The sequence below is a fragment of the Sphingomonas sp. Leaf339 genome, from assembly GCF_001426195.1.
Lineage (GTDB): Bacteria > Pseudomonadota > Alphaproteobacteria > Sphingomonadales > Sphingomonadaceae > Sphingomonas.
The window spans coordinates 634,449-692,119 of record NZ_LMRS01000001.1 but is presented as its reverse complement, the minus strand read 5'-3'; the positions used below and the strand labels follow the sequence as shown (position 1 = coordinate 692,119).

The following is a 57,671-nucleotide window of genomic DNA, read 5'->3' as shown; positions in this document are numbered from 1 at the left end:
ATTTTTGGGGATTTGTGGGGATAATCCCCCTCATTTGCCGGCTCGGGCGGGATAGCCGGGCTTATACAATTCGTTGCGGGAGCGCGAATGGGTAGCAGCGGACGGTTCGTTCGCGGGACAGGGCGTTGCCGTGCTGACAGATCAGATCGGACAGACAACAAAGGTGGAGAACGATCAGAACCTCACGCCCTCAGTGAGTCGCGGGCAGAAATGCCCAGTTAGGGCGCTGTGGTCGACTCGGCCGTGGGCGATGGGACAGGCGCAGACACCGGGTTTGCGCTGCTGGGCGCTGCGCCCATTTCCGCAAGCGGTTCGCCGGAACCCATCATCGACATATCGTTACCTGCCGCCATTTCGGCCACGACATTGGCTTGAGCAGAACCGCCCACCGGCTGCTCATGGGTCGCCAGACGCAGCACGGAGCTCGCCAAGGCGATCAGCATTACCACCACGGCGAGGCCGATCATGCCGACCTTGATGCGCTGGAGCGATTGCGAGGGGTCGGGCTTGCCTTTCATCTCGTCGTCAGAATGTAACAACATAGCGTACGTCGCTCAAGCCGATCCTCAGGCCAATCCCTTTTGCGCGCGCCATGCCGGATCGTGAAGCGTCGATAGATAACGAAAACCTGTGTCGCACAGGATCGTTGCGACTCGCTTGCCCGGCCCCAATGCCCGCGCCAGCCGAACCGCGCCGGCGACGTTGATGCCTGATGACAGACCGAGGCAGAGTCCTTCCTCGTCGAGCAGGCGGCGGACCCAATCATATCCCTCCTGATCGCCGACCCGAAATTGCGTGTCGATCGGCGCACCTTCCAGATTGGCGGTGATCCGGCCCTGACCGATGCCCTCGGCCACCGAGGACCCCTCGGACTTCAATTCACCATGAGCATAATATTCATACAGCGCCGCGCCATGCGGGTCGGTCAGGGCGATCGCGACGCCCTCGTCCTTTGCCTTCAACCCCATGCCGACGCCTGCGATCGTGCCGCCAGTGCCGGCCGCGCAGGTAAAGCCGTCTATCCGACCATCCATCTGCGCCCAGATCTCTTCAGCGGTGCCGACGATATGCGCACGGCGATTGGCGATGTTGTCGAACTGGTTCGCCCAGATCGCGCCGGCGGTTTCTTCCGCGATCCGGCGCGAGGTGTGCACGAAATGGCATGGGCTGGCGTAAGGCGCGGCCGGCACCAGAACCAGTTCGGCACCCAATGCGCGCAGCGTGTCCATCTTCTCGCGACTTTGCGTTTCGGGCATCACGATGATCGTCTTGTAACCCTTGGCATTGGCGACCAGTGCCAATCCGATGCCGGTGTTGCCCGCCGTCCCTTCGACGATCGTGCCGCCCGCCTGGAGCGTCCCCCGCGCCTCCGCATCCTCAACGATGAACAATGCCGCGCGGTCTTTGATCGAGGCGCCCGGGTTGGCGAATTCGCATTTGCCGAAAATATCGCAGCCAGTCTCTTCGCTTGGTCCTTTGAGACGAACAAGGGGTGTATGGCCGATGAGTGAGAGCGTGTCGGGAGCAGTATGCATCATCGCTAGATGGCCCCCGCCCCTGCGCCCGGCAAGCGAAAGTGGCTTCGTTGCGGGCAACTGCGACTGCCGGTATAAAGGGCGGGTGAAAAGGTAGAAAATGGGCGCGCAGTTTAACATCAAGGACGCGGAAACCGTTCGGAAGACGCGGGAACTGGCGATCGGTAGCGGCCGGTCGATGACCGAGGTGATCCGCGCCGCGATCGATCGCGAATGGCACGAGCGCGAGGCTTTGGTCGCCGACAAGGTCAGGCAGGCGAATGAGATCGTGAAGCGGTTCCAACAGAACATGCCGGCGGATTGGCGCGGCAAAACGTCGAAGCAAATCATGGATTCCATCTATGACCATGATGGCTCTTCCGCATCATGATCGTCGATTCATCCGCTGTCATGGCGATCCTGATCGGCGAGCCGGAGAGTGACGTTTTGGTTCGTGCTCTGATGACAGCCGATAATTGCAGAATGTCAGCAGGCAGTTGGGTCGAATTAGCCGCCGTCCTTACCCGGAGCCGACGCGACATCCTGTTCGAGCCGCTCCAAGAGTTGATGACGGCGTTTTCGATCCGGATCGAGCCGACGACGGAAGAACAGGCAAGGATCGGACATGCCGCCTATCGGCGGTACGGTATCGGCGCGGGCCACCCTGCTCGGCTGAATTTCGGGGACTGTCTGGCTTATGCGCTGGCGAAGGAAAGCGGAGAGCAACTGCTCTTCAATAGCGACGACTTCAGGCATACCGATGTGATGGCCGCTATCTGCTGAGCCGGCAGGAATACGCTGGCGCGCGCAGAACGTTCCTGTATTGTTCTGCAATCGTGGATCTATCGACTCACCCTTCCACCGCCGTCAGCGCTATCGGTGACAGTCCGTCGGCTCGCGACACCGCGCGTGATACCATGAATATGCCGCCGCGCCCGTTGCGGTGGCTGTTTCTCGACCTCAATTCCTATTTTGCCAGCGTCGAACAGCAATTGCAGCCATCCTTGCGCGGGCGGCCGGTACTGGTGGCGCCGGTCGGCTCCGATACGACCGTCGCTATCGCCGCGTCGATCGAGGCCAAGCGATACGGCATCGGCACCGGTACGCCTGTCTGGCGGGCGAAGGAATTATGTCCGCAGGTCATCGTTACGCCGGCGCGACACGAGCGCTATGTCGAGTTCCACGACGCGATCATTGCCGAGATCGAGCGGCATATCCCGATAACTCGGGTCTGTTCGATCGACGAGGTTGCCTGCCGCCTGCTCGACAATGAGAACGGCCGTGACACCGCGGTGGCGCTGGCGGGCCGGATCAAGGCGGGCATCGCCGAGCGGGTCGGTGAGCGGCTGACATCTTCGATCGGCATCGCCCCCAATCGCTTGCTGGCCAAGCTGGCGTCGGATTTGCGCAAGCCCGATGGACTGGTCGTCTTCGAACAAGGCGATCTGCCGCATGCGTTATTTGATCTCCGCCTGCGGGACATCGCGGGCATCGGCGAAAAGATGGAGCGGAGGCTGGCCCGCGACGGCGTCAACGATATCCGGCAACTGTGTGACCGGCGGCCGCGCGATGCCGGTACGGCCTGGGGCGGTACCGATGGCGACCGCCTCTGGTATCTGCTGCACGGGGTCGACCTGCCCGACCGACCGACCCGGTCGCGCAACGTCGGGCATAGTCATGTCCTGTCGCCGCGCCATCGCGGTATCGAACCGGCGCGGCTCACTGCCCGGCGGCTCGCGCTGAAGGCCGCCAGCCGGTTGCGCCGCAAGGGCTATCGCGCGCGGCTGTTGATGCTCCACGCCCGATTCGAAGACGACAAATCGAGTTGGCGGACCTCGATAAAGCTACCTGCGACGCAAGACAGCTTCGTCGTACTTAATCATTTGGACGCGCTGTTTCCCCGTCTGCACGCCGCCGCGTCATTGCGACCCGGCGGGTTTCGGTTGCGGCTAGTCGGCGTGACGCTGGCCGAGATCGAGCCGGTCGCCGCCGAACAGGGGTCGTTGTTTGCCTTTCTCGACCCGAACGACCCGCTGGCGCGCGAGACGCGGGGACTGGCGCTCAGCCGGGCGATGGACCGGATCAACCAGCGCTGGGGTCGCAACGCCGTGTCGGTCGGGCCGTTGAACGGCGGGCGGCTCGACCGGATCGGCACCCGCATCGCGTTTGGCCGCATTCCAGAGGTCGCGGAGTTTCATGAGTAGGCAGGCTGTCGCTTGACGCACCGAAGCAGATCGGCAAAGCGTTGTTCCGCTATGAAGATGAACACCCTCCTCATCGCCGCGCCACTCGCGCTCCTGACTGCGTGCAATTCGCAGCCGTCAACGCCTGAAGTGCTTGATTCCAACCCAGATCCAATGGCCAATCAGATCGCCAACGCCGCGCCGGTAGAGCTGCCGCCGGCCATTCGTGCGGACAAGACGTTCCGCTGCGCTGACGGATCGGTCATCGGCATCGCTTTTTTCCAAGGCGATACGCAAGTCAATGTCCGCATCCCGGCAACCGGCAAGCCTACCCGTCTGACCGCCCCGGCAAAGGGCGACCCCTACACCGCGGACGGCGGCTGGAAGCTGACCGGCGACGACAGTGCCGTGACGTTGACCGAGCCCGGCAAGAAGGCGCTCAGCTGCCACACCTGATCCTTGCCGATCACGACCATCATCGGGCCGGCGGAGTGATCCGCCGGCCTTTTTCTTGTCACTTGCCACCAGCCCACCATGGCGCCACCGTGATCGGCGACCATGGATATTCTTGATCCGCAACTGGTGCTCGGCGCCTATTCGGTCGGGGTTTTCCCGATGGCCGACCATCGCGATGCCGACAGCGTCTATTGGGTTGAACCACGCCAGCGGGCGATCCTGCCACTGGAAGGGTTTCGTCTATCGAGAACCTTGCGGCGCACGTTGATTGCGGACCGGTTCCGGGTGACAGCCGACCGTGACTTTGCCGGGGTCCTGCGCCTTTGTGCCGAAAGTGTCGAAGGCCGTCCGGACACGTGGATCAATGGCAGCATCGAACAGGTGTTCGTCCGCCTGCACGCGATGGGCCATGCCCACTCGATCGAATGTTGGGACGGGGACCGGTTGGTCGGGGGCTTGTATGGCTTGGCGTTGGGCCGCGCGTTCTTCGGCGAGAGCATGGTCAGCCGCGCGACCGATGCGTCGAAGGTGGCGCTGGCATGGCTGGTGGCGCGGCTGACCGCCGGCGGCTTCACGTTGCTCGATTGTCAGTTCCAGACGCCGCATCTGGCATCGCTGGGCGCAATGGAAATGCCGCGTGCGGATTATATGGGGCTGTTGTCCGACGCGTTGGCCGGCGTCGTAGATGGCTCGCCATCGGCGGCAGGTGTGCTGGCCTCGGGCGATTTCGGCCGGCTCGATCGCGGTGTTGCCGACAACGTCTCGGTATCAGGTCCGGTCGTCGGGAAGGACATCGTGCAGCTTTTGGTCCAGACATCATAAACCGAGTGCTGAACGACGTTTAACGCCGGCCGTTCCTTGAATAGCCAGCCGGAGAAGGCGCGACGCCACGTGCGGTCGGGACCACGGACGTTGAGCTGGACGAAGGCGCCCGTCAATTGATCGACCTCCCATGGCGCGGTCCGATCGCAGGCGCGCAGCCGGACGACGACATCGCCGACGCGGACCGCGTGACCCGGCTTCACCGTCAGTTCGCGGCTTTCGCCGTTCCGCTTGTTCAACAGACCCAGCACCGCGATCCGGTCTGCCATCGGCGTGGCACCAGCGACCGCCGCCTGCGTCGCGCCGGTATCTAGCGTTTCGATATCGGAGGGCGCTCCCTCTGGCACGTCCTGTTGCACAGCGACGCTCGCCGTCGGCGTAATCGGTGCCCGCAGTGCGCGGTAGCCGAACCAGCCGCCAATCCCCAGCGCCACGACCAGCACGGCCGCGGCGAGCCAGCGGATCATCCCTCCGGCGTCCAGGCTTCGTAGTCGCCAGTCGCAGCGGCGCGGTTACCACCCTTCTCCATTGCGCCGGCAGGGCGATAGGCAAGCGCGGTGCCGGTCATATTGGCAACCGCCGGCTTCTCCCAGGCGCGCTGGAGCGGCAGTGAGCGATCGGGGATCTCGTCGACCTGACGGTGCAGCCAGGCGAACCAGTCCGGTGGCACGCGGCTGGCATCGTTGGCGCCGAGATAGATGACCCATCGGCGGGGCAGGCCCGCCGTATCGGCGCCGCCCTGATAATAGACATTGCCCAGCGCGTCGTCGCCGACCCTGGTCATGCCCCGCAGGCCATAGAAGCGCGTGCCGATGGTGGCGCCATTCCACCAGGTGAAGATCGAGGTCAGGATACCCATGCGACAGCGCTTAACGCGCCCATCGCCGCCCATCAACAACGACCTTCACTTGGCCCGTCCCGTTGCTGCTGTGGCGGACACGGGCCAAATGTCGCACACGGACTCACCTTCTGAAGGAAATGCACGAAGATCATCGCCGGGACGATCCGGACTTCAGCCTGTTTCATCGTTGAATTGCGGCGACTGGTGAGCATCGAGCCGCTGGCAGAAAAGGGCTGATCGCGCTTACCCGCTCGCCTCGACCATCACCGCCAGGGGCCCCTTGCGACCCGATACGATCCGCGCGCGCAGCCGCTGTTCGGGTTCGACCTCGGCGATTCCACCGCGCCTCAGCGTTTCCATATGAACGAAAACGTCGCTGCCATCGCTGTCGCGGACTAGAAAGCCATAGCCCTTCAACCGATTGAACCATTTGACGCTGGCGGCTTCGAACGGCCCCGCCGTGTCGATCAGCGTAACCGGATCGATACGATCCTTCAGATCGCGTGCGCGTGGCGGTGGTGCTTCCTCGACGGCGCCGGACAGGTCGATCGTCAGGATTTCACGCGCCTGAAAACCCCGGCCACGTTCGACCGACATCGTTTCGATCCGCGCCCCTTCGGGCAGGCTTCGCCGCCCATGCGGTTGCAGCACGCTGAAATGGACGAGGATATCGCCCATCGTGGCATCGTCCGCGACCGCGAAGCCGAAGCCGCGGGTCACGTCGAACCATTTGATTACGCCACCGACCGGCACGGCATCCGGCGCCGCACCGTTGTCGGTGTGCGCCACATGCGTTTCCGACGGCATAAGTCACCCCTGATCAGTCCCTGCTAGCATGGTTCATCGATCTCGCAATATTCTGTCGGCATGACGCCGTCGAAATCGACCACGCCGTCCGGCTCCGTCGTGACGATACGTCGCGACAGGCCGAATGAATGCCCCGCACGTACCATCGCCGCTATCTGCCTCTCTTGCAGGGAACGATCCGCCGCCGTCAGGGCAAAGGGGCCGAAGCGTCGCTTCCGTGCCATCGTCATCGCGCTGTCCACCGTGGACCGTATCATTACGGGACGAACGGCGGCTGCATCGGCCTCACCGACACGCGCCTGACGCAACGCTGCGGTCACCCGCCCCACCCCCAGGCCCCGCCGCGTAAGCGAGACGGCCCGCGCCTCCGCAAACGCCCGGTCATCTACGTAACCCAGCGTCACCATCCGCTCAGCCAGCTCTTGTGGATCGGCGGCGGGACCGTCCCATCCCCGCTCCCTAATCTTGCGTCGGAGATAGTCAGCCAGCTTGCCTCGCGTGGTCGCGAACCGCTCCACATAGCGCAGCGCCAGCCGTTCCAACGCGGCTGAATCGAGCGGTGGTATCTGGCGTGTGGTTCGGGTTCGTCCTGTCATCGCCTTTATTGTGCCACACTGCCTAAGGAAGAGACAATTGCCGCACCTGCGCAGCTCCGAAGGACCACCTGTGACGATGACGACCGAAACTCAATCCCAGGCCGCGCCGATCGCGACGCCGACCCAGGACGAGCTTCCCCGCCGTTTCGCCGATTTCGAGACGCTCGGTGACGCACTGGATTATGCTGCGCAAGGATCACGCGGGCTGAATTTTCACGATGCCCGCGGTACGCTGACGCAGCCCTATGCCTATGCGACGCTGCGCGACGACGCGCTGGCCGCGGCACGGCGGCTGGTCGCTGCCGGGATCAAGCCGCAGGATCGGATTGCGCTAGTCGCCGAAACATCGGCGGAGTTCGCGGCACTGTTCTTCGGCGTGGTCTATGCCGGTGCATGGCCGGTGCCGCTGCCGTTGCCGACCTCGTTCGGCGGACGCGATTCGTACATCGATCAGTTGCGCGTGCAGTTGGCCAGTTGCGATCCCAGCATGCTGGTCTATCCGCCAGAGCTGGCGTCGCTGGCCGGCGACGCCGCGGTTCAAGCAGGCGTGATGGGTATCGACTGGGCGAGCTTTGCCGAGCGTGAGGCACCCACCGTTGACCTGCCACAGGCCGAAGGCGATCAGATCGCATATCTTCAATATTCCAGCGGCTCGACCCGCTTTCCGCACGGCGTCGCCATCACCCACCGGGCGCTCCTCAACAATCTCGCCGCACATAGCCATGGGATGAAGGTGCAAGGCAGCGACCGCTGCGTATCGTGGCTGCCCTGGTATCACGACATGGGTCTGGTCGGTTGCTTTCTGTCACCGGTCGCCAACCAGGTATCGACCGATTATCTGAAGACCGAGGATTTCGCGCGACGGCCGCTGGCATGGCTGGACCTCATCAGCCGTAACAAGGGCACCACGCTCTCTTATTCGCCGACCTTTGGGTACGATATCTGCGCTCGCCGTATCTCGTCGCAGACCAAAGCGTCCGACCGGTTCGACCTGTCGCGCTGGCGGATAGCGGGCAATGGCGCCGACATGATCCGCCCGGATGTGATGCAAAGCTTCGTCGATGCGTTTGCGGATGCCGGGTTTCCGGCGAGTGCCTTCCTGCCCTCCTATGGCTTAGCAGAAGCGACGCTGGCGGTGTCGATCATGCCGCCGGGCGAGGGCATCCGCGTCGAACTGGTTGAGGAAACCGAATTGTCGGGCGCGCACGCCAACGATGACCGGCCGCAGCGCTTCCGCGCGATCGTGAACTGCGGCAAGCCGGTGCGTGACATGGAGATCGCGGTTCGCGAGGAAAACGGCACACCGCTGCCCGAACGGGCGATCGGCAAGGTCTGGTGCCGCGGCCCATCGGTGATGGTCGGCTATTTCCGCGATCAGGCGGCGACGGATGCTTGCCTAGTCGATGGCTGGTTGGATACCGGCGACATGGGATATATGTCGGACGGCTATATCTACATCGTCGGCCGCGCCAAGGACATGATCATCGTCAACGGCCGCAATCACTGGCCGCAGGACATCGAGTGGGCGGTCGAACAGCTCCCAGGCTTCAAAGCTGGCGACATCGCCGCTTTCGCGATCACGACCCCCGGCGGTGAAGAGACGCCCGCCGTTCTCGTTCAGTGTCGCAGTTCGGACGATGGCGAGCGCACGCGACTGCGCGATGCGATTCGCGAGCGGGTGCGTTCCGTGACGGGCATGAACTGCGTGATCGAGTTGATCCCGCCGCGCACCCTGCCCCGCACGTCGTCGGGCAAACTGTCCCGGGCTAAGGCGCGCAACCTGTATTTGGCAGGCGAGATAAAGCCTTACGATATCGCCGCCTGATCGTTCAATCAGCACCGCCGATATTGCGATCTTATGGAAACCTGCTGCTAACTATCTAGCGTTAGTATCAGTCGGGTGAACGACGACCACCCCTCTGTCACACCTCCGCCGGCGGGTATCAGCGATTTGCTGGCCCTGCGTGAGCGTGCGGGAACGGCCGAATGGGGCAGGATACGCGCGACACAGCTATTTGCAGGTCGTCGGCTTGCGCTTTTTATGCTGGCGGCGAATATCGCCGGTGCCATCGGCACGCTATGGCTGCTGCGCCCCTGGATCGCGACATGGCAATTGAGTTTGTGGGCAGCGATCACGCTGACGATCGCGGGCGTCGTCGCGCATCGACGCCATTCCACCAGCCATCGCCAGAACGGCTATGCCAGCCTCGCCGATGTCCGCAATACGGGACTGGAGGGGTTGGCGCTCGGTTTCATCTGGTCGGTCGTGCCGATCGTATTTTGCCCACAGACCACGCCGGGGGTGGATGCCGGTCTGGGCATCATCATGGCCATCATGATGACCGCCGCCGCCTTCACGATGGCGCCGTTGGTGTTGGCGACGCTGGGCTTTCTGCTGGTGCTGGGGTTTGCGCTGATCGGCCGGCTGGCGTTCGAGCATAACTTCGCAGCGTCGGCTGGATTTTCGGTCTTCTGCATATTGCTGGTCGCCATCTGTATCAGCCGGGCGCGCGGATTGGTGGCGTTGCGAACGGCCGAGATCGCGCTGGGCGAACGGGACGAGACGGTCAGCCTGTTGCTTCGGGAGTTCGAGGAAGCCGGCGCCGACTGGCTGTGGGAAACCGACAAGGGCCGGCGGGTGGTGAAGGCCAGTCCCCGATTCGCGGTCGCCTGCGGGCTCGATCCGGTGACGATCAATGGCATGCCCCTGTTGCAGGTATTGGCGGGCCCGAACTGGGATAACGGGCAATTCGCCAACGGCCTGCACGAATTGGCCGCCCGGTTGAACGGGCGCGAAGGATTTCGCGATCTGCGACTGCCGGTATATGTCAGGGGCGAAGAACGCTGGTGGGAACTGGCCGCCGCACCACGCCATGATGAGCGCGGTGTCTTTGCGGGGTTTCGCGGCGTCGGCTCCGACATCACCGAACAGCGAGCCTCGGCGGACAAGATCAACCGCATGGCGCGGTATGATGCGTTGACCGGCCTGCCGAACCGGTTGCTCATCAACGAAACGCTGGGCCGGGCGATGGCCGAGGCGGAAAAATGGGGCGGCCGTTGCGCCTTCATGATGATCGATCTCGATCGGTTCAAGGCGGTCAACGACACACTGGGCCATCAGATCGGCGATCGCGTGCTGAGCCGGGTATCCGAACGCCTCGCGCAGATGATGGAGAGCGGCACGCTGTGTGGCCGGTTGGGCGGCGATGAATTCGCGGTGGTGGTGCCGGACGTGAAGGACGAAGACGCCCTGCTGCATACCGCGCAACGGATCATCGATACCCTTTCGCGACCCTATGAGGTCGATCAGCAGACATTCTACATCGGCGCCTCGATCGGTGTCGCGATCGGGCCGCGCGATGGCGAAGATGCCGAGACGCTGATCCGGTCGGCCGATCTGGCGCTCTATCGATCCAAGGATGCGGGCGGCGGCGTCGTCCATGCCTATGAGCCGCAGTTGCATGCCCAGGCCGAAGAGCGGCGGCTGCTCGAAATGGCGCTGCGCCAGGCCTTGGAAAAGGGCGAGATGCATATTGCCTATCAACCGGTGGTCGATGCCGAGACGGGCAATCTGAGCGGTTTCGAAGCATTGCTACGCTGGCAGAGCAAAGAATTCGGCGCGGTATCGCCCGTGAAGTTCATCCCGCTGGCCGAGGAGGCGCGACTGATCGCGCCGATCGGCGCGTGGGTGTTGCGCACCGCCTGTCTGGAAGCGGCGCGGTGGCCGGGCCATGTCCGCATCGCGGTCAATGTATCACCCGATCAGCTGCAGAATCCGCATTTCGTGACCACGGTGGCGTCGGCGCTGGCCAATTCCGGACTGTCGCCGGAGCGGCTGGAGCTGGAGGTAACCGAGAGCGTGTTCATGCACGAGGGGCTGGGTGCCACGAAGGTACTCGAGCGCGTGCTTGACCTAGGCGTGCGATTGTCGCTCGACGATTTTGGCACGGGCTATTCGTCGCTTGGCTATCTGTCGCGGACCCGGTTTTCGACGATCAAGATCGATCGCAGCTTCGTGCAGAATGCGTCACGCGGCGAGCGCGAGGCGGTGGCGATCATTCGAGCCGTGGTGGCCTTGGCCGACAGCCTCGGCATGGCGACCACCGCCGAGGGCGTGGAGACCGAAGCCGAGCATCGCATGGTCCAGGGTTTCGGATGCACCAAGGTTCAGGGATATTATTTCAGCAGGCCGCTCCCGGTCGCGGAAGCGCGCATTTTAGTGCAAAAACGTTACAACTCGCACGCAGCGTGACAATCGTTCATGCTCAGAAGACAATGCCGAGGGCGTGATTGTAAGCGGCGGCAGCCTGATTAAAGTCGATAAAAAAGCCGACACACATGGCCAACAGAATCATGGTTTGTGATCGAACCGACGGAGCCGTTAGGTGATCGATTGAGGACGATGCTGGGCCGCTGCGTTCTCACGGCATTGCGACAGTCGTCGCGGTGCTATCCCGCCACATAATAATCGTTGCTGGAAAACTTGCGGTAGCTACGCCACGTCGGTGAGCATGACCCGTATCTCGTTCAGCGCCCAAGTTTTCCTGGGTATGGCCATCGGCCTCATTCTCGGCTTCTGGGCGCGATCGGTTGGGGAAACGAGCGCGCTGGCGGAGACGTTGAGGATTGTCGGCGAGACGTTCGTCCAATTACTCAGGGCACTGGTCGTCCCGCTGGTCTTCACCGCCATCGTCGCGTCGATCGCGGCGCTGCGTGACGTCGGCAACGCGGCGCGACTGGTCGGGAGTACGCTTATCTGGTTTGCGATCAGCGCGTTGATCGCGGTCAGCATCGGCCTGGCACTCGGCATGCTGATCCAGCCCGGCGTACAGACCGGCGTCGATGTCGCGGCGGCGGTGCGGCCGGCGACGACGGGATCGTGGCTCGATTTCCTGCGCGGGTTGGTGCCATCGAACATGCTGGGTCTGGCCGCATCGACCAAAATCACGGATGGAGCGGCCAGCACCACGCTGTCGTTTAATATCCTTCAGATCATCGTCGTGGCGATCGCGCTAGGCGTGGCGGCAGTGCGCATCGGCAGCGCGGGTGAGGCATTTCTGATCTTCAATGCTTCGGCACTGGCGATTTTTCGGCAGATATTGCGATGGGTCGTCAGACTAACGCCGATCGGTACTGCTGGTCTGCTGGGTCACGCGGTCGTCCAATATGGCTGGCAGTCGCTGTCGGCGCTGGGTGCGTTTGCGGGTGCCGTCTATATCGGACTGGGACTGGTCCTGCTGGTCGTGTATCCAACGTTGTTGAAGCTGAACGGACTTTCGGTACGCGGCTTTTTCTCGGCGGCATGGCCCGCGATTCAACTGGGGTTCGTCTCGCGATCGTCGATCGCCACGCTGCCCGTCACCGAAGCGGCCGTCGAGCGGATCGGCGTGCCGAAAAGCTATGCCGCTTTTGCCGTCCCTTTCGCCGCGACGACGAAGATGGATGGATGCGCTGCGATATATCCCGCCGTCGCCGCGCTGTTCGTGGCGCAATATTACGGCATTACGCTGCACGCGTCGGACTTCCTGCTTATCGTTATCGTATCGGTGGTCGGCTCGGCCGCCACAGCAGGCCTGACTGGCGCGCTGGTCATGCTGACGCTCACGCTGTCAACTCTTGGATTGCCGCTTGAAGGCGCGGGCTTATTGCTAGCGATCGATCCGATCCTCGACATGGGCCGCACCGCCGTGAACGTGGCGGGTCAGGCGCTGATTCCGACGATCGTCGCCAAGCGTCAGGGCATGCTTGAAAACATTAGCCTGGTCGATCCTGCGCTCGTCCCGTCCGCCTGAAGGTCGTGCTAAATTACGGAACATAAACCAGCCAACGCCTGATGGCGTGGCTAACACCTCGGCACATACGACCTGACCGATCCGGGTGATTATTGCCGCCTCTTGCTGGGTCCTTGCTTCAACTGATCAACGGTCAAACATCGGAGCTTCCTGGGCACCACAATTGGGCGCTGAGGTCGGGTTAAGCTCCCTCAATTAGTTCTTTGATACGTCCGGCAAGCGCCTCCATTGCGAATGGCTTCGTCATGATATGCATCCCGGTATCGAGCAATCCGTTGCCGATCACCGCATTCTCCGCATAACCCGTGATGAAGAGGATCTTTAGCTTCGGTCGACCGACACGCGCCGCATCCGCCATCTGCCGACCGTTCATGCCGCCGGGCAAACCGACGTCGGTTACGAGCAGATCGATGCGCCGGTCGGATTGCAGTATCTTCAGGCCAGCGGCACCATCGGCGGCCTCGATCGCCGCATAGCCAAGCTCTTCCAGCACCTCGATGACAAGCATGCGCACGGTGGGTTCATCGTCAACCACCAGCACCGTCTCGCCGGCGCGCGCACGTGGCGCATCAGCCAGATCGGGTTGCACCTCTCCTTCGTCCGCCACCCCAAAATGACGAGGCAGATAGATGCATATCAGCGACCCATCGCCCGGTTCCGAATATATCCGGACTTGGCCACCGGATTGCCGCGCAAATCCATAAATCATCGACAGACCCAAGCCCGTGCCGACGCCGAGCGGTTTAGTCGTGAAGAAGGGGTCGAACGCCTTGGCAATCACATCGGGCGTCATGCCGGTGCCGGTATCAGACACACAAAGCGATACATATTGGCCGGCAGCCAGATCGCGATCGCGCGCACCCCGATCATCGAGCCAACGGTTGCCGGTCTCGATCGTCAGACGGCCGCCGTCCGGCATCGCGTCACGTGCATTGATGCACAAGTTCAACAGGGCGTTTTCAAGCTGGTGCGGATCGACCAGCGTCGACCACAGGCCCCCTGCCCCGACGACCTCAACCTCGATAGCCGGTCCGACCGTCCGGCGAACGAGATCTTCCATTCCGGCAACCAACCGGTTGATGTCAGTCGGTTTCGGGTCGAGCGTCTGCCGCCGCGAAAAAGCAAGTAGACGGTGCGTCAGTGCCGCTGCTCGCTTTGCCGCTCCCTGCGCAGCCAGCGAATATCGCTCGACATCGGCGTATCGCCCTTGGGCGATCCGGACGCCCAGCAGTTCCAAACTGCCGGAGATGCCCGTCAGGAGATTATTGAAATCATGGGCGATACCGCCCGTCAATTGGCCGACGGCCTCCATCTTCTGGCTTTGACGCAGCGCCTCTTCGGTCCGCATCAACTCGGCGGTACGCGCCGATACCTGCTCCTCCAGCGTTGCGTTCAATGCTTCCAGATCGGCCGCCGCGCAGCGGTAATCGTCGACATCGGTGTTGGAACCGATCCAGCGAATCAATTCACCATTGTCGCTGCGTACCGGTTCGCCGCGTGCGACGAACCATCGATACGTCCCATCCGCACGACGCATGCGGAATTCGTTCTCATACACCGTACCAGCCAGTCGCGCGGCCGCCCATGAGGCTTCGGCACTGCTCAGGTCTTCGGGATGAATGACGGCGCGCCAAGCATCTAAACCGACCAGCGATCCAGTTGGGGCGCTGGTGTAGACATAAGCCTGATCGTTGAACCAATAAAAGGCACCATCGGTGCGCGCCGCCCATATCTGGTTCGGCACCGCTTGCGTAAAGACGCGAAACTCTTCCTCACTCTCGCGCCGCGCCTGCTCGGCCCGGACCCGCTCGGTCGCGGCCCGCACCCGAACGGCGAATTCCCTCATCAGCGCAATGTCATAGTCGCCATACGGGCGCGGGCGCCCGTTGTTGACGAACACAAGCGCCACGAACTGTCCTTGTTCGAGCAATGGCATGTTGACGAACGACGCGGCATCGATCGCTCTCAGTACATCCGCGGTATCAACCGTCCTGGCGTCGCCCTCGACATCAGCAATCGCGACTGTTCGGCCTGCTTTCAAATCGTCGATATACGATCCGTGGTCCCGGAATTTCAGCGTGCCAGAAATGCTCTGTACACCCGGTGCGTTCCAGTCACGCTCTATCGTGATGGTTTCAGCGATCTGGTCAATCACGCCGTAACCGGCCCGGCTGACGTCGAGCGTGCGCCCCAATATCTCCGACGCGACATAGGCAATATCACCCACATCGCTCAAATCGGCGATCCGGTCGCTCAGTTCGAGCAACGCCGCCTGACGAATCGCGGCCATCTTCTGGTCGGTGATGTCGAAACTCACACCGGGAAACCGGAGTGGCCTCCCCTCGTCATCCATCCGACAGCGCCCCTGCGCCGCAACCCAGCGCACTGAGCCGTCAGGTTGCACCAATCGATATTCCGCGGTGAAGGTATCGCCGCTCGCCAGAGCGATCGCGATCTTGTCCTGCGTCGCCGGTCGGTCGCTGGGATGAATACCGGCAAAGAACGAGGCCAACGGGGCGCCCCGCGCAGCAACAGCCGAATCTACTCCGTACAACGTTGCGAAACGGCTATCCGCGCGAACCAGATCGGCGGGTACGTCCCAATCCCAGGTGCCGATGCCCTTGCCTGCCGAAAGCGCATATTGCAGGCGCTCGTCGCTTTCGCGTGCGTCCTCCGCACTGCGCCGACGCTCGGTTATGTCCGAGAACAGAATTGCGACCTGTCGCGCGCCCACATCGCCGACGCGCAGGGCATGAACGTCGAACCATCGCCCCATTGCGGCCGATCCGTTCTCGAATTGTTCGGGCTGGCCGGTCAGGGCGACCCGGCCATATACGTCAAACCAGTGCTGCTCCAGCGCCGGTACTAACTCGCTTGCCGTGCGACCCACCGGATTGAACAGCCCCGTCTGCTGCTCAAAGGCGCGGTTGACCGCAAGAAACCGATAATCGCTTGGCCGGTCACCGGCGAATATCATCTCGATAATGCAGAACCCGGCATCGACCGCGTCGAACAACTGGCGATAGATGTCCGGTGACAAGGCGTCACCGGACGAAAGGGAATGCTGCATTGGGCCGCTGATCCTGTGCGCTGCCACGGCTGGCGTTTGCCGCATCAGGGCAGACGCAAACGGCGGTCCTCAGTTCCCGTGCTGGCACGCCACGATGGCTGCAATAACACTGAGTGTCTCTTCCGGGTCACGCACGCGCACCGTATCCAGCCCCAGTTCCTTGGCCGGATAATCGTTGCCGCCAGGGAAAATGGCATCGCCGATAAACATCATCGCATCCAGCGGAATGCCGCTGGCATCGCGTAGTTTCTTCAGACCATATGCCTTGTCGACCCCTTCGCGGGTGATGTCGATCGAGGTTGCGCCGCCCATGTTTATTGACAGCCCCGGCAACCGCTGGCGTAAGTCGGCCTGGATTACCTTGCGCTTGGCAAAATCGGGGTCCCAACTTTCCTTGGCATGAAGCGGTGCTTCCTGCCCCAGTGCCGAAAAAGTGATCTGGCTGCCGCGGTCCTCGATCCGTTCGCCCCAAGTCTGTTCAGGCACAAAACCCGTTGCTTCGAGCGCTGCGTCAAAGGCAGTCAGGATGTTGGCTTTCGTCTCGTCGTCGAACAGCTCGGCATAGACTGGCGACCAGTCGCCATCGTGATGCGTGTAGAGCTTCGTGCCGGTCGTGGGCATCAGCCACAGCTTCGATCGATCGGCCCGGTCCGGCAGGCGGCTGGCGACCTGCTTCTGGAACTGCGGCCAGTCGCCGCCCGAAATGACTGCGACGTGCGCAACGCCCAGCAGATCGGCCAGCGCCTCGCCCATGGGCTCACCCAATGGCTGCTTGCTTTCGGCCAGCGTGCCATCCAGATCGAATGCGACGAGCTGCTTCATTCCGTATCCCTTTTCAGAATCATGTGATCGATGGCGTGCGCAACGCCATCGGCATCGTTCGCCAGCGTGACCAGATCGGCCTTGGCTTTCACCGCGTCGGGTGCGTTCCCCATGGCGATCGAAAGGCCGGCGCGTACCAGCATCGCGACATCGTTCGCCTGATCGCCGATCGCGACGGTATCGTCCAGCGAGACGCCGAACGACGCCGCCAGTTCCTCGATGCCGACACCCTTGTTCGCCTCTACCGCCGTCACGTCCAGATAATAGGTCTGGCTCTGCACGATGGTGGCCCGGTCACCCCATTGCTTTGCCCGATCGTGAAGACCGCCGAGCAGGGCCGGATCGTCACTGACGAATGTGATCTTGTCGGCCCGGTCCAGCAGCGCGTCAAAATCGGTGGTCACGATAGGCTGTTGGTTCGAGGCCACCCGCTCGTGTTCGACATGCACGCCTTGATCTGTTGAAGCATACCAGCGATCGTCCGCGAAGACCCATCGATCCACCGCTGCATCACCGACCATTGCCCAAACATCCCGCGCCAGTGTTGGGTCGATCCGGTGATGCTCCAGCACCTCTCCCGACCGCCGAAAGACGATGCCGCCATTGAACGCGCCGATCGGCTCGTCGAGGCCCAGCGCGTCGGCAATCGGCATGACACCGGATTTCGGCCGGGCGGAGATGATCGTGAAACCGACATCCGCCGCCCGCAACCGGGCGACGGCGGCAATCGTGCCGGTTGTCAGCTGCTTGTCCTTGTCGACCAGCGTACCGTCGACATCGGACACCACGAGGCGTGGGGTCACTGTGGGATTTCCACGTGCCCGCCAAACCCATAACGCATCGCCGACAGCACCTTGTCACCATAAGTGTGATCGATGCGGCTGCGATAACGGGCAAACAACGATGCGGTCAGCACGTTGGCCGGTACCTTTTGTTCCATCGCCGCGTCGATCGTCCACTGACCTTCACCCGAATCCGCGACGCTGCCGGAAAACTCCTCCAACATCTCGTCCTTGGCCAGTGCGATCGCCGTCAGATCGAGCAGCCAGGACGAGATCACGCTTCCCCGCCGCCAGACCTCGGCGATGTCAGTAAGGTTCAGGTCGAACCGCTGATCCTCAGCGATCTTGTCGGTGTTTTTCGATTTCAGGATATCGAAGCCCTCGGCATAGGCCTGCATCAGGCCGTACTCGATGCCGTTGTGGATCATCTTCACGAAATGGCCCGACCCCGCCGGGCCGGCATGGATGTATCCGCGCTCGGCCCGCGAATCGACCTTGTCCGGGTCGCGGCCAGGGGTCTTGACGATGTCGCCCGTGCCCGGCGCAAGCGTATCGAAGATCGGGTCGAGCAGATCGACCGTTTCCTTGTCACCGCCGATCATCATGCAATATCCGCGCTCGCGTCCCCACACGCCGCCGGACGTGCCGACATCGACATAGTGAAGGCCCTTTTCCGCCAGCGCCTTTGCGCGGCGGATATCATCCTTATAGAAGCTGTTGCCGCCATCGATCACGATATCGCCGGCTTGCGCCCCGGCGCCGATCGTCTCGATCGTGGCTTCGGTAATTTCGCCGGCAGGCAGCATCACCCACCAGATCGCCGGACTGTCCAGATTGCTGCGCAGATCATCCAACGATGTGGCGGGTTCGGCGCCGTCATCGGCCAGCGCTTTCACCGCATCGGCATTGCGGTCGAAGGCTACGATCTGGTGACCACCGGCCATCAGACGCCGGGCCATGTTGCCACCCATTCGGCCGAGGCCGATCATTCCGATCTTCATGCTGTTTTCCTGGTATCGGGGGAGTGGATCAGACGGTTGGCGGCTGCTTCTTCGCGATCGAGCTGAGCAGGTCGTCGAACGCCTTCGCGAACGATGCCACGCCCTCCGTGACCAGTGTGTCGGTCACGTCGTTTAGGTTCAGACCCAGACGTTCCGCTTCGGCCAGCACGTGTTGGGCCTCGTCCACCTTCTCCGTCAGGGTAGTTGCCACGGTACCATGATCGCGAAACGCATCCATCGTCTTCGGCGGCATCGTGTTGACGGTGTCGGGACCGATCAGCGTGTCGATGTACAGCGTGTCGGGATAGGCGGGGTCCTTCACCCCTGTCGATGCCCAGAGCAGCCGCTGTGGTTGCGCACCCTTCGCGACCAGTGCCTGCCAACGGTCGGATGCGACGAATTCCTCGTACCACGCGTAGGCTAGCTTGGCGTTGGCGATCGCCACCTTGCCGCGTACCGCCTTCAACGCCTCTGCTTCCGCGTCAGCATCTGCGACGCGCTCATCGATCTGCTTGTCGATCATCGTATCGATCCGGCTGACGAAGAAACTAGCCACCGACGCGATCCGGTCGATCGGCTGACCCTGCCGAACGCGTTCCTCCAGACCCATCGTATAGGCTTCGGCGACCTTCTTGTAGGCATCGAGCGCGAACAACAGCGTCACATTGACGTTGATTCCGGCCGTAATCGTGGCTGCGATAGCCGGGCCACCGGCGGGGGTGCCGGGGATCTTGATCATCAGATTGGGCCGATCGACTGCGTCCCAAAGTTTGCGGGCCTCCGCGATCGTCGCATCGGTGTCGTCGGCAATGTACGGCGACACCTCCAGGCTGACATAGCCGTCCTTAGCGTCCAGCCGATCATAAACGGGCTTCAGCGTCTCTGCCGCCGCCTTGATGTCCTCGATCGCTAGATGCTCGTAACGATCGATCGTCGCAGCCTCGGGGTGCTCCTTGTCGTAGGCGGCGAGCGTGCCGTCATAGGCATTACCGTGGCCCATCGCCTTTTCGAAGATCGACGGATTGGAGGTCACGCCGGTGAGGCCATCCTCCTCCACCAGCGCCTTCAGGCCCCCGGCTTCGAGAAACTTGCGATCGACGAAGTCGAGCCACACCGCCGTACCGGTGGCGGAAAGATCGGAGAGCTTGCTCATAACAATTATTCCTTACCGGTGGAGGCGGCATCGGCAATCAACGCGCGCGCCTTTTCGACGATATGGTCGACGGTGAACCCGAATTTGTCCGCGAGCTTGGCGAGTGGCGCGGACGCACCGAACGTCGACATGGTGACCGTGTCACCATAGCTGCCGACATAACGATCCCAGCCAAGCGAACCGGCCATCTCGACCGCCAGCCGCGCCTTGGTCGCGGGCGGCAGCACCGAGTCCCGGTAACCCTTGTCTTGCAATTCGAACCGGAACCAACTCGGCAGTGACACGACGCGTGCCCGAACACCCTCGGCGGTCAGCTTTTCATAGGCATCGACCACCAGCGACAATTCGCTGCCCGTGCCGATCAGCACAACCTCGGGTTCGCCATCGCAATCAGCCAAGACGTAACCACCCTTTATCACGCCTTCGGCCGATGCGTATTTTTCACGATCGAGGGTTGGCAACGCCTGACGCGACAGGATCAGCGCGGTCGGCCGATCGGCCTTTTCCAGTGCCGCCCGCCATGCCCAAGCGACCTCGTTCGCATCGCCCGGCCGGATCGTATCGAGACCTGGGATCGCACGCAGCGTCGCCATGTGCTCGATCGGCTGATGGGTCGGACCGTCCTCGCCGACACCGATCGAGTCGTGGGTGAAGACCCAGACATCGCCAAGCTCCATGATCGCTGACAGCCGGATCGGCGCACGCATGTAATCCGCGAATACCAGGAAGGTCGAACCGTAAGAACGCAGATGCGATAGCGCCATGCCGTTCACGACAGCGCCCATGCCATGCTCGCGCACGCCAAAGTGGAAGTTTCGACCGCCGTAATTATTCGCCTCGAACGAAGGCTGACCCTTGATGTCGGTCTTGGTTGAGGGCGCGAGGTCAGCGGAGCCGCCGATTACCCACGGCACCTTGCCCGCGATCGCGTTCAGCACCTTGCCGCCGGAATCCCGGCTTGCCAGCCCCTTCGCATCGGCTGGGAAGACGGGGATATCAGCATCCCATCCCTCTGGTAGCTTGTCCTTGAGCAGCAGATCGAGTTCGGCGCCAAGGTCGGGGTGCGCCTGACGATAACGATCCGTCATCGCCACCCACTCGTCGCGCAGTGACTTCGACCGGCTTTCCAGCGCTTGTCGAAACGCCTCGGCGACGCCATCAGGCACATAAAAGCTCTTGTCCTCGGGCCAACCATAAGCCCTCTTGGTGAGGCGAATATTCTCTTCGCCCAACGGTTCGCCATGTGCCTTCTCGCTGCCCGCCTTCGGGCTACCCCAGCCGATGACCGAATGGACAACGATGAATGTCGGGCGATCGGTTGTCGCCTTGAACTGCTCGATCGCCTTGGCCAACGCATTCGTGTCGTTGGCGTCATCGACATGGATGACGTTCCAGCCATATGCCTTGAAACGCAGACCAACGTCCTCGTCGAACGCCAGATCGGTGCCGCCCTCGATCGAAATATGGTTGCTGTCGTAAATCCAGCAGAGGTTCGACAGCTTTAAATGGCCGGCGATGCTCGCCGCCTCGGAAGTGACGCCCTCCATCATGTCGCCATCGCCGCACAGCGAATAGACATCGTGATCGAAGATCGGGAAGCCGTCCTTGTTGTACCGCGCCGCCAACCAGCGCTCGGCGATCGCCATGCCGACCGAGTTGCCGCAACCCTGTCCGAGCGGACCGGTCGTTGTCTCCACGCCCGTCGTGTGGCGGTATTCCGGATGACCGGGCGTCTTGGATGACAACTGCCGGAATTGCTCGATATCGTGAAGGCTCACCGCCTCGTTGCCCGTCTTGTTCCCGTCGGCGTCGATCTCCTCGATGCCGGCGAGATGGATCAGGCTGTATAGCAGCATACTGGCATGACCCACGGACAGCACGAAGCGGTCGCGGTTCGGCCAGTCGGCATGGGCCGGATCGTATCGCAAAAACTTAGACCACAGCGTGTAGCCCACCGGAGCCAGCGCCATCGGCGTGCCCGGATGACCAGAATTTGCCTTCTGCACCGCGTCCATCGACAACGTGCGGATTGTGTCGATCGCCAGTCGTTCTAGACTGCCGTCTTCATGAAGATGGGCATCCACGGGGGTGGCAGTCAGAGTATCGGACATGAAGAGGGCCTCGTTATGGTCGTTGACCGAACGCGCGTACCTTCGGTCGGTTGCGAGATGGGGAAGCCCCTAGCCACTTGTTAGTCGCCGTTCCAGCCGCGTAACGATTCCTCCGGATGCAATATAGGCGGCATCGACCTCCGACAGGAACAGACCATGACCGACGACGCCGGGCACCGTGGAAAGCCAGCCAGCCAGCCTGTCCCAGTCGTCCGAATGCGAATTCATGCAGTCCAGCACGACATTGCCGCTATCGGTCAGGACTCTACCCCCATCGCGCAGGTCAACGGCGTCGAACATCGGGCGCAGCGCGGCCGAGACATAAGCGGTAGCGAACGGTACAATCTCGACGGGCAGTTTCGCGACGCCGATCGTCTCGACCCGCTTGGAGCGATCAGCGATCACGACCATCCGATCGCTCGCTGCTGCGACAATTTTTTCGCGCAGCATTGCGCCGCCCGCTCCCTTGATGGCGCGAAGCCCCTCGTCAATTTCATCGGCGCCGTCGATGGTCAGATCGACCCGTTCGACCCGGGAGAAATGTATTATCTTGATCCCAACCTCCCGGGCCAAGTTCGCGCTTGCCTCCGACGTCGCGACCGCCTCGATTGCTATACCGGCGCGGCCGATCGCCCGGATCGCATAAGCAGCCGTGGAGCCGGTACCCAGCCCGATCAGCATTCCCTCTTGGACTTCGGCCACCGCAGCGTCCGCTGCCAATTGTTTGTCTTCGTCGATCGATCGCGATTTATCGTTCATGATCGCAGTAACCCGCCACCCCTTGATCCGTGTCCCGTGACCAGGCAAAATCGCACGAAGCAGGCAACTAATTGCCGGCTCAAGCATTTGACGCCCGTTCCGGGCGGAAATCCGGCAGCCAGACAGGTACGATCATCTTGCAATCATCGGAAGTGCGGCACGGTACCGCGTGCATCGCAATCGGCCTGGCCTTGGCACTCGCTGCCTGTGGCGGAGGTGATTCTGCGAAAAAGGGCCAGGGCAAGGGGGGCAGCCAGCCAGGACAGGGAACGCCGCAAGTCGGGTTCGTAGTGGTGCAGCCAACCGAGGCGGCACTGGTCACCGAGCTGGCGGGCCGCACCACCGCTTTCGAAAGTTCGGATGTCCGGCCGCAGGTAACGGGCCTGATCCGCCGACGTTTCTTTACTGAAGGTACCCTAGTTCGGCAGGGACAGCCGCTCTACGAAATCGATCCGCGCCTGTATCGAGCTGCCGCTGATGAGGCGAAAGCCAACCTGGCCAGTGCGCAGGCAAATCGCGAAGCGACACGCATCCTCGCCGAACGATATCGCCCACTGGCGGAGATCGAGGCAATCTCCAAACAAGACTATACTAACGCCGTCGCGCAGGCGCGGCAGGCAAGCGCATCGGTTGCACAAACGCGGGCGGCATTGGAAACGGCGCGGATAAATCTCCGCTTCACGACCGTGCCGGCGCCGATTTCGGGCCGCATCGGTCGGTCGCTATTCACCGTCGGCGCGTTGGTTTCGGCGACGCAGACCGATCCGCTGGCGCAAATTCAGCGGCTTGATCCGATGTTTGTCGATATCCAGCAGTCAGCCGATGCTCTGTTGTCGCTACGCCGCAGCCTGGCTTCGCAAGGGATAGTGTCAACCGCCGCGCGTGTCCGACTGACGCTGCCCGACGGCAGCGATTATGGACAGACCGGGACGATCGAGTTCGCCGAAGCGCTGGTCGATCCGACCACCGGCACGACAACCTTGCGTGCTCGATTTCCAAATGCGCAAGGCATCCTCCTCCCCGGCATGTTTGTCCGCGCCCGGTTCGCGCAGGCGATCAACCAGCGCGCGTTCCTTGTTCCGCAACAGGGCGTCAGTCGCGATCCGCAGGGTAATGCCACCGTCATCATGGTCGGCCCAGACAATAAGGCGACGCAGAAGAAAGTGACGGCGGAACGTACTCAGGGCGAATACTGGGTCGTCACGCAGGGCCTGAACCCGGGCGATCGAATCATCGTGCAGGGCCTTAGCAAGCTGCGCCCAGGCCAGTCCGTGAAACCGGTGCCGGCAAACACACCGCAGCGCGTAGAAGCGCCGCAGGAGGGCAAGGACGGCCAAGGCCAGACCGGCCAATCCAAGCAGAAGGCCGGCTGACGCCCTCATGATAAGCCGCATCTTCATCGATCGCCCGATTTTCGCTTGGGTGATCGCGATCATCATCATGCTCGCCGGCGTCGGCGGCATCATGGGCCTGCCGATTGCCCAATATCCCGACGTCGCGCCGCCGCAGGTGACGATCCGGGCGACGTACCCAGGTGCGAATGCCCAGACATTGCAAAATGCCGTCACGCAGGTGGTCGAACAGACGCTGACGGGCATCGACGGGCTGCTGTATTTCCAGTCCTCGTCATCCTCTCGCGGTCAGGTGACGATCACCTGCACCTTCGCCAAGGGTACCGATCCGGATATCGCGCAGGTCCAGGTTCAGAACCAGGTTCAGCAATCGCTCAGCCGCCTGCCAAGTCAGGTGCAGCAACAAGGGCTGATCGTCCGCAAGTCCAACCCGGACTTCCTGCTGATTGCCGCAGTGTATGATACAACGGATCGTACGACCAACCGCGACGTATCGGACTATCTGACCTCGACGTTGCAGGATCCATTGGGCCGCACGCCCGGCGTCGGTGATACCAACGTCTTCGGATCGCAATATGCCATGCGAATCTGGCTGGACCCGAACAAGCTCAACAGCTTCCAGCTGATGCCGTCTGACGTCATCACCGCGGTTCAAAATCAGAATACCGAGGTTGCCGCCGGCGAGATCGGCGGCCAGCCTTCGTCCGACAAGCAGTATCTGAATGCCGTCGTGACGGCACAATCGCGGCTCCAAACGCCCGAACAATTCCGCAATATCATTTTGAAGACGCTGAACAACGGCGCGGCCGTCCGGGTTTCCGATGTCGGCTGGGTTGAACTGGGCGCCGAGAATTATTCGGCTCGCAGCCGGATCAACCAGCATCCTGGTGCCGGTATTGCCGTCCTGTTGGCTCCCGGTGCCGACGCGCTGAAGACGGCCGAACTGGTAAAGGCACAGGTCGAGCAGGCGTCGAAGAGCTTCCCACCGGGATACGAATATACCTTCGTCAACGATTCGACCGAATTCATTAAATTGTCGATCGAAGAGGTGGTGAAGACCCTGATCGAGGCGGTGATCCTCGTCGTCATCGTCATGTTCGTTTTCCTTCAAAGCTGGCGTGCGACGCTGATCCCGACGATCGCGGTGCCGGTTGTCCTTCTGGGGACGTTCGCGGTCTTCTATCTCGCCGGCTTTTCGATCAACACGCTGACGCTATTCGGCCTTGTGCTGGCGATCGGTTTGTTGGTCGATGACGCCATTGTCGTCGTGGAAAACGTCGAGCGGCTAATGGAGGAAGATCCCAGCCTGTCGCCGCGCGAGGCGACGATCCGGTCGATGGACGAGATTACCGTGGCACTCGTCGCGATCGCGCTGGTGTTGTCGGCGGTATTCCTGCCAATGGCGTTCTTCGGTGGATCGACTGGTGTGATCTACCGCCAATTTTCATTGACGATCGTGTCGGCGATGATCCTGTCGGTAGTCGTCGCATTGGTGCTGTCGCCGGCGTTGACGACCACGCTGCTGAAACAGAAAAAGCAGGATGAGAACGGCGATCCGGTCGAGGATGGCTGGCTGGGCCGCCGTTTCCCCAAAGTTGCGCATTTCTTCGCCCGCGCCCGTGACAATTTCAACAACTGGTTCGATCGCACGTCGGATCGGTATGTCGATGCGGTCAAGAAAATCGTTGCGGCAAAGTGGCTGTGGCTGGGTATCTACGGTATTATCGTCGTAGTGCTGGCCCTGTTGTTCCTTCGCCTGCCTACCGGATTCCTGCCGACCGAGGACCAGGGTATCGCGATCGTGCAGTTCCAGTTGCCGCCGGGTGCAACACAGAACCGGACGTTTGAGGTACAGAAGGAAGTCGAGAAATACTTCGTCGGCAACGAAGGCGCCAATGTTGCGACCATGTTCACGGTCAGCGGTGTCGGTGGCGGCGGCGCTCCGGGCGGCCAGAACACGGGCATCGGCTTTGCGGCGCTGAAGGATTGGTCGCTTCGGGAAGGTGCAGATAATTCGGCCGATGCGATCACTGGCCGCGCTTCCGGTGCGTTCTCCAATCTTCGTGATGCTCAGGTCTATGCGCTGGTGCCGCCCGCCGTACGCGGTCTTGGTCAGTCGAACGGCTTCACGATCGAATTTCAAAATACGTCGGGGATGAGCCAGGAGAAATTTTCTGCGGCCCGCGATAAATTGCTTGCCGCAGCGGCGGCCGAACCAACACTGGCTGGCGTACGGCTGACCGAACTGCCCGACGTGCCGACCGTAAAGGTCGATATCGACCCACAGAAATTGGCTTCGCTGGGATTGACGCAATCGACCGTCAACTCGACGCTGTCAACTGCGTGGGGTGGGCAGTACGTCAACGATTTCCTCGATCGCGGACGCGTGAAGCGCGTCTACGTTCAGGGGGACGCTCCTTACCGTTCCTCGCCATCCGACCTGAACCAGTGGTTCGTGCGCGGGTCCAGCAACCAAATGGCACCATTTTCGTCATTCGCTACGACCAGTTGGCAACAGGCGCCGGTGTCGCTGTCCCGGTTCAACGGTATTCCGTCCTTCGAATTCCAGGGCTCGTCAGCCCCGGGGACAAGTTCAGGACAGGCTTTGGAGACGATGCGACGGCTCGCGGGCGAAATCCCGGGAACGTCGGTTGAATTGGCCGGACTGTCCTATCAGGAAGACGTGTCTTCCGGGCAGGCGCCGATCCTTTACGGGCTGTCGATCTTGGTCGTGTTCTTGTGTCTCGCGGCACTGTACGAAAGCTGGTCGATCCCGTTTGCCGTGCTGCTTATCATTCCGCTGGGTCTGATCGGCGCCATCGCGTTCGTCACGCTGCGTAACCTGACCAACGATGTCTATCTGCAAATCGGTCTGCTCACGACGATGGGGCTGGCGGCCAAGAATGCGATCCTCATGATCGAGTTCGCCGAACAGGCCGAACGGCAGGGTAAGCGGGTGATGGATGCGGCGCTGGAAGCAGCAAAAATCCGCCTGCGCCCGATCCTGATGACGTCATTCGCTTTCATCTTCGGTGTGCTGCCCCTCGCGATCTCGACGGGCGCCGGCGCGAACAGCCGGATTGCCATCGGTACGGCGGTGATCGGTGGGATGTTGTCGGCGACGTTCCTTGCGATCTTCTACATCCCGCTGTTCTTCGTCCTCGTCCGGCGCGGCGTGCGTGATGGCATGGCCAAGCTGCGCGGTAAGCCCACCGGCTTTCAGGGCGATGGTCACAAGGACGGCGAGGCATATGGCCCGCCCGAACCGCAAGGCCCTCATCGGCCGGAGACGGCATGATGCGTAAAACGTTACCCTTGATGCTGGCGGTGACGGCAATCTCTGGCTGTTCGCTTGCCCCAAAATATGTCCGGCCCGAATTGCCGGTGCCCACGTCGTGGCCGGTCGGCGATGCTTATCTGCGCCAGTCAGAGGCGGCATTGCCCGCCATCACTTACCCGGCGGTCTTCACCGATCGCCGCCTGCAGTCGCTGATCGAACAGGCGCTGGTGAACAATCGTGATCTGCGAGTAGCCGCCGCCAATATCCAGGCGGCGCGCGCGCAGTATCGCATCCAGCGGGCAGATCTGTTTCCACAGGTCGACGCAACTGGGCGGTACACTTATTCCGGTGGCGGTCGGGGCGCGTCCAGCGTTGCAGGTGGCGGGACTGGAACTGGGTCGGGGACCGGGGTCGGGACGGGAACTGGGGTTGGCACCGGAACCGGCGGCACCGGCGCAGGTATTGGCACGGGTGGCACCGTCGTCACAACGTCGTCCTCGAACAGTGCGTGGTCAGTGGGTTTGGGCGTTACCTCGTTCGAGCTCGACTTGTTCGGCCGTATCCGCAACTTGAGTAGCGCCGCACTCGACCGGTATTTCAGCACCGAGGCCGCGGCCCGCGCGACCCGGCTGACCCTAGTGGGCGATATCGCCGATGCGTGGCTGACCTATGCCGCCGACCAGAGCCTGCTCCGCATCGCCCAGGATACGGCGTCGTCGGCGCAGCGATCGGTCGTGCTGACCCGTGCTCGACTTCGCGGGGGTATTTCGCCGCGGACCGATGTCGCACAGGCCGAACAGATCCTCGCTACCGCAGAATCCGATCTGGCCCAGCAGCGCACGTTGGTCGCCCAGGATGCAAACGCGATGCAGCTTCTCGTCGGCGCTCCGGTCGATCCGGCGTTGCTGCCGACGACGATCGATGCTGCCGCGGCAACGGTCGCGGCCCTGCCCGCCGGACTCGACTCCGGAATATTGCTGCGCCGACCCGACGTAGTGCAGGCGGAGTATGAGCTTCGCGCTACCAATGCCGAGATTGGCGCGGCACGCGCCGCATTGTTTCCCCGTATCTCGCTGACTGGTCTGATCGGGTTCGCCTCCACGGCATTGTCATCGCTGTTCACCAACGACGCGTTCAATTATTCGGCAGCTCCCAGCGTCAGCTACCCGATCTTTCAGGCGGGCGCAGCCCGTGCCAATGTCCGGTACTCGCAGGCACAGCGCGATGCGGCGCTGGCGACCTACGAAAAGGCCATACAGACCGCGTTTCAGGAGACGGCCGACGCGCTAGCCCGCCAGGGCACGATCGCCGACCAGTTGGCCGCCAACCGTCGGCTTGTTGCTTCAACCGCTGATACCCTGCAGTTGACTGATGCGTCCTACCGGGGCGGCGTTACGCCTTTCCTCAACACGCTGGACGCGCAGCGCTCGCTGTACTCGGCACAACGCACATTCGTGGCGACCCAACTGACGGCCGCCTCGAACCGGGTCACTCTTTATCGGGTGTTGGGCGGGGATTCTTCGTTGGAGGCGACCGCCGATGGTCCTCGGCCCGTTTCGCCCTCATCACCATCGACCACGGCACCGACACGCTAACCGGTGTCGATGCCGCTATCGGACATCATTGCTTGAAGGGGGTAACGGCGTCCTTGCCGAATTGCATGATGAGTTCGCCCACTTCTCGGGCTTGCGTCATCGCCCGATTGCCCTGATCGCGCATATAGTCACTCTGGATACGCATTACCTCGGTGATATCTTTGGCTTGCGTGGCGGCACGCATCGCGGCGAAGGCTTCACGCGTGTTCGTCTCGACCTGATCGATAATCTTCGCACCGATTGTCGATCCTTGTTCGGCGATCTTCTGGCCGGCCTCGTTCATCTTCTCCGCGCCGGCCTTCGCCTGATCCTGAAAATCCGTCGGCATCTGGGCTCTCCTGCTTGTGGTTGATGAGTCGGCAACGTTCTCACCGCAATCATGATCCTTCCCTATCGATCGCGCCATATCGCCGTCGCCTGTTCGTAAGCAGCGGCCACCTTATCCCGCCTTTCCGTCAGTCGGGCGATGTCGTCCGTCTGCCGCCGCTCCGCCTCGCGACGCTCCCGCGCCAGTGCCGCCGCGCGGCGATCGAATTCCTGTGCCGTTTTTCGGGCGTTGGTGCTCGCGTTCTCCATCGCCTGTTCGGCCTGCTCCAACTCAGCTCGATCCGGTTTTTGCGCGTCACTCCTGGATACGGCCTTGGCGCGGGCTTTCGGCTTCTCGTCAGCAGGCAGCGCCGCCATCTGCTCCGCAGCGGACCCCCTTGAGCGGCGGATGACCGCGCCGGGCGAGGCAAGCGGCTCGGCCATCAGATCGGCATCCTTTACCTCCTCGGCGATGCCGCGTGCGAACAGGTCGCGGTCGGCGCCCCATGCCGCCAGGGCCGCCTTGCGGCTAGGCGCAGCGACATAGGCGTCGTGAAAACCGATCGGCATTCGGAAAACTTTGAGCGCACGTGCCATCGTCGAAGGAGTACGTCACCGGCGGCCGCCGTCAATCGTCCGGGGGCAACGATGACGCAAAGGTTCGATGCAACCTACCCTTTCCCCACGCGCGCACCGCTGCTATCGCGCACGCACGCATTCGATCATCCGACGCCCTCGCGCCCGTGCGGCCCTGCCGCCCGACGGGTGCCGTGGGACAACAGGCAAAGGACGCCCATGACCGCCATCGGCCAGGACACGCTGAACACCCGCTCCACCCTTTCGGTCGGCAGCAAGACGTACGATTATTACAGCCTGGCCAAGGCGGCCGAGCAACTCGGCGACATCTCGCGCCTGCCCTTCTCGATGAAGGTGCTGCTGGAAAACCTGCTCCGTTTCGAGGACGGCGTCACCGTGACGCGTGAGGATATCCAGGCGATCGTCGACTGGCAGCAGGATGCCCGCTCGAACCGTGAAATTCAGTATCGCCCCGCGCGTGTGCTGATGCAGGATTTCACTGGCGTCCCTTGCGTCGTGGATCTAGCCGCGATGCGCGATGCCATCACCAAGCTGGGCGGCGATGCGGCTAAGATCAATCCGCAGGTGCCCGTCCATCTGGTCATCGACCATTCGGTCATGGTCGACGAGTTCGGCACGCCGAAGGCGTTTCAGGATAACGTGGACCTCGAATACCAGCGCAACATGGAGCGTTACGAGTTCCTGAAATGGGGATCGAAGGCGCTCGACAATTTCCAGGTCGTGCCGCCGGGCACCGGCATCTGCCATCAGGTGAACCTGGAATATATCGGTCAGGCGATCTGGTCATCGCAGGAGATCGGCCAGCATGCGATGGGCACGTCGGCGATCGCCTATCCGGATACGCTGGTCGGCACCGACAGCCATACGACGATGATCAACGGCCTGGGCGTGCTCGGCTGGGGCGTCGGCGGGATCGAGGCGGAGGCCGCGATGCTCGGCCAGCCGGTGTCGATGCTGATCCCCGAAGTCGTCGGCTTCAAGCTGACCGGTGAGCTGGCCGAGGGCATCACCGCCACCGACCTTGTCCTCACCGTCACGCAGATGCTGCGCAAGAAGGGCGTCGTCGGCCGCTTCGTCGAATTCTATGGCCCCGGCCTGTCGAAGATGACGCTCGCCGACCGCGCGACGATCGCCAACATGGCGCCCGAATATGGCGCGACCTGCGGGTTCTTCCCGATCGACGAGCGCACGATGGATTATATGCGCCTGACCGCGCGGTCCGACGAGAACGTCGCGCTGGTCGAGGCCTATGCCAAGGCCAACGGCTTCTGGCGTGACGAGAACGCGGCGGACCCGATTTTCACCGACACGCTGGAACTCGACATGGGCACCGTCGTGCCGTCGCTTGCCGGGCCGAAGCGGCCGCAGGACAAGGTGTCGCTGAACAAGGTGGACGAGGTATTCAACGGCGACCTGTTCAAGGTCTATCACAAGGAACAGGCCAAGCGCGTCGCGGTCGAGGGTGCCACCCACGACATCGGTGACGGCGACGTGGTGATCGCCGCGATCACCAGCTGCACCAACACGTCGAACCCGTCGGTGCTGGTCGCCGCCGGTCTGGTCGCCCGCAAGGCGAACGCCCTCGGCCTGAAGTCCAAGCCATGGGTGAAGACCTCGCTGGCGCCGGGCTCGCAGGTCGTCACCGACTATCTCGACAAGGCGGGGCTGACCACCGACCTGAACGCGATGGGTTTCAACCTCGTCGGTTATGGCTGCACGACCTGCATCGGCAATTCGGGGCCACTGTCGGGACCGATCTCGGCGGCGATCAACGAAAACGATCTCGTCGCCGCATCGGTGCTGTCGGGCAACCGCAACTTCGAAGGCCGCGTGTCGGCCGATGTGCGCGCCAACTTCCTTGCCTCGCCGCCGCTGGTCGTCGCCTATGCCATCAAGGGCAGCGTCACGACCGACATGATCGAAACACCGCTGGGTCAGGGCAGCGACGGGCAGGACGTGTATCTGAAGGACGTGTGGCCGACCAACGACGAGGTCGCTACGGTGATGAACGCGAACATCAACGACGAGATGTTCCGTACCCGGTACGGCAACGTCTATCAGGGCGACGAAAAGTGGTCGGGCATCGAGGTAACCGGTTCGGCAACCTATGCTTGGCCGGCCGCGTCCACCTACGTCGCCAATCCTCCCTATTTCGAGGGCATGGAGATGACGCCGGCACCGGTCATGGACATCATCGAGGCGAAGCCATTGGCGATCCTGGGCGATTCCATCACCACCGACCACATCAGCCCGGCCGGTTCGATCAAGGCCGACAGCCCCGCCGGTCGCTGGCTCTCGGAGCGGCAGGTCAGCCGCGCCGACTTCAACAGCTATGGCGCGCGCCGTGGCAATGATCAGGTGATGGTGCGCGGCACCTTCGCCAATATCCGCATCCGCAACGAGATGGTGCCGGGTATCGAAGGCGGCATGACCAAGTATGAGGGCGAGGTCATGGCGATCTATGACGCCGCCATGCGCCACAAGGCGGACGGCACGCCGCTCGTAATCGTCGCCGGCAAGGAATATGGTACCGGATCATCGCGCGACTGGGCGGCGAAGGGCACAAACCTGCTCGGCGTGCGTGCGGTCATCACCGAGAGCTTCGAGCGTATCCACCGGTCGAACCTGGTCGGCATGGGCGTGCTACCGCTGCAATTCGCCGAGGGCGTGACGCGGGAGACGCTCGGCCTCGACGGATCGGAGACGTTCACGATTCACAACGTCGCGGCGATCCGTCCGCGTCAGGATATCGAGGTCACGCTGGTGCGGGCGGACGGCAAGTCCGAGACGTTCATGACGCGGTGCCGGATCGATACGGTGAATGAGCTGGAATATTTCCTGAACGGCGGCATCCTGCAGTACGTACTTCGGAATCTGGCGGCCTAATTTTTGGAGGGGTGTGGCTGGTGGCCATGCCCCTTCATCCGGAATTTCCGCCGATTCATATTGGATGCCCGCCGATGCGATCGGTGGATATGGACGGCAACGCGGGGGCGGTGGATGCGCGGACAGATACTTGGGGTGGATACGCGAACCGGCGATGGGCTGGTCGCCGGTGACGATGGTCGTCGATATATCTTCGGTCCCGCCGACTGGGCTCATCGGGGCGAGCCGGCGATCGGCGCCTATGTAGACTTTGAAACTAGTGAGAACCGTGCGCTGAGCATCTGTCCGATGCCTGTTGCCGCTCCGACGCCAATCCACGTAATGACAACCAACGATCGCAACAAATATGTCGCGGCCGCGCTGGCGTTTCTGTTGGGAACGTTGGGCATCCACCGCTTTTACCTAGGGCGGAAGGGATCGGGTATTGCCATGATCGTGCTCAGTTGCACGGTGATTGGGCTAGTCGTGACCGGACCTTGGGCGCTGATCGACATGATCCGCTATCTGATGATGTCCGACACCGAATTTGCCAATCGTTACCCACGCAAGAAGAGCTGAGGCCCGTCAAACCGTCAGACGGTGAAACTCTCTCCGCAGCCACACGCACCCTTGGCATTGGGATTGGCGAACACGAACCCGGCGGTGAAGTCGTCTTCGACCCAGTCCATCGTCGATCCGATCAAATACAGGATCGAGCCGCCATCGACGAACAGGACGCCACCGGGGGTGTCGATCCGCTCGTCGAACGGCTTCGCTTCAGTGACGTAGTCGACCGAATAGGCCAGCCCAGAGCAGCCGCGCTTGGGGGTCGACAGCTTCACGCCGATCGCGTCGGCGGGGGCGCGGGCCATCAGGTCGGCAATGCGATCATGCGCCGACGGCGTCAGGTTGAGGGCCGCCGGGCGGGCGCGGAGCGTAGTGGCCATCAGAGCATCCCCAATTCTAGCTTGGCATCGTCCGACATCTTTTGCGGGTCCCATGGCGGGTCCCAGACAAGATTGACGTCGGCGGTCGAAATGCCCGGGACCGAAGACACACGCATCTCAACCTCGGTGGGCATCGATTCCGCGACCGGACAATTGGGGGTCGTAAGCGTCATCGACACGACGGCGTGACCGTTGTCTGTCACCTCGACGCCGTAGATCAGGCCGAGATCGTATATATTTACCGGAATTTCGGGATCGTAGATTTCCTTGAGGGCGTCAACGACCGCCTCGTACAGCGCGCCGCCGGGTTCACCGGGGGCGTCACCTTGCGGCTTCTGCGCAAGAAAGCCGGACAGATAATCGCGCTCGCGCGGGGCGGGTGCTGCCGCCTCTACCGCATCGTCCACGCGTGCCTTGGGTGGGGGTTGGACGCCGTCCACTTCCTCGACCTCGAAGCCGTTCATCCGAAAATCCTCGTTACGCGTTCCACGCCCTTGACCAGCGCCTCGACGTCCTGCGGGCCATTATAGACGCCGAAACTCGCCCGTGCGGTCGCATCGACACCCAGCGCATCCATCAAAGGTTGCGCACAATGATGGCCGGCGCGGATCGCGACCTGTGCTTCGTCCAAGATGGTGCCGATGTCGTGCGGATGCACCCCCTCGATGGTGAAGCTGACGATGCCGGCGGAATCGTCCGGTCCGAGCAGGCGGACGGAGTTGATGCTGCCAAGTGCCTCGCGTGCCTGCGCCACCAGCGCGGTTTCATGCGCGTGGATGCGCGACAAGCCGATGGCATCGACATAATCGATCGCGGCATGGAGGCCGAGCGCGCCGACGATGTGCGGTGTCCCCGCCTCGAACCGGCCCGGTGGCGGTGCGTAGGTGGTTTTGGCGAAGGTGACGCGGTCGATCATCGAACCGCCCCCCTGCCACGGTGGCATCACGTCGAGCAGGTCGGCGCGCGCCCACAGGACGCCGAGGCCGGTCGGGCCGTAGAGCTTGTGTGCGGAAAAGACGTAGAAGTCGCAGCCGAGCGCGGTGACGTCCACCGGCAGGCGCGGCACCGACTGACAACCGTCGATCAAGATCTTCGCGCCGACGCCGTGCGCCAGTTCGACCGCGCGGGGCACGTCGAGGACGGAACCGAGGACGTTAGAGACATGGGCGAGCGCGACCAGCTTGTGCCGGTCGGTCAGCATCGTGCCCATCGCATCGAGATCGATACGGCCATCAGCGGTTAGCGGGCAGACATCGATCGCGGCGCCAACACGTTCGGCCACCATCTGCCACGGCACGATGTTGCTGTGGTGCTCCAGCATCGACAGCATGATGCGATCACCGGCCTTCAACTGCGTCCCGGCCCAGCATTGCGCGACGAGGTTGATCGCCTCGGTCGCGCCGCGGACGAACACGCACTCCTCGGGCGAGGCGGCACCGATAAAGCGGGCGACGCGGCCACGTACCGCCTCATAGGCGACGGTCATATCGGCCGAGCGGGCGTACACGCCGCGATGCACGGTGGCGTAGGTTTCACCGTATGCGCGGGTGATGGCGTCGACGACGACCTGCGGCTTCTGCGCGGTCGCGGCGGTGTCGAGATAGGCCCAGCCCGACGGGATTGCGGGAAAGTCGGCCAGTGTGTCGAGGGGGGCGGCGCTACTCACAACGCGCGATCCAGCCATGTCTCTGCATCCGTCGAGAATGCGGCGCGCACGGTTTCGTCACCGATCCGGTCGAGAGCATCCGCCACGAACGCCGTGGTGAGCAACGCCTGCGCACGAGCATGGGGGATGCCACGGCTTTGCATGTAGAACAGCGCGCGGGCGTCGAGTTCGCCGACCGTTGCACCGTGGGCACATTTCACGTCGTCGGCGAAGATCTCGAGTTCCGGCTTCAGGTTGACGGTCGCGGTGCGCTTCAGCAGCAGACCGCGCAGCGATTGGACGCCATCGGTCTTCTGGGCGTCGCGCGCGACCTCGACACGGGCGACGAGGCTGGCGGTCGAGCGATCGCCGGCGACCGCGCGCCAGACCTGCTGACTGCTGCCATTGGGTTGGGCGTGGCGGACGGCGACGGCGCATTCCTGACGCTGATCGCCGGCGGTGAGCAGCGCGCCGCCGTAATCGGCGTACGCCCCCTCCCCGGCCACGATCGTCGCATCGATCCGGGTGCCGGCCTGACCGGCGCCGAGGAAGATGGTAACGAGGCTGGCACCGGTGCCGAGCGCGGCGTCTTCGCGCAAGCTGGTGAAGCCGCCAGCCTGCAACAGGCGGACCGAACGCATCAGCCGGGCAGTGGCGCCGAGCGTGACGCGCAGGTAGCGGTTGGCCCAGCCGGCGCCAACATAGGTCTCGACAACCTGCGCGACGACATCGGCGGCGAGGACGATCTCGGACGGCAGATGATTGGCGCCGCCGGTCGAGACATGGACGATCTGCACCGGCTGCGCGGCGGCAGCGGCGTCGAGATGCAGCGACCAGCCGGGGCCAGTGGCACGCTGACCCAGCGCATGGTCGCCGGCCTCGATCGAACGCAGCGTGATGGGATCGAGGGTGCTCGCGGCCTGATCGATCACCCCATCACGTACGACGATGCGCGCGCCGGGAAGGTCGAGCCACCAGTTAGCTGCGTCCTCGGTCGCGTCGGACCAAGGCAGTGACGCGGCGGCGGCGATCGCGTCCGGATCAGCCCAGCGCCATTCCTCCTCGCGCGTAGAGGGTAGTTCGATCAGGCTCATGCCGTCACCTGCGCATAGCCCTCACGCTCCAGTTCGTGCGCGAGGTCGGCGCCGCCGGAACGGACGATTCGGCCATCGGCGAGAACGTGGACGACATCGGGCTGCACGTAATCGAGCAGGCGCTGGTAATGGGTGATGAGTAGCACCGCCTTGTCGGGCGCGCGCATGATGCGGTTGATGCCGTCGCCGACGATGCGGAGCGCGTCGATGTCGAGGCCGGAGTCGGTTTCGTCGAGGATCGCGAACTTGGGGTTCACGATGCCCATCTGGACCATCTCGTTACGCTTCTTCTCGCCGCCGGAAAAGCCGACATTGACGGGACGCTTCAGCATCTCGGCATCCATGTCGAGCTTGCGCGCTTCCTCGCGCGCCAGCTTCAGGAATTCGGCGCCCGATAGCGGCTTCTCATCGCGCGTCGCGCGCTGGGCGTTCAGCGCCTCGCGCAGGAACTGGACGTTCGAGACGCCGGGAATTTCGACTGGGTACTGAAAGCCGAGGAACACGCCGGCGGCGGCGCGCTGATGCGGCTCCAATTCCAGCAGGTCCTGACCGTCAAACTCGATCGAACCGGCGGTCACTTCATAACCGGGGCGGCCGCCAAGGACATAGCCGAGCGTCGATTTGCCCGCGCCGTTCGGCCCCATGATCGCGTGGATCTCGCCCGCGTTCACGGTCAGGGACAAGCCCTTGAGGATTTCCTTGCCGTCGATTTCGGCGTGGAGGTTTTCAATCTTGAGCATCGACTTCCTACTTCGTCGCCCCTGCAAGCAGAGGCCAATTTCCTAATCCGGTCGCGCCATCATCAGATGCGCGAAACCGGAGCAACGATCAGCCGACCGAACCTTCCAGGCTGATCCCCAGCAGCTTCTGCGCTTCGACCGCGAATTCCATCGGCAGTTGCTTCAGCACTTCGCGGGCAAAGCCGTTGACGATCAGGGCGACGGCGGCCTCCTGGTCGAGGCCGCGGGACATGGCGTAGAAGAGCTGGTCCTCGCTGATCTTCGACGTGGTCGCCTCATGCTCGATCTGCGCCGAGGGGTTGCGAATTTCGATGTAGGGAATGGTGTGGGCGCCACACTGGTCGCCCAGCAACAGGCTGTCGCATTGGGTGAAGTTGCGGACGCCCTCTGCCGTGGGAGCGACGCGGACGAGGCCGCGATAGGTGTTGTCGCTACGACCGGCGCTGATCCCCTTCGATACGATCGTCGAGCGCGTGTTCTTGCCAAGGTGGATCATCTTGGTGCCGGTATCGGCCTGCTGACGATTGTTCGTCACCGCGACCGAGTAGAATTCACCGACGCTGCCGTCGCCGGCCAGCACGCAGCTAGGGTATTTCCAGGTGATCGCCGAGCCGGTTTCGACCTGCGTCCAAGACACCTTGCTGTTCTTGCCCTGACACAGCGCGCGCTTGGTGACGAAGTTGTAAATGCCGCCGACGCCGTTCTCGTCGCCAGGATACCAGTTCTGGACGGTCGAATATTTGATCTCGGCATCGTCGAGCGCGACCAGTTCCACCACGGCGGCGTGAAGCTGGTTCTCGTCACGCATCGGGGCGGTGCAGCCTTCGAGGTAGCTGACATAGCTGCCCTTGTCGGCGACGATCAACGTGCGTTCGAACTGGCCGGTGTTTTCGGCATTGATGCGGAAATAGGTCGACAGCTCCATCGGGCAGCGGACGCCCTCTGGAATATACACGAACGTGCCGTCGCTGAAGACCGCCGAGTTCAGCGTGGCAAAGTAATTGTCACGCTGCGGCACGACTTTGCCCAGCCATTTGCGGACGAGGTCGGGATATTCCTTGATCGCTTCCGAAATCGACCGGAAGATGACGCCGGCGGCCTCCAGTTCCTTGCGGAAGGTCGTGGCGACGGACACGCTGTCGAACACCGCGTCCACGGCGACGCGGCGCTTTGGCTGGCCGTCCTCACCCAGTTCCTCGACACCGGCGAGCATCTTCTGCTCGGCGATCGGGATGCCGAGCTTTTCGTAGACGCGCAGGATTTCGGGATCGACCTCGTCCAGCGAACCGAGCTTCGGCTTCGCCTTGGGCTCGGCGTAGTAATAGGCGTCCTGATAATCGATCGGGGGCACGTTCATCTTGGCCCAGTCCGGGGCCTCCATCGTCTGCCACAGGCGGAACGCCTTCAACCGCCAGTCGAGCATCCAGACGGGCTCGCCCTTCTTGGCTGAGATATAGCGGACGGTGTCTTCGGACAGGCCCTTGGGCGCGAATTCCTGTTCGATGTCCGAGGAGAAACCCCACTCGTACGTCTTCGATACGGCCGCATAAGCCTCGGCGTTCTTCGTCGCCATCACGCGATCTCCGCAATCTTGGTCTGGTGCCCGACCGGGGCTTTAACATCATGGGCGAGGTGGGCGAGGCTGACCCCCGCAAGCGCACCGCGAACGGCGGCGTTGACGATATTCCAATGCGGTTTCACGCGGCAGCTTCCCTCGATGGCGCAGTCATGCCGCGCCTCATCCACGCAGTTGGTCAAGGCAATCGGCCCCTCTACCGCCTCGATCACGTCGGCGAGGCTGATTGAGGACGGCGGCCGCGACAGGCGGAAACCGCCGCCGGTGCCGCGTGCGCTTTCCAGCAGACCGGAGGCACTGAGGCGGCTGACGAGCTTTTGCGCGGTCGGCAGCGGCACGCCGGTTTCCTCCGCGAGCAACGTCGCGTTCAGCCGCCCCGCGCCGCCGCAATGGCGCGCGGCGGCAGTCATCATGACGACCGCATAATCGGCGAGGGAAGAGAGACGCATGAGCAATCGGACCAATCTGTTCGGATTGCAGATGGTGCAGCGGAGGAGACGGATCAACCGCTATCTTTGCTAACGACTCGCAAGGGTTTCCTCGCACGCGGCAGAGCGGTAGCGAGCGACATGGCCATCTATCATCCCCTACTCTTCTCGCTCGATGCCGAGCGCGCGCATAATCTGACCGTGAAGGCGTTGGCGGCGTGGGGACGTGTGGGGACGCCGCTGAAGCGGGATGCGGCGGCCTATCCCCGACTGGCGACGCGGGTAGCGGGAATCGACTTCGCCAATCCGGTGGGACTGGCGGCCGGGGTCGACAAGAATGGCGAGGCGATCGCCGGGTTCTTTGGGCTCGGCTTCGGATCGGTCGAGATCGGGACGCTGACGCCACGACCGCAGCCGGGCAATCCCAAGCCACGACTGTTCCGGCTGGTCGAGGACCGGGCGGTGGTGAACCGCTATGGCTTCAATAACGAGGGGCTAGCGGTGGGGCTGGCGCGGGCAAAGGCGGCGAGGCGGGCCGCAAAACGGAATGGTGTGCTGGGCATCAATGTCGGCGCGAACAAGGATTCGACCGATCGGGTTGCGGATTATGCGGCGGGCGTGGCAGCAGCGGCGCCGCTGGCGGGTTATGTGACCATTAACATCAGTTCACCCAATACGCCCGGCCTGCGCGATCTGCAGGCGCAACCCATGCTGGGCGAATTGCTGGCGGCATCGCGGGCGGCGGCTGGGGTGACGCCGCTGTTCCTGAAGGTCGCGCCCGATCTGGATCGCGCCGGTATGGCCGTGGTGGCGCGGGCGGCGATCGATGCGCGGCTGGATGCGCTGATCGTCGGCAACACCACAATTTCGCGACCGGCGGACCTGCGATCGGGGGCGGCGGGCAAAACGGGCGGGCTGTCCGGCGCACCGCTGGCACCGCTGGCGCGGGCGGCGCTGATGGAGGCGCGGGCGGCAACGGGCGGGGCGATCCCGCTGATCGCGGTGGGCGGGATCGCCAGCGGTGAGGAAGCCTATGCGCGGATACGGGCGGGAGCAAGCCTGGTGCAGTTGTATACGGCGCTCGCCTATGAGGGGCCGGGGTTGCCGGGGCGGATGCTGCGCGATCTGGATGCGCTGCTGATGCGTGACGGCTTCGCCAGCGTGGCGGACGCCGTCGGGTAACGGCTTGTCCGGGGCGCGGATGCCGTTACGGTTCGGCGCCATGAAGAAACTGCTCGTCGTCGCCGCGCTCCTGCTCCCCTGCCCCGTGCTGGCGCAGGGCGTCGTCACCTCCGCCGATCCGCGCGCGACCGAGGCGGGGCAAGAGATATTGCGGCAGGGCGGCAGCGCGACCGATGCGGCGATGGCGATGATGCTAACGCTGACCGTGGTGGAGCCGCAATCGTCGGGCATCGGCGGCGGCGGCTTTCTGGTCCATAACGATGGCCGCACCGGCAAGATCGACACGATCGACGGGCGCGAAACCGCCCCGGCGGCGGCAAGCCGCACGCGCTGGCTGAACCCCGATGGCACGACGATGCCGTTCGGACAGGCGTTTCCCGGCGGCAAGTCGATCGGAGTGCCGGGCAATATCCGGTTGATGGCGCTGGCGGAGAAGAAATGGGGCAAGCTGCCGTGGGCGGCGCTGTTCCAGCCGGCAATTCGGCTGGCCGAACAGGGCTATGCCGCGACTGCGCCGATGGACCGGGCGGTGAAGACGGTCGCGCCGCTTTGGAAGCAGTTCGACGACACGCGGATGCTGTATGGTGATGTGCAGATCGGCGAAACCGTGAAGAACCCGCGGCTTGCGGCAACGCTCAGGATGCTGGCCGATAAGGGGCCGGACGCGTTCTACACCGGTGACAATGCGAAGGAATTGCTGCGCGTCGCGACTGAAAGCCGGGTCGCGCCGAGCGATATGACCGCTGCCGATCTGCTGGCGTACAAGGCCAAGGAGCGGCCGGCGGTGTGCGGGGCCTATCGCGGGTATCGCGTGTGCGGGATGGGTCCGCCCTCGTCCGGCGGGATCACCGTGTTGCAGGTGCTGGGGATGCTGGAACGCTTCGACCTGAAGAAGCTGGGCAAGGATTCGCCCGTCGCCTGGCACCTGATCGGCGAGGCGATGCAGTTGGCCTATGCCGATCGCGACAAATATCTGGGCGATCCCGACTTCATCGCCAATCCGGTGACGGGGATGATCGACCGGGGATATCTGCGGCGGCGGTCGGCGCTGATCTCGCCAACGAAGACGATCGCAGCCTACACGGCCGGGACGCCGGCGGGCGCGGGCAAGCGGACAGCGGCGGTATCGTCGGAAGTGCCGGCGACGACACATTTCGTGGCGGTCGACAAGGCGGGCGACATCGTGACGATGACATCGACCGTCGAGGGGCCATTCGGCAGCCAACTGATCGCCAACGGGTACGTCCTGAACAACGAACTGACCGATTTCACCTTCTCACCCGACAAGGATGGCGCGCCGGTCGCGAACCGGGTCGAGGGCGGCAAGCGGCCGCTGTCTTCGATGTCGCCGACGATCGTTTACGACAAGGCGGGCAAGCCGGTCTTCGCGGTCGGCGCGGCTGGCGGGCGGACGATCATCATGCAGGTCGCCAAGGCCCTGATCGCACATTTCGATTGGGGCCTGCCGGCCCGCGCAGCACTGGGCGAGCCGCTGGTGTTCTTCAACCGTGACGGGCTGGTCTTGGAAGAAGGCACGCGGCTGGTAACGATGCAGCCGGCGCTGGAGAAGCTAGGCCACAAGGTGACCGTCGGCCGCCTGCCGCTAAAGGCGAACGCGGCGGAACGGACCGCGACGGGATGGGTCGGCGCGGCCGATCCGCGTAGCGTGGGTACGGCGCTGAACGATTGATCGACGCCTGAACAGGGCGCCTGAAGGAGAAACGATGCGGACGCTGGAACATTTCCCCAATCTGGTGACGATGTTCTTCACCCGTGCGCGTGAAAAGGGCGACGCGCCATTCCTTTGGACGAAGAAGGACGGGCGCTGGCAATCGACCAACTGGGCGGAGGCGGCACGACAGGTCGCCGGCCTTGCCACCGGTCTGAAGGCAATCGGGATGAAGCGTGGCGACCGGGTGATGCTGGTCAGCGAAAATCGCCCCGAATGGTGCATCGCCGATCTGGGCATCATGGCGGCGGGATGCGTGACGGTGCCGACCTACGTCACCAACACCGAGCGCGATCACACGCATATCCTGGAAAATTCGGGCGCATGCGGGATCATCGTGTCGACCGCAAAGCTGGCGAAGACATTACTGCCGGCCGTTCTGCGATCCAATCAGGGGCAAACGGTGATCGGCATCGACGAGATGCGCGCTCCGGCGGGGAGCATCGACTTTCACGACTGGGCGACGCTGATCGCGCAGCACCCCGTCGATCCCGAGACGGTGGCGGCATCGGTCGCGGATGTCGGGCGCGGCGATCTGGCATGTATCATCTACACCAGCGGCACAGGCGGCGCGCCGCGTGGGGTGATGCAGCATCACGGCGCGATCCTGCACAACGTCAACGGCTGCTGCACCGTCATCTCCGAGGATTTCGGCTGGGACGACGAGGTGTTCCTCTCGTTTCTGCCCCTCTCCCACGCGTACGAGCATAGCGGCGGGCAATTCTTCCCGATCGGGCTGGGCGGGCAGATCTATTATGCGGAAGGGCTGGAGAAGCTGGCCGCGAATATCGAGGAGGTGCGCCCGACGATCATGGTCGTGGTGCCACGTCTGTTCGAAGTGCTGCGAACGCGGATCGCGAAGACGATCGCCAAGCAGGGTGGTCTGCCCGAACGGCTACTCGACCGGGCGCTCGACCTGGGAATGCGGCGGTACGAGGGGCGGTTGCGCTTGATCGATCGGCCGATCCAGCTGGCGATCAACATGCTATTCAAGCCGAAGATCGCGAAGAAATTCGGCGGGCGGCTGAAGGCGATGGTGTCGGGCGGGGCGCCGTTGAATCCGGAAATCGGCGTGTTCTTCGAATCGCTCGGGCTGACGTTCCTGCAGGGCTATGGCCAGACGGAGGCGGCGCCGGTGATATCCTGCAACCGGCCGGCGGCGGGGATACGGATGGACTCGGTTGGACCGCCATTGGTTAACACCGAAGTGCGTATAGCCGACGATGGCGAGATACTGGTTCGCGGCGAACTGGTGATGCACGGATATTGGCGCAACGATGGCGAAACGACGCGGGTGCTAAAGGACGGTTGGCTGCACACCGGTGACATCGGCGAGATCGATACGGGCGGACGGATCAGGATAACCGACCGCAAGAAGGACCTCATCATCAACGACAAGGGCGACAATGTCGCGCCGCAAAAGGTGGAGGGGATGCTGACCCTGCAATCCGAGATCGGGCAGGCGATGATCTTCGGCGACCGACGACCTTACATGGTCGCGTTGCTGGTGCCCGACCCGGAATGGACGCAGGAATGGTGCGCGCGGGGCGGCGGCAAATGCGACTTCCGCACGCTGACCGACGACCTCGATTACCGCGCGGCGCTGTCGGCGGCGGTGGAGCGGGTGAACAAGGACCTGTCGGTGACCGAACGCGTCCGCCGCTTCGTGCTGGCGGACGGGCCGTTCACGATCGAAAACGAGCAACTGACGCCGAGCCTGAAGATCCGGCGGCATGTGATCCGGCAGGTTTATGGCGAGCGGCTGGAAGGGCTGTATCGGTAAGTTTGGTGTCGCCGCGCCCGGCACCGGCACCGACATTCGGCTATTTGGCCGTGACCGCCCCGACCTTGTCCTTCGGCACCACCGCCAGCGTCCAGTCGGTATCCGGCCGCAGATAGCGGGCGGCGAGCGCCTGAATTTCGGCTGGCGTGGCGCTCATCAGGTCGGTACCCAGCGAGCGGACCGCCGCCAGCCGGCGCGGGTCGAGCGTGCCGCCGCCCATCTGCGACAGCCAGAACTGGCTGGAGGTCGAGGCGCGCATCAGTTGCTGCGCCATCGGCTTCACCGTGCGTTCCAGCTCGTCGGCACTGACCGGGTTCTTCGCCAGATCGGCGGCGATCTCGCGCGACAAGCGGAAGAACATTCCGACATTGTCGGGTGACACCTGACCGATCGCGACGAGGCGGCCGCCAGCGGTCATACCCATCGGCCACTGGCTCTGGACAGAGGGGCTGTAGCTGGCGCCCGATTCCTGCCGCAACCGCTCGAACAGGCGATCGGAGAACAGCTGTGCCAGCACATCGAGCTGGCGGCTGGTGCGGATTTCGGCGACACCGCCGGCGGTCGGCCAGGCGATCACCGCCGCGGCTTGCGTATCGGGACCGTCATGGGTGCGGATCACCGGCGTCGCCACATGCGCGGGAAAGCGGACGCCGGGTGCTGGCGGCGCGACAACGGCCCGCGGCTTCATGGCGCCGAACGTGTCAGCGACCGCCGCGATCGCCTCATCGGTCTTCACGTCGCCGAACACCATCACCTCGATCGGACCGGAGGCAAGCAGCGGTTGCCAGAGCTGGCGGAAGTTCTTCGGCGTCAGCGCGCCGATCTGAGCGGGCGTGGGCGTTGTCCAGCGTGGATCGCCGTCTCGCAGCAATCCTTCCAGATCGCGACCCAGCACGCCAGACGGCGAGGCGCCGTAGCCCGCCTGCGCCGCCTGTGCCCCGGCCCGCGCGCGCGCGATCGGTGCGGGATCCCAGCCGGGGACCGCCAACTTGGCCGCCATCAGCTTCAACTGGTCCTTGTAATCGGCCGGCGAGGTCATCGCGGCGAACTGGAAGGCATCGTCGTCGATCCCGAAATCAAGACCGATGCGCCGGCCCGACGACAATTGTTCGAGATCGCCCTGGTCGAGCTTGCCGACGCCGCTGGCGACCAGCGCGCTGTCAGCGGCCCAGGCGGGGCTGGACTTGTCGGCTGGCAAGGCACCATATCCGCCACCGAAGCGGGTGCGCACATAAACGCGGCCGGTTTCAGACGGGTTGGCGAACACCAGCAGGCGAACGCCATTGGCGAACGTAACCTGTTCAACCCCGATATCGGCCATCGGGCTGCGCGACACTACTTTCCCCGGCGTGCCGAGCGACGGCAGGCTGGCGAAATCGACCGACGACTGGACTCGACGCTTGCCGGCCAAGCCGGTGACATCGGCTTTTAACGCGGCGTCCAGCTTGGCGGCCACGCCGGTTTCGGGGGTAGGCGTGTTGACGATCGCGCGGGTGGCATCGCCTTGAAAGATGCGGCGTGTCGCGGCCAGTACCGTGTCAGGCGTGAACATCTTCTTCGCGCGCGCATCCTTGAAGATTTCGTAGGAAGTGGCGGGCGAGGTCACGGTTTCGCGAATGTCCAGCGCCTCGGCCATGTCATCGGCCTGCTTGCCGCCGGCCTCGACGCGCGAGGTTTCGACGATAGTGCGCAGGACGGTGTCGTAGTCGGCCAGTTCACGATCGATCTCCGCCTGCGTCGGGGCGGTAGCCATCGCGTCGGCGGCGACGGCGCGCACGTCCTTCAACGCGGCGGCCCATTGGTCGCCGACCGACACGATGGTGGTGAAGGTGCCGTTGGCGGACCGTTCCTCGTCATTGAGCGACACGGACGCCTGCAGGAACGACCCGCCACTACGCGCGCGCTGTTCCAGCCGACGGCTGACGAGGCGCGAGGCGACGGTGTCGACCATCCGCCTCTGATTGAAGATAACGGTGTCGGCATTGAACTGCCACGGGCGCAGCACGGCGGTGGCGACGATCGACGGCAGGCCGGGTTCGACCAGTGTGGCGGTGGCGGGCTTGGTCGGATCGGGTTTGCCGAAATCGGGATCGGCGGGGTTTGGGCCGATCGGCTGCCACCCGGCGAAGTGCTTGACGATCAGGCGCGAGAACAGCGCCGGGTCCATGTCGCCGGAGATGATGACGACGGCGCGGCTGGGGCGATACCAGCGATCGTGAAACGCCTTGATGGTCGCGCCGTTCGCCGCGAGCAGCGTCTTTTCGGTGCCGATCGGCGAGCGTTCTGCCAGCCGCTGGCCGGCGAAGAATGTCTCGCGCAACGCATCCTGGAACTTCACCTGTGGCCCCGGCTGTTCGCGGCGTTCGGCCAGCACGATCGGGCGCTCGGCACCAACCGATGCGTCGGACAGGATCGGCGCCGCCATCATGCCCGAGAGGATGTGAAGCGATTCGTCGAGGCCAGCTTCGGTCGCGGACGGCAAATCGAGTTTATACAGCGTCTGCGTCGGCGTGGTCTGTGCGTTGGAATCCGAGCCGAAGGTAGCGCCCAACCGCTGCCACACCCGCTTCGCCTCGCCGTCGGGGACATAGGCGGAAGAGCGAAAGCTCAGATGCTCGATAAAATGGGCAAAGCCGCGCTCGCTATCGGTTTCGTGCAGCGAGCCGACATCCATCGCGACGCGGACCGATACCTGACCGGGCGGCACGCCGTTCTTGCGGACCGCGAAGCGCAGGCCGTTGGGCAGCGTGCCGAAGCTCCATTCAGGATCGGGCGCGATGTCGCTGCCCTTGTACAGCCAGGCGCTGGTATCGACCGGCACCGGCGCGGCTGCCGCAGCGACCGCCGGCGGTTTGGACCGGGCGGCGGGACGGGACTGGCCGGCGAGCGACGTGGTCGACAGCAGCAAAAGGGAAAGAGCGGAAACGCGGAACGCGCGCGGGAAAAACGCCATGGAGCGCCATGTAGCGATCCCGGCGGCGTCCCGCCACGGTTTCGTCGCGCGATCCCGAACGACTATCCCGCTTGATCCCCCGGCCCCGCCACGCCACATGCGAGCGTATGTTGATCGAGACCGAAACCACGCCGAACCCGGCAACGTTGAAATTCCTGCCCGGCCGCATGGTGATGGAGGCGGGCACCCGCGATTTCGCGACGCCCGAAGAGGCGGAACAGAGTCCGCTCGCCGAGGCGCTGTTCGGGCTGGGTGATGTGACAGGCGTGTTCTTCGGTCGCGATTTCGTGTCGGTAACGGCCGGGCCGGGGACCGACTGGCGTGACCTGAAGCCCGACGTGCTGTCGATCCTGCTCGACCATTTCACCGCGCAGATGCCGTTGTTTCGCGCTGCGAGCGCCGGTTTCGCGGTGCCACCCGCCGACGAGGTGCTGACCGACGACCCGGCGGATGCGGAGATCGTGGCGCAGATTCGTGAACTGATCGAAACGCGCGTGCGCCCGGCGGTGGCGAACGATGGCGGCGACATCGTCTATCGCGGCTTCGACAAGGGTAAGGTCTACCTGCAGTTGCAGGGCGCATGCGCTGGTTGCCCGTCATCGTCAGCGACATTGAAGAACGGGATCGAACAGTTGCTGCGCCATTATGTCCCCGAAGTCATCGAAGTGAGGGCAGTTTGATGACGGCGATTGACCAGAACGCGATCGACCGGCTTTTCCTGAACGCGCGTAGCTACAACCATTATACCGACGCCCCCGTCGCCGAGGCTGATCTGCACGCGATCTGGGAACTGGTGAAGATGGGGCCGACGTCGGCCAATCAGCTGCCGGCGCGGCTGGTGTGGTGCACCAGCCAGGACGCCAAGGACAAGCTGGCCGCCTGCGCCAGCGACACCAATGCTGACAAGATCCGCAAGGCTCCTGTCGCGGTGATCGTGGCGATGGATCACGAGTTTCACGAATTGCTGCCCGAACTATTCCCGCATACCGATGCGAAGAGCTGGTTCACCGGCAATGCGGAACTGCGCGCCGCCTCCGCATTCCGCAATTCGACGTTGCAGGGCGCGTATCTCATCATGGCGGCACGGGCGTTGGGGTTCGACATGGGGCCGATGTCCGGCTTCGATGCCGGCGCGGTGGACAAGGCGTTCTTCAGCGACCGGCCGGCGGTGAAGACGAACTTCATCTCGACGCTGGGCCATGGCGATCCGGCGACCCTGCACGAGCGCCTGCCGCGCCCGTCGTTCGACCGGTTCAACAGCATCGCCTGATGGCCGGTGGGCGCCCTGACGGGGTCCGGCATGACGGATAGTTTCATGGCCAGAACGCTGGTGATCGAGACGGCGACTGCTGCCTGTTCGGTCGCGCTGATCGAAGACGGGCGGGTTGTCGACGCCCGGCAAGACGTCGTCGGCCGTGGCCATGCTGAACGATTGGTGCCGATGATCGCCTCGTTGATCGACGGCGGCCGGGCAGCCCATATCGCCGTCGATGTCGGACCGGGCAGCTTCACGGGCGTTCGTGTCGGCATCGCGGCGGCGCGCGGACTGGCACTGGGCTGGGGCGGCACGGTGCGGGGGTTTTCATCACTGGCGCTGGTCGCTGTCGCCGCGCTGGCGCGGAAACCCTTGCCGCGGATTGCGGTGGTGTTGGAAGCGGGGCATGGCGAGGTCTTCATGCAGACGTTCGATGCCTCGCTGTTGCCGATCGACGCCGTCGTCTCGCTCCCGCCGATGGTGGCGATGACGGCGATCGGGTCGGTCCCGGCAGTCGGCAACGGCGTGAAGAGGCTGGCGGGCTTATCGGCCGATGCGGCGGCCGATCTGATCGAAGCATTGCCGGATGCGCGCGACTGGACGCTGCTCCCCGCCCCGCTCGCCGATCTCGATCCGCGTCCGCTCTATGGCCGCGCACCGGATGCGAAGCTGCCCGGCTGATGGCGACGCGCTCGTTGATCCTGCGCCACGGCGACGCCCGCGATGCCGCATCGATCGATACCGTCATGGCCGCCGCCTTCGACCCGCGATATGGCGAGGCCTGGACGCGCAGCCAGTGTCTGGGCGTGCTAGCCATGCCCGGTGTTCACCTGACGCTGGCCTTTATCGACGACCAGCCGGCCGGATTTTCGTTGACGCGGGCAATCGCGGGCGAGGCCGAATTGTTGTTGCTGGCGGTGGCGCCGGGTTTCCGGCGCACCGGGGTCGGCGGAACGTTGCTGCGTGGCGTGATCGCCGATTGCCAGTCGCGCGACGTCACCATCCTGCATCTGGAGGTGCGCGCCGATAACGATGCGGTGGCGCTGTATGAGGCCAACGGGTTTGCCAAGTTGGGCGAGCGGCGCGCCTATTATCGTGGGCGCGACGGACGTCACTATGACGCGCACACCTATTCGCGACCGATCTGATTTTCCTTATTGCGAGTCGGTATCCCTTTTCGCAACAAGCGAACGCGCCTACATGATGCCCAACTGAAGGGTAACGCACCATGGCGCGCAAGATCGATCTGGAAGCACTCTGCAACGAGAAGGGGCTGCGCATCACCGAACAGCGCCGCGTGATCGCGCGCGTGCTGTCGGAGGCGGAGGATCATCCCGACGTCGAGAAAGTGTACGAACGCGCCTCCGCCATCGACAAGGGTATCTCGATCGCCACCGTGTATCGCACTGTCCGGCTGTTCGAGGAGGCCGGCATCCTCGACCGCCACGATTTCGGCGATGGCCGCGCCCGCTACGAACCCTCGCCCGAGGCGCATCACGATCATCTGATCGACGTGGAGTCCGGTCGCGTGCTGGAATTCGTCGACCCCGAACTGGAGCAGCTGCAGAAGGCGATCGCCGAGCGGCTGGGCTTCCGGTTGGTCGATCACCGCATGGAACTATACGGCGTCAGCCTCGACCGTAAGGTCTGAGCGACACGGCCCGCGATGGGTAATGTCCGGCTGGTAGGCCGCCTGTTGGCGCTGATCGTCGCGCTGGCGATCGGCCTGCCCCTGCACGGGGCATGGCAATTGCGCCGCCGGCCCTCGCCCTGGCCACGGCGGTTTCTGGCGACGAGTGCATGGATCATCGGGGCGCGGCCGCGGGTTGTCGGCGTGCCGGTGGCGCGGGATGTCGTGGTCCTCGCCAATCATCTTTGGTGGATGGATATCCTGTTGTTGGCGGGCAGCGCAAATGCGGTGTTCGTCGCCAAAGGCGAATTACGCGCCGTGCCACTGGTCGGGTGGCTGGCATCGCTCAACGACACGATCTTCGTCGCGCGCGGGGATCGAATGGCGGTCAGCGAGCAGGTCGCCGATGTATCGCGCGCGATCGGGCCACGGCCGGTGGTGATCTTTCCGGAGGGTACCACAGGCGACGGGCGGACATTGTTGCCGTTCAAATCGGCCCTGCTCGGCGCGATCGATCCACCTCCGCCGGGCGTCCATGTGCAACCCGTTGGCATCGATTATGGCGCCGCCACCGCCGATCTGGCGTGGACGGGCAACGAGCCGGGGCTATCGCATGCGCTACGCTTACTGCGGCGGGCGGGGCATTTCACCGCGACGCTGCGCTTTCACCAGCCGTTCGTGCCGATCGGACGCAAGGCAACCGCCGCCGAAGCGCGTCGGCTGATCGAGGCGGGTGGCCGCCCTTCCCTTTCGGACACGACCGAAAACGCGTAAGGGCGCGGCCATGAAGCCCACTCCCCAGACCTATCACGTCAAGTCCTTCGGCTGCCAGATGAACGTCTATGACGGCGAACGGATGGCCGAATTGATGGCGGCGCAGGGAATGACGCCGGCTGCCGATGCCGCCGGCGCCGATCTCGTGGTGCTCAACACCTGCCACATCCGCGAACGCGCTACCGAGAAGGTGTATTCGGACATCGGCCGCATTCGCAAGGACGCGGGTAAGCAGGGCCGCACGCCGATGATCGCCATCGCCGGCTGCGTCGCACAGGCGGAGGGCGCGGAGATCGTCGCGCGCGCCAAGGTAGACGTGGTGGTCGGCCCACAGGCGTACCACAACTTACCCGCGCTGGTGGCGCAGGCGGCGGCGGGCGAAGCGGCGCTGGATACCGACATGCCGCTCGAGTCGAAGTTCGGTAAACTTCCCGTCCGACGCAAGGTGGGGCCGAGCGCGTTCCTGACGGTGCAGGAGGGATGCGACAAATTCTGCACCTATTGCGTCGTCCCCTATACACGTGGCGCTGAGATCAGCCGGCCGTTCGCGGCGATCGTCGACGAGGCGAAGGCGCTGGTCGATGCCGGTGCGCGCGAGATCACGTTACTAGGCCAGAACGTCAATGCGTGGGACGATGACGGACGCGGATTGCACGACCTGATCCGCACGCTCGACCGGATCGAGGGGCTGGCACGCATCCGCTACACCACCAGTCATCCCAACGACATGCGACAGGGGCTGATCGACGCGCATGGCGATGTCGAGAGCCTGATGCCGTTCCTGCATCTGCCGGTGCAGTCGGGATCGACGCGCATCCTGAAGGCGATGAACCGCAGTCATGGCCGCGACGATTATCTGCGGTTGATGGACCGGGTGCGCGCGGTACGACCAGATATCGCGCTGTCGGGCGATTTCATCGTCGGTTTCCCCGGCGAAACCGAGGCGTACTTCGCCGACACACTCAGCCTGGTCGATGCGATGGGCTATGCTCAGGCGTTCTCGTTCAAATACAGCCCCCGACCCGGCACCCCCGCCGCCACGATGACCGATGACGTGCCCGAGGCGGTGATGGACGAGCGATTGCAGCGGTTGCAGGCGGCACTGGGCCGCGATCAGCAGGCTTTCAACCGCGCCTCGATCGGACGGACCTGCACGGTGCTGGTGGAACGGCGCGGCAAGCTGCCCGACCAGATGCTGGGCAAGTCCCCCTGGCTGCAGTCAGTGCACCTGATGGGCGATCATGCGATCGGCGATCTGGTCGAGGTGGAACTGGCGGCAGCAGGGCCACTGTCGATGACCGGTGTGGCCCGAATGCCGGTCGCCGCCTGAATCGGCGAAAGCGACTTTCCTTTCCCGCCGCGGCATCCCACATTCGGCTTCGACTCGTAGTCTAGAAAGGACCCGATGAGCCGTAAGCCAGTTCCCGCGCAGGCGGGCGAGCGTTCCCGTGTCGAGGTGCTCTTCGACAAACCCCAGGTACTTGCGCAGTTGTTCGGGCAGTATGACCAGAATCTGGTCGCGCTGGAAAATCGGCTAGGCGTCTATATCACCGCGCGGGGCAACCGCATCGGGCTGGAAGGCACGGCGGAGCAGGTGGCGATCGCCCGCGATGTCCTGCACGACCTGCACAACCGCATCCAGCGCGGCGAGCAGATCGATACCGGGCTGGTCGATGCGTCGATCGCGATGGCGAACGAGCCGACGCTCGACGGCATCGTGTCGGCCGAACGGGGTGGCACGCCGCCGATCATGATCCGTACGCGCAAGAAGACGATCGCGCCGCGCACCGCCGCGCAGGCCTATTACATGCGCGAGCTGGTGACGAACGACATGATCTTCGCACTCGGGCCGGCGGGTACGGGCAAGACCTATATCGCGGTCGCACAGGCGGTGGCGCAACTCATCACCGGCAGCGTCCAGCGGCTGATCCTGTCGCGCCCGGCGGTCGAGGCGGGCGAGAAGCTGGGCTTCCTACCCGGCGACATGAAGGAAAAGGTCGATCCATATCTACGACCGCTCTACGACGCGCTGTACGACTGCCTGCCTGCCGAACAGGTGGAGCGAAGGATCGCATCGGGCGAGATCGAGATCGCACCGATTGCCTTCATGCGCGGGCGCACACTCGGCGATGCTTTCGTGATCCTTGATGAAGCGCAGAACACCACGCCGGCGCAGATGAAGATGTTCCTGACCCGATTCGGCCAGAACAGCCGGATGGTCATCTGCGGCGATCCAAATCAGGTGGATCTGCCGGGCGGCGTGAAGGCCAGCGGGCTGGCCGATGCGGTCGTGCGACTGGAAGGGCTGGAGAGCATCTCGATGTGCCGATTCACCGCCGCGGATGTAGTTCGTCACCCGATCGTCGGCAGGATCGTCGAGGCGTATGAAGGCACGGACGGATAAGGATCGCTTTTAGCGGGGCCGGGTGTTGATCCGGCCCCATATCATTTAGCTGCCGGGCCGTTAAACATCGCGTCATGATCCAGATCGAACTCTCCACCGAAACGCCTTGGCCAGAGGGCGACTGGCAAGGGCTGGCCGAACGCGCCGCCCGCGCGGCGATCGAGCGTACGCCGCAGGGGCCGTTGCTGACCACGCCGGCGACGATCGAGATTTCGGTACGGCTGACCTCTGATGAGGAAGTCCACGGGCTGAACCGGCAATACCGCGACAAGGACAAGCCGACCAACGTGCTGTCCTTTCCGATGGTGCAATCCGATCTGATCGACACGATCAGCCAGAATTCCGACGATGGCGAGGTATTGCTGGGTGACATCGTGCTCGCCCACGGCGTCTGCGTGGCCGAAGCAGACGAGCGCGGCATAGCAGTCGAGACGCATGCGAGCCATTTGATGGTGCATGGCGTCCTGCACCTGCTAGGCTATGACCACATGAACGACGACGAGGCGGAAGCGATGGAGGAGATCGAGCGAGAAGCGCTCGGCACCCTCGGCATCGCAGACCCCTACCTGATACGAGAGGCATAATTGTCCGAGGACCGAAGTAGCGCCGGCAACGGCGACCACGACAGCATCTGGCGGGGGCTGAAATCCCTGATATTCGGCAACGATGCCGAGGAATCGCTCCGCGACCAGCTGGAAGAGGCGATCGACCGGCACGAGGGCGATCCTGCCCCCGATGCCAAGGGCGACCTGACCCCGCTGGAGCGGCAGATGGTGCGCAACCTGCTGCATTTCGGCGAACGCGATGCCGGCGACGTTGGCGTGCCACGCGCCGATATCGTCGCGGTGGAGGAGCAGACCAGTTTCGATCACCTTGTCCAGATCTTCGCCGAGGCGGGGCATAGCCGCCTGCCCGTCTATCGCGAGAAGCTCGATACGATCATCGGCATGGTCCACATCAAGGACGTCTTCCGTATCCTGGCGACGGGCGCGCCGCACCCCGAAAGCCTGACCGATCTGATCCGCGAGCCGCTATATGTACCGATGTCGCGCGGCGCGCTCGACGTGCTGGCCGACATGCGATCGAAGCGCGTGCATCTGGCGGTAGTGTTGGACGAATATTCCGGCACCGAAGGATTGGTGACGATCGAAGACCTCATCGAGGAGATCACCGGCGATATCGAGGACGAGCATGACGACGCGCCAACCGCGCTGTTGATCCCGCTCGACGGTGGCGCTTGGGATGCCGACGCGCGAGCGCCGCTGAAGGACGTGGCGAGCGTCGTCGACGAGCGGTTGGGCGAAACCGAGGAAGACGTCGACACGCTGGGCGGTTTGGCTGCCGTGCTGGCTGGCCGGGTGCCGCCGGTAGGCGAGTGCGTCGATCATCTTTCCGGCTGGAAACTGGAGATTACGGAGGCGGACGAACGGCGGGTCCATCGCCTGAGGCTGCATCCCCCGGTTGCGTTGGCAGTCGAGGAAGATTGAGGATCGTCTTCCCCGATTCTGATCGGTCATATCCCATCGTCGCGTTCCACTGATCGATTTTGCCACTTTGAACGATCAGGCTAATCCATTGCCGATTTGCCGTCGGAACCGCTATTTGTGCCCGGTAAGCGATGGAATGATCGAGGAGAGAGACATGGACGCGATTACCGAAGGCAGCCCGATCAACGATCCGGGCAAGCAGCCGGCTGCTAAGCGCGCGCTGTTGGGTCGTACAGCGCGTGATTGGTGGCCGGATACGCTGCCGCTGGAAATCCTCCAGGCCGATGGACTTTCAGCAAACCCGATGGGCGAGAACTTCGATTATCGCGAGGCGTTCAAGAAACTTGATTATGCCGCCGTCAAGGCGGACATCACGGCATTGATGACCGACAGCCAGCCTTGGTGGCCGGCCGATTATGGACATTACGGTCCGTTCTTCATCCGTATGGCGTGGCACTCTGCCGGCACCTATCGCACCGGTGACGGTCGCGGTGGCTCGTCGTCGGGTGCTCAGCGGTTCGCGCCACTGAATTCGTGGCCGGACAACGGCAACCTCGACAAGGCTCGCCGCTTGTTGTGGCCGATCAAGCAGAAGTACGGCCGCGCGCTCAGTTGGGCCGACCTGTTCATCCTGACCGGCAATGTCGCGATCGAATCGATGGGTGGACCGACCTTCGGCTTCTCCGGCGGTCGCGCGGATGTATTCGAGCCGCTGAAAGATATATACTGGGGCACCGAAGAGGAATGGCTCGGCCAGACCCGCATCGATGAGGAAGCGGGCATGGCGCTGGAGGAACCGCTTGCGGCGATCCAGCACGGCCTGATCTACGTGAACCCCGAAGGTCCCGGCGGTTGTCCGAACCCAATGGGCTCGGCCCGCGACATGCGCGAGACGTTCGCGCGGATGGGCATGGATGACGTGGAGACGGCGGCCCTGACCGCCGGTGGCCACACCTTTGGCAAGGCGCACGGCAATGGCGATGCGTCCAAGGTCGGCAAGGAGCCGGAAGGGTCGGATATCGCATCGCAGGGTCTGGGCTGGACCTCGACCCATGGCAGCGGGATGGGTGACGACACGATCACCTCGGGCATCGAGGGTGCTTGGACGCCGACGCCGATCACGTGGGACATGACGTATTTCGACATGTTGCTCGACCATGAATATGAGCTGGTCCGCAGCCCCGCCGGTGCGCACCAATATCAGCCGGTCGGCAATCCTGCCGAGACACTTGCCCCTGGCGCGCATTCGCCGGACAAGCGCGTGCCGACGATGATGACGTCGGCGGACATGGCGCTGAAGGTCGATCCCGCCTACCGCGCAGTCATGGAGAAGTTCCGGGCGGACCCCGCCTACTTCGCCGATGCCTGGGCTCGCGCATGGTTCAAACTGACCCATCGCGACATGGGCCCTAAGCAGCGTTACCTCGGCCCGGAAGTGCCATCCGAAGAACTGATCTGGCAGGATCCGATCCCGAAAGCCGACTACAAGCCGATCGACTCGTTCGACGTCACCGAGCTGAAGACGGCGATCGCCAATTCGGGTCTGGAGATCGCCGAGTTGGTGTCCACCGCCTGGGCATCCGCGTCGACGTGGCGCCGTTCCGACCATCGCGGCGGTGCCAATGGTGCGCGCATCCGCTTCGCGCCGCAGAAAGATTGGGAGGTCAACGAGCCGGAACAGTTGGCCCGCGTTCTCAAAGTCTATGAAGGCATTAAAGCCGAGTTCGATGCGAAGGACCCAAGTGAGGGGGCCAAGCGTGTATCGATCGCAGACTTGATCGTGCTGGGGGGCTCGGTTGGAATAGAGGCGGCAGCAAAGGCTGCTGGCAAAACGATCGAGGTTCCGTTCACACCTGGCCGCACCGATGCGACCGAGGCCCAGACCGACGCCGAGAGCTTCAAGGTATTGGAGCCCAAGGCCGACGCGTTCCGCAACTATCTCCAGACGCGCTTCACCGTGCCGACGGAGGAACTGATGGTCGACCGGGCGCAATTGCTTGGCCTGTCGGCGCCGGAAATGGCCGTGTTGATCGGTGGTCTCCGAGTGCTCGGCGCCAACAGCTCGAAGGCGAAAGAGCATGGCATGTTCACGACCCGGCCGGGCCAGTTAACGAACGACTTCTTCGTTAAACTGCTCGACATGAACACGGTATGGAAGCAGGTCGATGAACGCAGTGATCAAGAATATGTTGGCACGACACGCGGTACCCACGACCACAAATGGACCGCATCGCGAACCGACCTGATCTTCGGGTCGAACTCGCAGCTGCGTGCGCTGGCAGAAGTCTATGCCTGTGCTGATGCGGAGGACGTTTTCGTCACCGAATTCGTGACGGCATGGACGAAGGTGATGAACGCCGACCGGTACGACCTACTCGATTGAGCGATCCGCCGTAGAATAATTTAAGGGCGTCGGCAGCAATGTCGGCGCCCTTCTTTCATCCGACCATCGGCATTGCCGCACTCGCCGTCGCCGCCTAGATATCGGCCATGTTGAAGCACATCCTGCGCGTCCTCGCGCTTATCGTCGTCGTGGGCGTTGGTATCTTTGCCTATCTGGCGTGGCCTGATAAGGCGCAGGTGCCTATCGAGACGGTCGAGGGGCAGCGGCCCAACATCACCGCGCCCCGCATCCAGACGATCCCTACCGTCGAAGTCGCCGACGCGGTCGGCTGGCCGGCAGGCGCCAAGCCCGTGGCAGCACCGGGATTACAGGTCGCGGCCTTTGCGGAAGGGCTGGATCATCCGCGTTGGATGTATCGCCTGCCCAATGGCGACGTGCTGGTGGCGGAAACGAACTCGCCGCCGCGCGATGGCGGCGGCATCCAGGCATGGGTGATGAAGCACCTGATGGGCAAGGCCGGCGCAGGCGTTCCCTCGGCGAACCGTCTGACGTTGTTGCGCGACGCGAATGGTGATGGAGTTGCCGAGCAGCGGACGGTGTTCATGTCCGGGTTGAACTCGCCGTTCGGCATGGCACTGATGGATGGACAACTTTACATCGCCAACACCGACGCTCTCGTGCGCGTACCCTACGTCACCGGACAGACAAGCATCACCGTGAAGCCCGAATTGGTCGTGAAACTTAACGGCGGCGGCAATCACTGGGCGCGGAACGTGATCCCGGCAGCGGACGGCAAGACGCTGTTCGTCAGCGTCGGATCAGCGACCAACATCGCCGAAAATGGCATGGATGCCGAGAAGTACCGTGCCAACATCCTTCAAGTGTGGCCCGACAAGAACTGGCGAATCTATGCCGCCGGTCTGCGCAATCCCAATGGCATGGCGCTGAACCCTGCGAATGGCAATCTGTGGACGGTTGTGAACGAGCGTGATCTGT

Annotated in this window: 50 protein-coding genes and 1 pseudogene (1 of these 51 only partly in view); 28 read left to right on the top strand and 23 right to left on the bottom strand. The window is 63.4% G+C overall.

Going from position 1 to position 57,671, the window contains the following annotated elements:
- Nucleotides 1-218: 218 nt before the first annotated feature.
- Both ASG67_RS03160 and ASG67_RS03155 read right to left on the bottom strand, forming a co-directional pair.
- On the bottom strand, nucleotides 219-518 hold the full coding sequence (locus ASG67_RS03160; protein WP_056526396.1) for a hypothetical protein: 300 nt from the start codon (nucleotides 516-518) through the stop codon (nucleotides 219-221).
- 48 nt (nucleotides 519-566) lie between these two features.
- Nucleotides 567-1,535 carry a cysteine synthase A gene (locus ASG67_RS03155; protein WP_056526393.1) on the bottom strand — a complete coding sequence of 323 codons (969 nt, stop codon included), beginning with the start codon at nucleotides 1,533-1,535 and terminating at the stop codon, nucleotides 567-569.
- Between the two features lie 100 nt (nucleotides 1,536-1,635).
- On the opposite strand from ASG67_RS03155, the gene ASG67_RS03150 reads away from it, so the two are divergent.
- From ASG67_RS03150 to aat, 5 genes are all read left to right on the top strand, one after another.
- A complete protein-coding gene (locus ASG67_RS03150) occupies nucleotides 1,636-1,905 on the top strand; it encodes a type II toxin-antitoxin system VapB family antitoxin (protein WP_056525084.1) in 270 nt (89 codons plus the stop codon).
- A complete protein-coding gene (locus ASG67_RS03145; protein ID WP_056525081.1) occupies nucleotides 1,902-2,297 on the top strand; it encodes a type II toxin-antitoxin system VapC family toxin in 396 nt (131 codons plus the stop codon). The genes ASG67_RS03150 and ASG67_RS03145 overlap by 4 nt, the downstream gene beginning before the upstream one ends.
- A 134-nt stretch (nucleotides 2,298-2,431) precedes the next feature.
- Nucleotides 2,432-3,718 (top strand): type VI secretion protein ImpB, encoded by a 1,287-nt coding sequence (locus ASG67_RS03140; RefSeq protein ID WP_082543266.1) that lies wholly within the window; start codon nucleotides 2,432-2,434, stop codon nucleotides 3,716-3,718.
- Nucleotides 3,719-3,775: 57 nt separating this feature from the next.
- Nucleotides 3,776-4,153: a hypothetical protein gene (locus tag ASG67_RS03135; RefSeq protein WP_321163523.1), complete on the top strand. Its 378-nt coding sequence runs from the start codon at nucleotides 3,776-3,778 to the stop codon at nucleotides 4,151-4,153.
- 102 nt (nucleotides 4,154-4,255) lie between these two features.
- On the top strand, nucleotides 4,256-4,975 hold the full coding sequence (gene aat, locus ASG67_RS03130) for a leucyl/phenylalanyl-tRNA--protein transferase (RefSeq protein ID WP_056525073.1): 720 nt from the start codon (nucleotides 4,256-4,258) through the stop codon (nucleotides 4,973-4,975).
- A gap of 35 nt (nucleotides 4,976-5,010) precedes the next feature.
- Here aat and ASG67_RS19325 read toward each other — a convergent pair.
- The 4 genes and pseudogenes from ASG67_RS19325 to ASG67_RS03110 all read right to left on the bottom strand — a co-directional run.
- Nucleotides 5,011-5,244, bottom strand: a pseudogene (locus tag ASG67_RS19325) (DUF2155 domain-containing protein); the annotation flags it as partial.
- 194 nt (nucleotides 5,245-5,438) lie between these two features.
- Entirely contained in the window at nucleotides 5,439-5,834 is a 396-nt protein-coding gene (locus tag ASG67_RS03120; RefSeq protein ID WP_056525067.1) for an NADH:ubiquinone oxidoreductase subunit NDUFA12, read from the bottom strand.
- 225 nt (nucleotides 5,835-6,059) lie between these two features.
- Nucleotides 6,060-6,623 (bottom strand): cold-shock protein, encoded by a 564-nt coding sequence (locus ASG67_RS03115; protein WP_056525064.1) that lies wholly within the window; start codon nucleotides 6,621-6,623, stop codon nucleotides 6,060-6,062.
- A gap of 23 nt (nucleotides 6,624-6,646) precedes the next feature.
- On the bottom strand, nucleotides 6,647-7,219 hold the full coding sequence (locus tag ASG67_RS03110; protein WP_056525061.1) for a regulatory protein RecX: 573 nt from the start codon (nucleotides 7,217-7,219) through the stop codon (nucleotides 6,647-6,649).
- Nucleotides 7,220-7,295: 76 nt separating this feature from the next.
- On the opposite strand from ASG67_RS03110, the gene ASG67_RS03105 reads away from it, so the two are divergent.
- The 3 genes from ASG67_RS03105 to ASG67_RS03095 all read left to right on the top strand — a co-directional run bounded on the left by ASG67_RS03105 (nucleotide 7,296) and on the right by ASG67_RS03095 (nucleotide 13,011).
- Complete coding sequence (locus ASG67_RS03105) at nucleotides 7,296-9,044, top strand: fatty acyl-AMP ligase (protein WP_056526390.1); 1,749 nt, start codon at nucleotides 7,296-7,298, stop codon at nucleotides 9,042-9,044.
- 75 nt (nucleotides 9,045-9,119) lie between these two features.
- Nucleotides 9,120-11,471, top strand: coding sequence for a putative bifunctional diguanylate cyclase/phosphodiesterase (locus ASG67_RS03100; protein ID WP_056525059.1), 2,352 nt, complete (start codon nucleotides 9,120-9,122; stop codon nucleotides 11,469-11,471).
- A gap of 259 nt (nucleotides 11,472-11,730) precedes the next feature.
- Nucleotides 11,731-13,011 (top strand): dicarboxylate/amino acid:cation symporter, encoded by a 1,281-nt coding sequence (locus ASG67_RS03095; protein ID WP_056525056.1) that lies wholly within the window; start codon nucleotides 11,731-11,733, stop codon nucleotides 13,009-13,011.
- 181 nt (nucleotides 13,012-13,192) lie between these two features.
- Here ASG67_RS03095 and ASG67_RS03090 read toward each other — a convergent pair whose 3' ends face one another.
- The 7 genes from ASG67_RS03090 to rpiA all read right to left on the bottom strand — a co-directional run bounded on the left by ASG67_RS03090 (nucleotide 13,193) and on the right by rpiA (nucleotide 22,709).
- Entirely contained in the window at nucleotides 13,193-16,081 is a 2,889-nt protein-coding gene (locus ASG67_RS03090; RefSeq protein ID WP_056525053.1) for a PAS domain-containing protein, read from the bottom strand.
- Between the two features lie 69 nt (nucleotides 16,082-16,150).
- Complete coding sequence (locus tag ASG67_RS03085) at nucleotides 16,151-16,903, bottom strand: HAD-IIB family hydrolase (protein ID WP_056525049.1); 753 nt, start codon at nucleotides 16,901-16,903, stop codon at nucleotides 16,151-16,153.
- Nucleotides 16,900-17,706: a Cof-type HAD-IIB family hydrolase gene (locus ASG67_RS03080; protein ID WP_056525046.1), complete on the bottom strand. Its 807-nt coding sequence runs from the start codon at nucleotides 17,704-17,706 to the stop codon at nucleotides 16,900-16,902. Before ASG67_RS03080 ends, ASG67_RS03085 begins: the two co-directional genes overlap by 4 nt.
- Nucleotides 17,703-18,686, bottom strand: coding sequence for a phosphogluconate dehydrogenase (NAD(+)-dependent, decarboxylating) (gene gnd / locus ASG67_RS03075; RefSeq protein ID WP_056525043.1), 984 nt, complete (start codon nucleotides 18,684-18,686; stop codon nucleotides 17,703-17,705). Before gnd ends, ASG67_RS03080 begins: the two co-directional genes overlap by 4 nt.
- Nucleotides 18,687-18,714: 28 nt before the next feature.
- Nucleotides 18,715-19,839: a transaldolase gene (gene tal / locus ASG67_RS03070; RefSeq protein WP_056525041.1), complete on the bottom strand. Its 1,125-nt coding sequence runs from the start codon at nucleotides 19,837-19,839 to the stop codon at nucleotides 18,715-18,717.
- A gap of 5 nt (nucleotides 19,840-19,844) precedes the next feature.
- Nucleotides 19,845-21,950, bottom strand: coding sequence for a transketolase (gene tkt / locus ASG67_RS03065; RefSeq protein ID WP_056525038.1), 2,106 nt, complete (start codon nucleotides 21,948-21,950; stop codon nucleotides 19,845-19,847).
- Between the two features lie 69 nt (nucleotides 21,951-22,019).
- A complete protein-coding gene (rpiA, locus tag ASG67_RS03060; RefSeq protein ID WP_056525034.1) occupies nucleotides 22,020-22,709 on the bottom strand; it encodes a ribose-5-phosphate isomerase RpiA in 690 nt (229 codons plus the stop codon).
- A 152-nt stretch (nucleotides 22,710-22,861) separates the two neighbouring features.
- Between rpiA and ASG67_RS03055 the strand changes: the two genes are divergently transcribed.
- The 3 genes from ASG67_RS03055 to ASG67_RS03045 are packed head-to-tail and all read left to right on the top strand — an operon-like array spanning nucleotide 22,862 to nucleotide 28,936.
- Nucleotides 22,862-24,082, top strand: coding sequence for an efflux RND transporter periplasmic adaptor subunit (locus ASG67_RS03055; protein ID WP_235535021.1), 1,221 nt, complete (start codon nucleotides 22,862-22,864; stop codon nucleotides 24,080-24,082).
- Between the two features lie 7 nt (nucleotides 24,083-24,089).
- Nucleotides 24,090-27,359, top strand: coding sequence for a multidrug efflux RND transporter permease subunit (locus ASG67_RS03050; RefSeq protein WP_056525031.1), 3,270 nt, complete (start codon nucleotides 24,090-24,092; stop codon nucleotides 27,357-27,359).
- Nucleotides 27,356-28,936 carry an efflux transporter outer membrane subunit gene (locus ASG67_RS03045; protein WP_056525028.1) on the top strand — a complete coding sequence of 527 codons (1,581 nt, stop codon included), beginning with the start codon at nucleotides 27,356-27,358 and terminating at the stop codon, nucleotides 28,934-28,936. The genes ASG67_RS03050 and ASG67_RS03045 overlap by 4 nt, the downstream gene beginning before the upstream one ends.
- A gap of 25 nt (nucleotides 28,937-28,961) precedes the next feature.
- On the opposite strand, the gene ASG67_RS03040 is transcribed toward ASG67_RS03045, so the two are convergent.
- Nucleotides 28,962-29,342, bottom strand: coding sequence for a phasin family protein (locus ASG67_RS03040; RefSeq protein WP_082543263.1), 381 nt, complete (start codon nucleotides 29,340-29,342; stop codon nucleotides 28,962-28,964).
- Nucleotides 29,327-29,812, bottom strand: coding sequence for a hypothetical protein (locus ASG67_RS03035; protein WP_235535020.1), 486 nt, complete (start codon nucleotides 29,810-29,812; stop codon nucleotides 29,327-29,329). The genes ASG67_RS03040 and ASG67_RS03035 overlap by 16 nt, the downstream gene beginning before the upstream one ends.
- Before the next feature lie 225 nt (nucleotides 29,813-30,037).
- Between ASG67_RS03035 and acnA the strand changes: the two genes are divergently transcribed.
- Together acnA and ASG67_RS03025 are read left to right on the top strand one after the other, a co-directional pair.
- The gene (acnA, locus tag ASG67_RS03030; RefSeq protein ID WP_056525020.1) at nucleotides 30,038-32,725 is read left to right on the top strand and encodes an aconitate hydratase AcnA; all 2,688 of its coding nucleotides are present in this window, start codon (nucleotides 30,038-30,040) and stop codon (nucleotides 32,723-32,725) included.
- 135 nt (nucleotides 32,726-32,860) lie between these two features.
- Nucleotides 32,861-33,283, top strand: coding sequence for a TM2 domain-containing protein (locus tag ASG67_RS03025; protein WP_235535019.1), 423 nt, complete (start codon nucleotides 32,861-32,863; stop codon nucleotides 33,281-33,283).
- A gap of 14 nt (nucleotides 33,284-33,297) precedes the next feature.
- Here the strand turns inward: ASG67_RS03025 and ASG67_RS03020 are convergent, their stop codons facing one another.
- The 7 genes from ASG67_RS03020 to ASG67_RS02990 form a co-directional block, all read right to left on the bottom strand.
- Nucleotides 33,298-33,651 (bottom strand): HesB/IscA family protein, encoded by a 354-nt coding sequence (locus ASG67_RS03020; protein ID WP_056525014.1) that lies wholly within the window; start codon nucleotides 33,649-33,651, stop codon nucleotides 33,298-33,300.
- The gene (locus tag ASG67_RS03015) at nucleotides 33,651-34,115 is read right to left on the bottom strand and encodes an SUF system Fe-S cluster assembly protein (RefSeq protein ID WP_056525011.1); all 465 of its coding nucleotides are present in this window, start codon (nucleotides 34,113-34,115) and stop codon (nucleotides 33,651-33,653) included. Before ASG67_RS03015 ends, ASG67_RS03020 begins: the two co-directional genes overlap by 1 nt.
- A complete protein-coding gene (locus tag ASG67_RS03010) occupies nucleotides 34,112-35,335 on the bottom strand; it encodes an aminotransferase class V-fold PLP-dependent enzyme (protein WP_056525008.1) in 1,224 nt (407 codons plus the stop codon). Before ASG67_RS03010 ends, ASG67_RS03015 begins: the two co-directional genes overlap by 4 nt.
- On the bottom strand, nucleotides 35,314-36,390 hold the full coding sequence (locus ASG67_RS03005; protein ID WP_056525005.1) for a SufD family Fe-S cluster assembly protein: 1,077 nt from the start codon (nucleotides 36,388-36,390) through the stop codon (nucleotides 35,314-35,316). The genes ASG67_RS03010 and ASG67_RS03005 overlap by 22 nt, the downstream gene beginning before the upstream one ends.
- Nucleotides 36,387-37,130 (bottom strand): Fe-S cluster assembly ATPase SufC, encoded by a 744-nt coding sequence (sufC, locus tag ASG67_RS03000; RefSeq protein ID WP_056525002.1) that lies wholly within the window; start codon nucleotides 37,128-37,130, stop codon nucleotides 36,387-36,389. Before sufC ends, ASG67_RS03005 begins: the two co-directional genes overlap by 4 nt.
- 88 nt (nucleotides 37,131-37,218) lie before the next feature.
- Nucleotides 37,219-38,703, bottom strand: coding sequence for a Fe-S cluster assembly protein SufB (gene sufB, locus ASG67_RS02995; RefSeq protein WP_056524999.1), 1,485 nt, complete (start codon nucleotides 38,701-38,703; stop codon nucleotides 37,219-37,221).
- The gene (locus ASG67_RS02990) at nucleotides 38,703-39,155 is read right to left on the bottom strand and encodes an SUF system Fe-S cluster assembly regulator (protein ID WP_056524996.1); all 453 of its coding nucleotides are present in this window, start codon (nucleotides 39,153-39,155) and stop codon (nucleotides 38,703-38,705) included. Before ASG67_RS02990 ends, sufB begins: the two co-directional genes overlap by 1 nt.
- A 120-nt stretch (nucleotides 39,156-39,275) precedes the next feature.
- On the opposite strand from ASG67_RS02990, the gene ASG67_RS02985 reads away from it, so the two are divergent.
- From ASG67_RS02985 to ASG67_RS02975, 3 genes are read left to right on the top strand one after another with little or no spacing between them, the layout of a single operon-like run.
- On the top strand, nucleotides 39,276-40,316 hold the full coding sequence (locus ASG67_RS02985; RefSeq protein ID WP_056524993.1) for a quinone-dependent dihydroorotate dehydrogenase: 1,041 nt from the start codon (nucleotides 39,276-39,278) through the stop codon (nucleotides 40,314-40,316).
- 40 nt (nucleotides 40,317-40,356) lie between these two features.
- Entirely contained in the window at nucleotides 40,357-42,006 is a 1,650-nt protein-coding gene (gene ggt / locus ASG67_RS02980; protein WP_235535018.1) for a gamma-glutamyltransferase, read from the top strand.
- A 34-nt stretch (nucleotides 42,007-42,040) separates the two neighbouring features.
- A complete protein-coding gene (locus ASG67_RS02975; RefSeq protein WP_056524989.1) occupies nucleotides 42,041-43,828 on the top strand; it encodes an AMP-dependent synthetase/ligase in 1,788 nt (595 codons plus the stop codon).
- A 40-nt stretch (nucleotides 43,829-43,868) separates the two neighbouring features.
- On the opposite strand, the gene ASG67_RS02970 is transcribed toward ASG67_RS02975, so the two are convergent.
- On the bottom strand, nucleotides 43,869-46,781 hold the full coding sequence (locus ASG67_RS02970) for a M16 family metallopeptidase (protein ID WP_056524985.1): 2,913 nt from the start codon (nucleotides 46,779-46,781) through the stop codon (nucleotides 43,869-43,871).
- A gap of 107 nt (nucleotides 46,782-46,888) precedes the next feature.
- On the opposite strand from ASG67_RS02970, the gene ASG67_RS02965 reads away from it, so the two are divergent.
- The 12 genes from ASG67_RS02965 to ASG67_RS02910 form a co-directional block, all read left to right on the top strand.
- Nucleotides 46,889-47,461, top strand: a complete 573-nt coding sequence (locus ASG67_RS02965) for a NifU family protein (RefSeq protein ID WP_056524983.1) — start codon at nucleotides 46,889-46,891, stop codon at nucleotides 47,459-47,461.
- Complete coding sequence (locus ASG67_RS02960; protein WP_056524979.1) at nucleotides 47,461-48,051, top strand: malonic semialdehyde reductase; 591 nt, start codon at nucleotides 47,461-47,463, stop codon at nucleotides 48,049-48,051. Before ASG67_RS02965 ends, ASG67_RS02960 begins: the two co-directional genes overlap by 1 nt.
- 45 nt (nucleotides 48,052-48,096) lie before the next feature.
- Complete coding sequence (gene tsaB, locus ASG67_RS02955; protein WP_056524976.1) at nucleotides 48,097-48,717, top strand: tRNA (adenosine(37)-N6)-threonylcarbamoyltransferase complex dimerization subunit type 1 TsaB; 621 nt, start codon at nucleotides 48,097-48,099, stop codon at nucleotides 48,715-48,717.
- A complete protein-coding gene (locus ASG67_RS02950) occupies nucleotides 48,717-49,184 on the top strand; it encodes a GNAT family N-acetyltransferase (protein ID WP_056524973.1) in 468 nt (155 codons plus the stop codon). Before tsaB ends, ASG67_RS02950 begins: the two co-directional genes overlap by 1 nt.
- Nucleotides 49,185-49,264: 80 nt before the next feature.
- A complete protein-coding gene (locus ASG67_RS02945) occupies nucleotides 49,265-49,687 on the top strand; it encodes a Fur family transcriptional regulator (RefSeq protein WP_056524970.1) in 423 nt (140 codons plus the stop codon).
- Nucleotides 49,688-49,702: 15 nt separating this feature from the next.
- A complete protein-coding gene (locus tag ASG67_RS02940) occupies nucleotides 49,703-50,440 on the top strand; it encodes a lysophospholipid acyltransferase family protein (RefSeq protein ID WP_056524968.1) in 738 nt (245 codons plus the stop codon).
- Between the two features lie 10 nt (nucleotides 50,441-50,450).
- On the top strand, nucleotides 50,451-51,770 hold the full coding sequence (gene miaB, locus ASG67_RS02935) for a tRNA (N6-isopentenyl adenosine(37)-C2)-methylthiotransferase MiaB (RefSeq protein WP_082543262.1): 1,320 nt from the start codon (nucleotides 50,451-50,453) through the stop codon (nucleotides 51,768-51,770).
- Nucleotides 51,771-51,845: 75 nt separating this feature from the next.
- Nucleotides 51,846-52,844 carry a PhoH family protein gene (locus tag ASG67_RS02930; protein WP_056524966.1) on the top strand — a complete coding sequence of 333 codons (999 nt, stop codon included), beginning with the start codon at nucleotides 51,846-51,848 and terminating at the stop codon, nucleotides 52,842-52,844.
- A 74-nt stretch (nucleotides 52,845-52,918) separates the two neighbouring features.
- Complete coding sequence (gene ybeY / locus ASG67_RS02925; protein ID WP_056524963.1) at nucleotides 52,919-53,428, top strand: rRNA maturation RNase YbeY; 510 nt, start codon at nucleotides 52,919-52,921, stop codon at nucleotides 53,426-53,428.
- Nucleotides 53,429-54,331, top strand: a complete 903-nt coding sequence (locus ASG67_RS02920) for a hemolysin family protein (protein ID WP_056524960.1) — start codon at nucleotides 53,429-53,431, stop codon at nucleotides 54,329-54,331.
- Nucleotides 54,332-54,485: 154 nt separating this feature from the next.
- On the top strand, nucleotides 54,486-56,714 hold the full coding sequence (gene katG, locus ASG67_RS02915; protein ID WP_056524957.1) for a catalase/peroxidase HPI: 2,229 nt from the start codon (nucleotides 54,486-54,488) through the stop codon (nucleotides 56,712-56,714).
- A gap of 107 nt (nucleotides 56,715-56,821) precedes the next feature.
- Nucleotides 56,822-57,671: the 5' portion of a PQQ-dependent sugar dehydrogenase gene (locus ASG67_RS02910; RefSeq protein ID WP_056524954.1), read on the top strand. It continues 491 nt past the right edge of the window; only the first 850 of its 1,341 coding nucleotides appear in the window; its start codon is at nucleotides 56,822-56,824; its stop codon lies off the right edge, out of view.

Coding starts and splice junctions, on each gene's coding strand:
- ASG67_RS03160 (WP_056526396.1), bottom strand. CDS start 518: ATGAAAGGCAAGCCCGACCCCTCGCAATCGCTCCAGCGCATCAAGGTC.
- ASG67_RS03155 (WP_056526393.1), bottom strand. CDS start 1,535: ATGCATACTGCTCCCGACACGCTCTCACTCATCGGCCATACACCCCTT.
- ASG67_RS03150 (WP_056525084.1), top strand. CDS start 1,636: ATGGGCGCGCAGTTTAACATCAAGGACGCGGAAACCGTTCGGAAGACG.
- ASG67_RS03145 (WP_056525081.1), top strand. CDS start 1,902: ATGATCGTCGATTCATCCGCTGTCATGGCGATCCTGATCGGCGAGCCG.
- ASG67_RS03140 (WP_082543266.1), top strand. CDS start 2,432: ATGAATATGCCGCCGCGCCCGTTGCGGTGGCTGTTTCTCGACCTCAAT.
- ASG67_RS03135 (WP_321163523.1), top strand. CDS start 3,776: ATGAACACCCTCCTCATCGCCGCGCCACTCGCGCTCCTGACTGCGTGC.
- aat (WP_056525073.1), top strand. CDS start 4,256: ATGGATATTCTTGATCCGCAACTGGTGCTCGGCGCCTATTCGGTCGGG.
- ASG67_RS03120 (WP_056525067.1), bottom strand. CDS start 5,834: ATGGGTATCCTGACCTCGATCTTCACCTGGTGGAATGGCGCCACCATC.
- ASG67_RS03115 (WP_056525064.1), bottom strand. CDS start 6,623: ATGCCGTCGGAAACGCATGTGGCGCACACCGACAACGGTGCGGCGCCG.
- ASG67_RS03110 (WP_056525061.1), bottom strand. CDS start 7,219: ATGACAGGACGAACCCGAACCACACGCCAGATACCACCGCTCGATTCA.
- ASG67_RS03105 (WP_056526390.1), top strand. CDS start 7,296: ATGACGACCGAAACTCAATCCCAGGCCGCGCCGATCGCGACGCCGACC.
- ASG67_RS03095 (WP_056525056.1), top strand. CDS start 11,731: ATGACCCGTATCTCGTTCAGCGCCCAAGTTTTCCTGGGTATGGCCATC.
- ASG67_RS03090 (WP_056525053.1), bottom strand. CDS start 16,081: ATGCAGCATTCCCTTTCGTCCGGTGACGCCTTGTCACCGGACATCTAT.
- ASG67_RS03085 (WP_056525049.1), bottom strand. CDS start 16,903: ATGAAGCAGCTCGTCGCATTCGATCTGGATGGCACGCTGGCCGAAAGC.
- gnd (WP_056525043.1), bottom strand. CDS start 18,686: ATGAAGATCGGAATGATCGGCCTCGGCCGAATGGGTGGCAACATGGCC.
- tal (WP_056525041.1), bottom strand. CDS start 19,839: ATGAGCAAGCTCTCCGATCTTTCCGCCACCGGTACGGCGGTGTGGCTC.
- tkt (WP_056525038.1), bottom strand. CDS start 21,950: ATGTCCGATACTCTGACTGCCACCCCCGTGGATGCCCATCTTCATGAA.
- rpiA (WP_056525034.1), bottom strand. CDS start 22,709: ATGAACGATAAATCGCGATCGATCGACGAAGACAAACAATTGGCAGCG.
- ASG67_RS03050 (WP_056525031.1), top strand. CDS start 24,090: ATGATAAGCCGCATCTTCATCGATCGCCCGATTTTCGCTTGGGTGATC.
- ASG67_RS03045 (WP_056525028.1), top strand. CDS start 27,356: ATGATGCGTAAAACGTTACCCTTGATGCTGGCGGTGACGGCAATCTCT.
- ASG67_RS03040 (WP_082543263.1), bottom strand. CDS start 29,342: ATGGCGCGATCGATAGGGAAGGATCATGATTGCGGTGAGAACGTTGCC.
- ASG67_RS03035 (WP_235535020.1), bottom strand. CDS start 29,812: ATGCCGATCGGTTTTCACGACGCCTATGTCGCTGCGCCTAGCCGCAAG.
- acnA (WP_056525020.1), top strand. CDS start 30,038: ATGACCGCCATCGGCCAGGACACGCTGAACACCCGCTCCACCCTTTCG.
- ASG67_RS03020 (WP_056525014.1), bottom strand. CDS start 33,651: ATGGCCACTACGCTCCGCGCCCGCCCGGCGGCCCTCAACCTGACGCCG.
- ASG67_RS03015 (WP_056525011.1), bottom strand. CDS start 34,115: ATGAACGGCTTCGAGGTCGAGGAAGTGGACGGCGTCCAACCCCCACCC.
- ASG67_RS03010 (WP_056525008.1), bottom strand. CDS start 35,335: ATGGCTGGATCGCGCGTTGTGAGTAGCGCCGCCCCCCTCGACACACTG.
- ASG67_RS03005 (WP_056525005.1), bottom strand. CDS start 36,390: ATGAGCCTGATCGAACTACCCTCTACGCGCGAGGAGGAATGGCGCTGG.
- sufC (WP_056525002.1), bottom strand. CDS start 37,130: ATGCTCAAGATTGAAAACCTCCACGCCGAAATCGACGGCAAGGAAATC.
- sufB (WP_056524999.1), bottom strand. CDS start 38,703: ATGGCGACGAAGAACGCCGAGGCTTATGCGGCCGTATCGAAGACGTAC.
- ASG67_RS02990 (WP_056524996.1), bottom strand. CDS start 39,155: ATGCGTCTCTCTTCCCTCGCCGATTATGCGGTCGTCATGATGACTGCC.
- ASG67_RS02985 (WP_056524993.1), top strand. CDS start 39,276: ATGGCCATCTATCATCCCCTACTCTTCTCGCTCGATGCCGAGCGCGCG.
- ggt (WP_235535018.1), top strand. CDS start 40,357: ATGAAGAAACTGCTCGTCGTCGCCGCGCTCCTGCTCCCCTGCCCCGTG.
- ASG67_RS02975 (WP_056524989.1), top strand. CDS start 42,041: ATGCGGACGCTGGAACATTTCCCCAATCTGGTGACGATGTTCTTCACC.
- ASG67_RS02970 (WP_056524985.1), bottom strand. CDS start 46,781: ATGGCGTTTTTCCCGCGCGCGTTCCGCGTTTCCGCTCTTTCCCTTTTG.
- ASG67_RS02965 (WP_056524983.1), top strand. CDS start 46,889: ATGTTGATCGAGACCGAAACCACGCCGAACCCGGCAACGTTGAAATTC.
- ASG67_RS02960 (WP_056524979.1), top strand. CDS start 47,461: ATGACGGCGATTGACCAGAACGCGATCGACCGGCTTTTCCTGAACGCG.
- tsaB (WP_056524976.1), top strand. CDS start 48,097: ATGGCCAGAACGCTGGTGATCGAGACGGCGACTGCTGCCTGTTCGGTC.
- ASG67_RS02950 (WP_056524973.1), top strand. CDS start 48,717: ATGGCGACGCGCTCGTTGATCCTGCGCCACGGCGACGCCCGCGATGCC.
- ASG67_RS02945 (WP_056524970.1), top strand. CDS start 49,265: ATGGCGCGCAAGATCGATCTGGAAGCACTCTGCAACGAGAAGGGGCTG.
- ASG67_RS02940 (WP_056524968.1), top strand. CDS start 49,703: ATGGGTAATGTCCGGCTGGTAGGCCGCCTGTTGGCGCTGATCGTCGCG.
- miaB (WP_082543262.1), top strand. CDS start 50,451: ATGAAGCCCACTCCCCAGACCTATCACGTCAAGTCCTTCGGCTGCCAG.
- ASG67_RS02930 (WP_056524966.1), top strand. CDS start 51,846: ATGAGCCGTAAGCCAGTTCCCGCGCAGGCGGGCGAGCGTTCCCGTGTC.
- ybeY (WP_056524963.1), top strand. CDS start 52,919: ATGATCCAGATCGAACTCTCCACCGAAACGCCTTGGCCAGAGGGCGAC.
- katG (WP_056524957.1), top strand. CDS start 54,486: ATGGACGCGATTACCGAAGGCAGCCCGATCAACGATCCGGGCAAGCAG.